Here is a 55,470-nt window from a genome sequence, read left to right on the forward strand (position 1 = left end):
AATGTCACCGGCCAGGTCGGGTACGGCGGGACCGGCGTGGGCCCGCAGGCCGAGGTGTTCGGCGGCGACCTCCGCGCCGTCGACCAGGACCCGAACGGTGAATTCGCCGGTGCCGAGCGGAACCTCGATGAACAGGAAGGCGCCGTCCGCGGTGAGGGGTTCGCGCAGCGCCGCGCCGTCACCCGACACCACCTCGACGAGAATCTCGCCGCCCTCGACCCGATCGGTCAGCACCCGACCGGCGATATCGACGAATTCCCCGTCCGGAACCAGGTTTTCCAGCTCCAGCACCCGGCTGCGGGTCGTCAGGCCGGTGGCTTTGAGCGCCGCGCCCACCGCCACCACCAGCTCCGGATGGAACAGGCGCGGGGTGAGCCCGAACTTCTCCCGCAGCAGCTCCGACACCAGCGGAATCCGGGAACTGCCGCCCACCAGCACGATCTCGTCGAGTTCGGCGGGCGCGACCCGGGCCTTGGCCAGGGCCTCGGCGCAGTGGTCGATGGTGCCGCGCAGATGGCCCGCGATGAGTTCGTCGAACTCCGGGCGGGTGAGCGGCAGATTGATACTCATCGGCGCGCCGGTGCGATCCTCGAGGTCATCGGTGATGATCTCGGTCTCGGTATCGCGGGACAGTTCGTGTTTCGCCGACTCGGCCAGCGCCAGCAGCCGGGCCACGCGCTCGTCGTCGGCGGGGTCGCCGGGCTGGAAATTCAGGTCGTAGACCGGCAATTGGGCGATCATCCAGTCCACGATGGCCTGGTCGAAATCGTAGCCGCCGAGGTAGCGGTCGCCGTCGAAGCTGCGGGAGTCGAAGCCGTCGCGCCCATCCCACGACACCACCGAGGTGTCGAAGGTGCCGCCGCCCAGGTCGTAGATGAGGTAGCGGCGGCTCGGCGCGTCCGGGTCGGTGGTCTGGCCGTTCTCGTGCATGTGCGCGAGGGCCGCGGCCACCGGCTCCATCAGGGTTTCGGCGACCTCGAGTCCGGCCTCGGCTCCCGCCTGGGTGGTCTGCGTCTTGGCGCTGGTCTCGAAGTACGCCGGAACGGTGATGACGGCGCGCTCGATCGACTGGCCCAGGGTCTGTTCGGCATTGGCCTTCAGATGCCGCAGCAGCAGGACCGACGCCTCCAGCGGGGTGAGCGTGGCGTGCCCCGCCGTGACCGGTTGGTCGGTGCCCATATTGCGTTTGAAGAACATGGCGGGCGGCGAACCGGGCTGGCGCGCTTTGCGTTTGGCGCGGGCGCCGACCACGGCCGCGCCGTCCGGACCGATCCACACCGCCGAGGGCGTGGTGAGCGAGAGATCAGGATTGGCGACGATGAGCGCCCCGCCGAAGGGCCGTAGCCGCCGCTGTTTGATCAGCTCGTCGCGGTTCGGGATATCGGCGTCGGCGGGGACGGCCACACAGCAGTTCGTGGTGCCGAGGTCGATACCGGCGACAAGGCTCATGCCGTGGCCTCCTGCGGGGGATCGGTGGGGTTGGGCAGCAGCGCCGGGAGGGCGGCGAGATCGAGCCAGTCGGCGGCGGAATTCGACTGGGAGGGCGTCGAATCGGCGGATTCGGCGGCCGCGGTCAGGGACTGGCTCAACTCCAGCAGCTCGGTGAGTTCGGGCAGAGTATCGCCCTCGGGCTCCGGCCGGTGGGTGAGCAGCTCCGCCGCCACACGGCTGGCCGGGTCGGCGAGCTGTTCCTCGGCGGCATTGATCTGCGCGACACCGAGCGGCGTGCCGAACAGCGGGAATCGGCTGGCGTCGTAGGAGATGCGCTTGCGCCGCGCGGCGATGCGGGCGCGCGCGGTCGCCCGGTCGACAGTGGGGTCGAGATCCAGGACCTGAAAGGCGGTCTCGTAGTACGGGTTTCGGGCGTTCCACGCCCAGGGGTTCACGCTCATCGTTCGTCTCTCACTACAGGAAGCCCACGTACTGACCCTGCACCGCGCGTTGCAGCCGCCCGGCGTCGACCATCAGTTCGCGGGCGCGGGCGAAGGGTTCGCGCGCGGGCAGGCCCAAGGTGATGGCGTTGTGGAAATGGGCGGCGGCCGTGCGGAATCCGGACCGGTCCGAGAAGGGGCTCTGTTGGTAGTCGCGGTAGGTCGCCATGAGTTGGCACGCGCCGAGCCAGAATTCGAAACGCGCCAGCTTGGCCGCGAACGCGGCGTGATCGGGGTCGGTGAAGGTGCGGCGGCCGCGTGCCGCGATCTGCCGGTCGGTGAGGCCGAGGGTCGCCCGAATCGGTTCCACCACTTCGGCAATGCGCTCCACGGTCGGCCGGGCCTCGGTGGACCAGCGCTCACCGCGCTGGCGCGCGCTCTCGACATGCTCGATGCCGACCTCCAGCATGAGTTCGGCGAGGGGGACATTGTCGTCGTCGATGGCCGTCCACGCCCGCGCCTCGTCCAGCGCGCGGTCGAGTGCCCCCTCGCGAATGAGGCGGCGGATGCGCGCACCCGCCTCGCGCGAGACCCGGGCGCGCGCGGCGGCGACCTCGTGCGCGGCGAAGGGCGCGTCCCGGAGCAGGTCGAGATGCGCTCGGGCGCGGGCGGAGTCGTCCAGGTGCAGTTCCAGGATTCGGCTGATGTGCGGTTCGAGCAGGTTCGCGGGCAGGTCGGCGGCGGCGGAGTCCACGGCGGCCGCCACCTCGGCGGCGGACGCGTCCGGCATGACCGCGGCCAGATGCTCGCGCAGATCCGTCCAGAAGTCCGGATCGCCGTGCAGCCGTGCCCAACACGCCAGCGCGGTGTGCCAGTACTCGAAAGCCCGGTCGTCGCCGTCGATGTCGAGCTGGTAGGCGCGCGCGTGCTCGGCCACGGCGAGATGGTGCAGGCTGCGATGGTCGCGGGTGAGGTCGGTGTCGAGGTCACGCCACAGCCGCAGCGCCTCCGGGGTGGTCGGATGGCGTTCGCCGTCGCGGCGCAGCGCCGCGAAGGCGAGTCGGTCCAGCGGGCGGGCCGGTGTGGTGTCGTGCGCGAGCCCGGCGGTGAGCTCCTCGATCCGGGTCGCCGCGTCGCGCAGCCGATCCGCCGTCTCGCCCTCGGCCGCGCCGAGCAGCCCGCGCGCGCCGTACAGCAGTAGACCGGTGGTGTCGGACCGCGAGAACAGCGCCGCGCGTGCGGCTTTCGCCAGCACCAGGCCCACCGCGCGGTCGCGCAGGGCGTGCAGGTGGCCGATCGTCTCCGGGTGGCTGGCGGCCAGCAGTTCGGGCAGCAGGGCGTGGTCGCCGCGCGAGACGGCGGTCAGGACGGCCTCCGGGGCGACGAGTGAGCGGCTGGGCCAATCCGCTCCGTGCCGGGCCACCAGCAGCCGCATCGCGTTCGCGACGGCTTGGTCGTCGCCGTCGAGCATGCCGCGCACGAGTTCGGCATTGGCCTTGATATCGGGGTCGGTTCGGGTGCGTAGCGGCGCGTCCAGGACCAGGTCGAGTTGATGGCGCGCGGCGTCCTCGTGTCCCCGTCGCAGCAGATCGAGGGCGCTCAGCAGTCGGGCGGTGGCGCGCAGCGGACTGTCGGAAGCGCGGTCGGCGGCGCTGAGGTGGGTCTCGGCGTCGCTGCCGCGCAGCACCGCCGCCGCACCGAGCACCAGGTGCCGGAACTCGCTCGGCGTGCCGGGGCCCTTCAGCGCGTCCGCCGTCGTCGTCCCGCCACGCAACCGCTGATAGGCGGTGATGTCGTGCAGCCGCGCCCGGCGTTGGTCGATGCCGGTGCCGCCGAAGCGATCCGCGACCTCGTAGCGGTGCGTGGCCGCCCGGTCGTCGCCGCGTTCGGCCGCGAGATCGCCCAGGACACAGAACCATTCGGCGCGATTGGCCGGGCCGAGGGCGTAGAGCAGTTGCCACACCGGCGAATTCGCGCCGCCGAACTCGTACTTCTCGAACTGTTCGTCGACCATCTGGACGAGCCGGGCCCGCAGCAGCTCCCGGAACCGTGCCGAGACCTGCGAATTCGGTTCCCGTACCGCCTCGGCCACGGTGGCGCACAGCGCGTTCGACTGGGTGAGCAGGCCGAGCGCCGGTCCCCAGGTGGCCGCGAAGGTGTCCGGGTCGGGCGCGCGCATCCATCGGCCGAAGACGCCGCGGGCGATGTCGTCGTCGATATCGCCGCGCCAGGACACGTCGGCGAGCACGCGCACCGCCTCGTCGGGGAACTCCACCGCGGCCGCCGCCAATCGCGCTTGCAGCGCACTGGAATTGCGGATCAGCTCGGCATCCTCGATCTGCCCGAGGAACTCCCGAATGGTCGTCAGCACCGCGCGCGCCCGCTCGCGGGCATCCGCCAAGGCGTCGGTGCGCTCGAGGGCCTGCCGAAAACCGCGCTCTTCCAGCGGAATCGACCGTACTACCGGCTCCGGGACCGCCTTCGGCGGCTCGTCGCGCCGGTCATCGTCCCTCGCCCGCCGCCATATCACTCCGCGACTCCTGCTGGCGGCCTGTGCAGCGCTGATTGCCGAGTGGGATCGCCGCCTCGTATCCCCCGGCGTTACCGTACCCCGCTCAGCCGGGCAGAGTGAATCGGAATGTCGCACCGCCCTCGGGGTGATTGTCGGCCGACACCGTGCCGCCGTGCGCGGTGACGATGTCGTGCACGATGGCCAGACCGAGGCCGGAGCCCGGGGTGGAGCGGGTGCGGTCGGCGCGGTAGAAGCGGTCGAAGACGGCGGTGCGGTCGGTGGCGTCGATGCCGGGGCCTCGGTCGCGCACGGTCACGGTCCTGTCCCGGACGGTGATGTCGATGGGGGAGTCGGGCGGGCTGAACTTGCTGGCATTGTCGACGAGGTTGTCGATGCAGCGGGTCAGCGCGCGCGACCGGGCGAGCACGGTCGCCGGATCCTCGGTGGTCACCGTGATGACGCGCGCCGTGCGGCGGCGGAAGCGCCGGGCGGTGTCCTCGGCCAACTCCGCGAGAGCGACGGGGGCCGGGTCTTCGGCGGCGTACTGGTCGGTGGCGAGATCCACGAGTTCGCGCACCAATTCGTCGAGGGCCTTGGCCTCCTGGACCAGGGTCGCCAGGACCGTGGCCTCGTCGTCGGGGGCCAGACGGCCGCGGGCGCGTTGCAGCAGTTCGGCACTGCCGCGCACCGAGGTGAGCGGGGTGCGCAATTCGTGACCGGCGTCCTCGGCCAGGCGCTGCTGCTGGGCGCGCGAGAAGCGCAGCGCCGCGAGCATGGTGTTGAAGCTGCGGGTCAGCTCGCCCACCTCGCCGGAGTCGTTGTCGGGCAAGGTGGTCGAGAGATTCTGGGTGGTGGCGATGTGGTCGGTCGCCGCGGCCAGTCGGCGAATGGGGCGCAGAATGCGGCCGATCGCCAGCCAGCACAGCAGCGCCGCGGCGGCGAGGGCGATCGCGGTGATCCACACCGTGCGCCACAGGAATTCGCGGTCGATGCGCTCCACATCGGCGTAGTTCTGGCTCACCATGACCGCGCCGCCGCCCGGGCGGCCCTTGGTGAGAATGCCGTAGCCGACGCCGTCCACCTCGATCTCGGTCTCGTTCACGCCCGCACCGGTGACGGCGATGGCGCGATCGGCGGCGGTGACCGGCAAGGGATTTCGGCCCGGCGTGAGCGGCCGCACCGTGCCGTCGGGCAGCAACAGCTGCTCGGTCATATCGGGGCGGACCGGCAGCGGCGCGTCGGCCCGCAGCAGGGCCAGCACGGTGTCGGCACGGTCGGAGAGGCCGCGGTCGACCTGGTCGGCGACCAGCGGGCTGACGGTGCGGTAGGCCGTCACGACGGCGACCACGATGGCCGCGGCCACCGCCGTCACGGCCACGAGAGTGATTCTGGTGCGCAGCATTACGCGTCTTTGATGGTGTAGCCGACATTGCGGACGGTGTGGATGAGCCGGGGCTCGCCGCCCTCCTCGGATTTGCGGCGCAGATAGCCGATGTAGACGTCCAGGGATCGGGATTCGGTGTCGAAGTCGAAACCCCAGATGTGTTCGTAGATGCGGCTTCTGGTGAGCACGATGCGCGCATTGCGCATAAGCAGCTCCAGGACGTCGAATTCGGTTCTGGTGAGGTCGAGCGCGCGGGTGCCGCGCCGCACCTCGCGGGTGGCCGGGTTCAGCGTGAGGTCGCCGACCGTGAGGGTCACCGGATCCTCGGGGGCGCTGCGGCGCAGCAGCGCGCGCAACCGGGCCAACAGCTCCTCGGTGTCGAAGGGTTTGGCCAGATAGTCGTCGGCCCCCGCGTCGAGTCCGGCCACCCGGTCGCCGACCTGGTGCCGCGCGGTGAGCACCAGAATCGGCAACCGGTTGCCGCGCCGCCGCAGGATTCGGCACAGCGACAGCCCGTCGAGCTCCGGCATGACCACGTCCACCACCGCCAGGTCCGGCTGCTGGCTCTCCAGGACGCCCAGCGCCGCGCTGCCGTCGGCGGCCTGGAGCACCCGGTAGCCCTCGAAACGCAGGAGCTGGTCGAGGGTGCTGCGGACATTCGGATCGTCCTCGACGAGGAGCACGGTCGGGGTGGTCGGTACGGTCACCGGACCATTCTGTCGGTTATGCGAATCGGACATGGCGGGCGTCGTGTCAGTTGGTGACCGGGGTCACCGGAATCGGTGGAACGGTGCGCACACAGTCCGTCGCCCCGGGGTCGCCGGTGCGCAGGAAATTCGTGACGATGCCGGTCACGCAGCCACCCGGCGCCAGATCCGGGACATGGCCGACATTCGGCACCGAGACGAAGCGGGCGTGCGGGAAGCGGCTCGCCGCGCGCTGGCCGTTCAGGTCCGGGGTGATGGCGTCCAGATCGCCCGACAGCACCAGCACCGGCACATCCGGAAGCGGTTGGGACGCATAGTCGTTGCGCGTGGTGGCGGGCCAGCCCAGGCAGACGTCGCCGCCGTCGCGCTGCGCCGCCGAGAATCCGCCCGCGCTGAACGCCCCCGTCTCACCGGCCGCGTCGATGGCCGCGCGGTACTGCTGTTCCCGTTGCGGCATCGGGCTGTTCGGATTCCACAGGGTGGGGTAGTCGTTGCACGCCACCGTGACGTAGAGGTCGATGTTCTCGGTGACCGGTACGGCGGCGGCCCGGGTCGCGAAATCCCGCAGCGGAGCGTCGTCGCCCCGGACGGCCGCGTGCAGGGCGGCGGGCACGGTTCCCAGCATCGGTTCGGGGTCCGCGCCGACACCGGAGGTCGCGGTCTCGAACAGCAGGCTGCCCAATTTGTCCTCGGTGAGGGTGAACGGGCGCTCGCCCTCGATCGCGATCGGCTGGGTGCGCAGGCGCGCGTTCACCGCGCGCAGGTCCGCGACCGCCGTCGCGCCGTCACAGACCCCCGAGCGTTCGCAAATGCGTTGCAGCGCCAGCGATACCGCCTCGGCGTTCGGACGGTTGAGGGTATCGAAGTCGTGCGGGTAGGCCCCCGACAGCACCATGGACTGCACGCTCTCCGGATGCCGCTGGGCGTAGACCGGCAGCAGGTAGGTGCCGTAGGACAGGCCGTAGAGCACCAGCTTCCGAATACCGAGTTCGGCTCGCACGGCATCGAAGTCGTCCACCGTCGCCGCCGACGTGTACCCCGCCGCTCGCGGGCCGAGCCGCTCACCGCAGCGAGCCACCGTCTCCCGCTGCTCGTTTCGCGGCAACGTCAGGTAATCCTGGTCGGGCACACCGCAATCCAACGGCGTGGACAGCCCGGTGCCGCGCGGGTCGATGAGCAGCAGATCGTGATCGTCCAGCACCGAATCCATCGCCGCCACCGCCTGCCCGACATGGTCGATGAGCGGCACGCCCGGCCCACCCGGATTCGGCGCGATGGTGCCCGCCGCGGGCGCACCCGTATGCGACCGCCGCACCAGCGCGTAGGCCACCTCGATATCCCCGAGTTCCGGCTGCCCCGCCACCAGTTCCCGGGTCACCGTCCCGCACTCCACCCGATGCCCCTCGACGGTCGGACACCAGTCCGGCGCGGCCGTCGTCGACCCCGCCCCCGAACACCCCGTGACGGCCCCCGCCGCCACCAAGATCGCCGCGACGGCACCCAGCGCCGCCCGCACACTCCCGCGCATTCTCGAACCCTCTTTCGCCACCGTGCCTCCCGGTGAGGCACGACAGCGATACTCGGCCGCCGACGTCAGACGTCCGCGAGAGCAATGACAAAAGCGTGTAAGAACCCTCGGGCCGCGGCAGGCGTCAGAGCGAAACCGGGTACACCGGCTCCTGGATCTCCGGTTTGATGCGGTGTTCGACGAAGATGCCGTGCCAGATCATGAAGACCAACAGGGTCCAGAGGCGGCGGCTGTGGTCGGAGGTGCCCGCGCGGTGGGCCGCCAGCATGGCGGTGATGGCGGCCTTGTCGAGCAGGTGATCGGTCTGGGAGTCCTGGATCTGCTGGTGCGCCCAGTCGTAGAGCTCCGGGCCGCGCAGCCAATGGCGCAGCGGGACCGGGAAACCCAGCTTCGCGCGGTGCAAGACGTGGGCGGGGACGATGCCCTCGAGCGCCTGGCGCAGCGCGTACTTGGTGGTGTCCTTGGTGATCTTCTGATCGACGGGGATCTTCTCGGCGACCTTGAAGACCTCCGGATCCAGGAACGGGACGCGCAGCTCCAGGGAGTTGGCCATGGTCATCTTGTCGGCCTTGACCAGAATGTCGCCGCGCAGCCAGGTGAACAGGTCCAGATGCTGCATGCGCGCCACCGGATCCCAGTCGCCGCCCTGCATGGCCCAGATGGCGTCGGTGACATCGCGGTGGGTCCACTGCGGGCGGAAATCGCGCAGCACCGAACGCAATTGGGCGTCGTTGAAGCTGCGGGCATTGCCGTAGTAGCGGTCCTCGAGGGTCAACGAGCCGCGGTGCAGCAGGCTCTTGCCGCGGGTGCCGTCCGGAATGCGCTCGGACAGCTTGCCCGCCAGACGGCGCAGCGGCTTGGGCAGGTACTCGAACGGCTTCAGCGACAGCGGTTCCCGGTAGATGGTGTATCCGCCGAACAGCTCGTCCGCGCCCTCGCCGGAGAGCACCACCTTGACGTGCTTGCGGGCCTCCTTGGCCACGAAGTACAGCGGCACCAGCGCCGGATCGGCCACGGGTTCGTCGAGGTACCAGACGATTTCGGGAATCGCGTTGGCGAAATCCTCGGGCGTGACCGTGCGGATGTAGTGCTTCGCGCCGATGGCTTCGGCGGTCTCGGCGGCCACATCGGCCTCGGAGTAGCCCTCGCGCTCGAACGCCGAGGTGAAGGTGAGCAGATTCGGGTTGTGCCGGATGGCCAGCGCCGCGATGGCGGTGGAGTCGATGCCGCCGGAGAGGAACGAGCCGACGGTGACATCCGCGCGCATGTGCTTGGCCACGGAATCTTCCAGGGCCTCGGCGATTTCACGATAGCGGTACTCGGCGGTGTTGGGCCGCTGGTCCGCCGGGCGCGGACGGGTGGTGGGCGCGTATGCCGTCACCTCGTCGGACTTGGCGAACGGCACCACCTTGAACCGCGGCGTGAAATAGCGCGTGATGCGCGGGGCCTGACCCGGCTCCACCCAGGCGTAGCAGCCCGATTCGAGGCGGCGAACATCCTTGTGCAGGGTCTCCGGCTCGGGCACGTACTGCAACACCGTGTAGTGCTCCAGCGCCCGCGGATCCAGGTCGTCCGAAAGGCCCAGCTGCGCAAGCAGTTCCAGCAGGCTCTTCTTCTCGCTGGAGAACGCCGTGCCGCCGGGGCCGGTGGCCAGGTACAGCGGCTTGATCCCGAACGGGTCGCGCGCCACGAACAGCTTGCGGGTCTCGGTATCCCAGATGGCGAAGGCGAACATGCCGCGCAGGCGGCTGGCGGCCTCCGCGCCCCAGTAGTGGAACGCCGCCGCGATGGTCTCGGTATCGCCCTCGGTCGCGAACATGGGCTCGGCGCCGAACTCGGTGCCGTGCTCGGCCTGCAACTGCTCGCGCAGCTCGAGGTAGTTGTAGACCTCGCCGTTGAAGGTCATGGCGTAGCGCTGCCGGTTCTCCGGCGGGCCCCAGCGCAGCGGCTGGTGCGAATGCTCGATATCGATGATCGACAGGCGGTTGAAGCCGAAGATCATGTGCTCGTCGTGCCAGGTGCCGCGCTCGTCGGGGCCGCGGTGGCGCTGGCACACCAGCGCTTCGTGGAGCTTGGCCGCTATGGCTTCGTTGGTGGTGCCCTCCGAGACGTCGGAAGTGTCAACAGTCAGATATCCGAGCAGTCCACACACTGCGACGAAAACCTCGTTTCGGGAGTCGGGGGACACCACACCCCGGGACCGGGGCAGGCAGGCGAAACTCAGTGTCCGAGTATGCCGCACGCGTCGCGCACATGCTGCCGTAGGCCGAATTCACTGGTCACCACCGTCGAGCCCAGATCGCAACCGGCTCACCGGAGTGTCGAAGGCGACCCCATCACATAGCGGCGACCGGTTTGGTCTACGCTGCGTAGTACTCGGGAACTCCCGGGGCCGGTGGCGCGTTGTGCGCCCAACCCTGAGAATTTCCCAAACGTGCTGAATATGTGTCGCCCGGCGGAAGGGAGTCCGGGCGACGCCGTGTCGAATAGACGACCAGGAAGGCGTTGAGCGTGGCGCACAAGGCGAGCGAAGCGATAGGGGCACGACCCGCCCAGGGTCGGCGGGGCCGCATCCTTCGGCGGGCCGGGCTGGCGGTGTCCTTGGGGATGACCGCGATGCTCGTCTCCGGCTGCTCGATCGATAACCCGTGGCTTCGGTTCGGCTGGCCCTCGGGTGTCACGCCGCAGGCCACCAAGATGCGGGAACTGTGGACGTGGTCGGTCATCGCCGCGCTGGCGATGGGCGTGCTGGTCTGGGGCCTGACCTTCTGGACCATCATCTTCCACCGCAAGAAGAAGGACTCCCCGGAGTTCCCGCGCCAGACCGGCTACAACGTGCCGCTGGAGCTGACCTACACGGCCATTCCGTTCGTGATCATCGCGGTGCTGTTCTACTTCACCGTGGTCGTGCAGAACTACGTGCACGAGAAGGTCTCCAACCCGGATGTCGTGGTCGACGTGACCGCCTTCCAGTGGAACTGGAAGTTCGGCTACCAGAAGGTCGACTTCAAGAACGGCGGCTTCCAGTACGACGGCGTCGATCACGCGCGTCAGGACATGAACGCGCAGATCAAGGACGAGTGCCTGGAGCGCAAGAACGACCACGGCAATCCGCAGCCGTGCCCGAACAACGGCCTGCCCGCCAATGACATCTCCTACCTGAACTACGACAAGGTGGAGACCATCGGCACCTCGAACGAGATCCCGGTGCTGGTGCTGCCGACCGGTAAGAACATCGAGTTCCAGCTGGCCGCCGCGGACGTCATCCACGCCTTCTGGGTGCCGGAGTTCCTGTTCAAGCGCGACGTCATGCCCAACCCCAAGCAGAACCACTCGGACAACGTCTTCCAGATCACCAAGATCGAGAAGGAAGGCGCGTTCGTGGGCCGCTGCGCGGAGATGTGCGGCACCTTCCACTCCATGATGAACTTCGAGGTCCGCGCGGTGTCGCCGGAGAAGTTCGAGAAGTACCTGCTGGCCCGCGAGGCCGGGCGGACCAATGCCGAGGCGCTGTCCAGCATCGATGAGTCGCCGGTCGCCGTGACCACCAAGCCGTTCAACAGCGACCGTACGGCCCGTGGTGAGGGCCTTACGGAAGCCGCCAAGTAGAGGACTGAACTGACATGAAGGTCGAAGCTCGCATCTTCGAACTGATCACGATCTTCTTCGTGCTCGTGGCCGTGGTGTACGGCTACTTCACCGCCCAGTCGCGCACCGGCGTCGAATGGGCGGGCACCACCGCCATCGTGCTGTCGGCAGGTCTGTCGCTGATCGTGGCCACCTACTTCCGGTTCGTGGCGCGTCGTCTGGACCTGCGTCCCGAGGACTACGAGGATGCCGAGATCGCGGACGGCGCGGGCGATCTGGGCTTCTTCTCGCCCGGTTCGTTCTGGCCCATCCTGCTCGCGGCCGCGGGTTCCATCGCCGCCCTGGGCTTCGCGTTCTTCCAGTTCTGGCTGATCGGCATCGGCGTGGTGTGCATTCTGATCGCCGCGGGCGGTCTGGTGTTCGAGTACCACCTCGGCCCCGAGAAGCACTGACGTAGCACCGCGAAGCGCCCCACCCGGATTCGGGTGGGGCGCTTTCGTTTTGCCCGGCGTGACCTGCGGTTCCTCGCATTTCGGACAACGCGCGCGAGGATCGGCGAAAGCTCCCACACCCCGGCGCTCGCTCGCTACGGTCAGCTGTCACTTGATCGAGCAACGGCGAGAGGACGGGATGAAGCTTCGGAATTCCACGCTGGCGGCGCCAGCCCTGGGAGCGGTGTGCCTCGGTATCGCGACGACCGGACTGGGCATCGCTCCGGCGCAGGCGACCGCGATCCAGGGCTCGTGCGAGGGCGGGCATGTGCAGTTCATGTCGGAGACCCCCATCGGCATGGAGGCCGAGCAGGTGAAGGCGCGCCTCGACGGCGATCTGCACACCTGCCAGGGCACACCCACCGAGGAGGTGGGCTGGTCCACCGATTTCGTCGGTGAGGCGAGCTGTCTGGGCGTGAAGGGGCAGCTGGATGCCATATTGCATTGGGCCGGTGGGGAAACCAGCCGGATGACCGGACCGTTCACGCTGAACGGTTATATGGCACCGGCGACCAACACCCTCCAGATCGTGGAGGGGCCGGGCACCGGCGGCACCGTGGTCATCACCACCGGGCCCATCGAGAAGGCCGGTGGTTCGGTGACGACCTGTATCGACGGGCCGCTGAAGAATGTCGGAATGCCGGTCACCGGAGCGACATTCGCGTAGGCGGATGTGAAAGGCGGGGCCCTCGATTTCGCGAGCGCCCCGCCTTTCCCCTCATCCGGCAGTACCGAAAGCTCTCACATACCGAAGGCGTGCATGAGGCGACTGGTGGAACGCGGTGCGACACCGGCCAATCCGCGCAGTGTGCGGGAGAAGCGTGGCTCCACGCGGGTGGGGCGGGTGCGAATGGCGTTCTCGATCCAGCGCGCCGCCTCGGCGGGCACCGAGATCGGATGCTCCGCGGTATAGGTCTGGGTCTCGGTATCGCCTCGGAAGGCCGGATACTGCACCGAGGTGATGCTGATACCGTGCTCGGCGAGCTCGGCGTCGGCGCATTCGCCGAAGGTGGTCCAGGCGGCCTGGGAGCTCGCGTAGGACGCGAAATTCGGTGCCGCGCCGGTGGATAGGCTCCAGGGGCCCACATTCACCACGTGACCGGAGCCGCCCGCGAGCATGGCGGGCAGCAGACCGAGGGTCAGGCGCAGCGGTCCGAAGTAGTTGGTGGCCATCATGCGCTGGTAGTCGCGGAATTTGTCCAGCGATTGGAGCACCGGGCGGCGCAGCGGGCGACCGGCATTGTTGACCAGCACATCGAGCCGGTCGAATTCGGCGAGCACCCATTCGACGAGTTGATCCACATCGCCGAGGGCGGAGATATCGCAGCGGTGCCAGCGGGCCAGGCCACCGGCTTGGACAATGGTGTTGGCGTCGGAGACCAGCAGATCCCCGCGGCGGGCCACCAGCAGTACCTCGGCTCCTTGTAGAGCCAATAGTCGGGCGGTGGCGCGGCCGATGTCGGAGCAGGCGTCGGTGATCAGGATCCGTTTGCCCGCAATGGTTTCGGAGGTGGGACGGCGGCGCTCATGGCGGAATTCGATCATGGAACAGGCAACCTTCATGTGGGATGAAAAGCCGAACCATGTATGGGCACCCCGCCGACAGTGCCGATACCGGCCGCGCTCCCAGTGTCAGCCGAGGGTCTGCTGACCGATTGCTGGAAGCGCGGCGGGTCACATTCTAATCCGTGGGGTCGTAGCGCCGGGCGCGTTCGGCCACGCAGATCTCGTCGATTCCGGAAACGATGTCGCGCAACATGTCCGAGGGCAGCGCGGCCGGGCGCAGGCGACAGGTGAAGGTGATGAAACCGTGGTCCTCGCCGTCGAGTTCACGCAGGTAGGGGGAGCGCACACCGTAGGTCATGGCGGAGATGACGGTGAAGCAGCCGGTGCGTTCGCGGTGCCCGGAGAACAGGTCGTGCAGGCCGTGGAAGACCTTGCGATAGGTGGACATGGGCGCGAAAACCGAAATGCGGTAGGCCGGTCCGCGCTCGGAGGAGCTGATGACGGTATCGGCGAGGAACTCCGCGTCGCGCAGTGTCAGCACCTTCGGAGCGAACATGAGCGCACCCGCGGCGGCGTAGCGCACCGGCATACCGGCGCGGCCGCCCGCCGAGGAAGCGATGGCGCCCAGGGACTTTCGGGCGCGGGCACCGACCTCGCGGCGGGCGCGCAGCGAGCCGGTCGGGGTGGTGGGGTGCAGGCTCGACCACTGGCCGAAGCGCACGGTGCCCAGTTTCACCTGGCCGGTGCCGACCGGTCGCGCCACCCGCAGCGGGGCGGTGTCGACCCAGCGGCCCACCTGGAGCACGGCATCGCCGGGGCGCTGGATCTCCTGGACGGACTGCTCGACGAAGGTGTCGAAATCCAGGAAGCGGTGCGCGTCGGTGGTGAGCCAGGTGTGGTCCTTGTCCACCTCGCGCACCGCCAGGGTCATGGCGGTGATGATGCCGGACCGTCCGCCGCCGCCGAGGATCTTGCGGAAGCGCTCCACATTGTGGGTCCGTCCGCAGGTGCCGAAACGCCCGTCCTGGTCGACGTATTCGAGCTCCACCACATTGTCGCTGAACATGCCGAAGCGGTGCGAGGCCGAGCTGAGCCCGCCGACGGCCGCGAATCCGCCCGCGGTGATCTCGCGGTGGTCGCCGACGATCGGCAGCCCGAGTCCGTGCGCGCCGAGGGTGCGATCGATATCGGAGAGCCGCGCGCCCGCCTGCACCCGCACCGTGCGGGCGTCGGCGTCGACCACCTGCACCCGGTTCATCTGCCGCATGGACAGCACCGAGCCCTGCTCGGGCGGCGCGAGGTCCTCGTCCGGCCGCTCGCCACCCCGGACGATCAGCGGTTTCGTGGACTGGCGCGAATCCCGAACCGTGCGAACCACATCCGCGGTGTCGCGAGGCAGGAACTCTTCGCCGAGGGCGGTTGCGGTCGTGCTCATGGCGCTACAGCTAACCACAAATCGCGAGGTTGCGTAGCCCCTCTCCGGTGGCCGCTCAGCGAGCGGGAGCGAGCCGTTGGGTGAACAGGACCTTCCCGCTGGCATCGCACAGGTTCACGGTGAGTTCGCGGCTGCGGCCGTCGATGGTGAGTTCGCCGAAATGCTGGAATTCGCCATCGAGCGGCGAGGTGTTCTGGGTCGGCGGCGCGTGCACGAAAACGGCCTGCGGGCCGAAGGTCCCGTCGAGTTCGTTGGGGCCGAACGCCCCGGCGTTGAGCGGACCGGAGACGAACTCCCAGAACTCGTCGAAGTCGGTGAAGCTGGCGCGGGCGGGCGAATAGTGGTGTGCCGCCGTGTAATGCACATCCGCGGTCAGCCACACGACGCCGGTGACCTTGTCGGCCTTGATGGCCGAGAGCACCGTGGCGATCTCGGCCTCGCGCCCCGCAGGCGCGCCAGGGTTGCCGTTGGCCGGGCCCTCGTAGGCGGTGCGGTCCTTCTGTTCGCCGTCCTTGACCGCGAGGCCCAGCGGCAGATCGTTGGCGACGATCTTCCAGGTGGCCGTGGAGCCGCGCAGACCCTCCGTGAGCCACCGGGTTTGGGCGGGGCCGAGGACGCGGCCGTCGGGGCGGGTGTTCTCGTCGTTGGCGTCCTTGTAGGTGCGCATGTCGAGGACGAAGACGTCGAGCAGCGGGCCGTAGGAGATCTTGCGGTAGAGGCGGCCGTCCACGGCTTCGCGCGGGTCGACCGGCATCCACTCGTGGAAGGCGCGCCAGGAGTGGGTGGCGAGGGTGTCCATACTGCGCTCGGTGTAGCCCTTGGATTCGGGCACCAGGCCGCCCGGGTACCAGTTGTTGACGGTCTCGTGGTCGTCCCACTGCACGATCTGGGCGACGCTGGCGTTGAAGCGGCGGTAGTTCTCGTCGGTGAGGTTGTAGGCGTAGTTGCCGCGGAACTGGTCGAGGGTCTGCGCCACAGCGGATTTCGCCTCGGAGACGGTATTGCGCCAGATACGGCCGTCGGGGAGGGTGACCGACTCCTTCACCGGGTTGTCGGCGTAGATGACGTCGCCGGAGTGCAGGAACAGGTGCGGGTCGCGGGCGGCCATGGCGGAGAAGATCTTCATACCGCCCAGATCGGGGTTGATGCCGTAGCCCTGGCCCACCACATCGCCGGACCAGAGGAGTTTGATGTCGGCGGGCGCGCTGGGGGCGGTGCGGAAGGCGCCGGTGAACGGTTCGGAGGTCGCGCCGCCCTCGCCCTCGAGGGTGACGCGGTAGTGCACCAGCTGGCCCGGCTGCAGGCCCGCGACGCGCAGGCGGCCGGTGCCGTCGGCGTCCGGGGTGAGCAGCGGGCCCTCGAAACGCTTGGCGTCGTGGAAGGATTCGGTGGCGGCGGTCTCCACGATGAGCTTCGCGGGGGAGTCGGAGCGGGCCCAGATCAGTGCGCCGTCGGTGCGGGGGTCGCCGACCGCCACGCCGTGGGTGAGGGCGGGGCGCTGCCGGACGAGGGCCGGGCCGTCATCGCGCGAGCAGGCCGCGAGGGCCGGGGCTGTCGCGAGTCCCAGGGCGGTGGTGCGGAGCAGGGTGCGTCGGGTGAGCGGGGCCATGGGGCGACCATTCAGCAATCAGCTCAACGGGGTGTGAATGGGGGGTGAAGAGCTGTGCCCCTCGAATCAACAGATTGTTTATTCGGTCGGGGCCACGGTGTCGCCGCGCCCGGCGGCGATGGCGGTCAGCGCCCGGCGGGCGGCATCGCACAGTTCGCTGTCGCGCTGCGCCGCGATGAGTTCGGTCTGGGCCTGCTGACAGCGGTGCGAGGGCAGCGGTCCGAAGCGGCGATCCGCCGACAGGACCGATTCCAGCAGGGGCACAGCGCCTTCGGCCGCCGCGCCCACCTCGCCGATCAACCGCACCGCGGCGCGGCACTCGGCATCGGCGAAGCCGGAGATCAAGGGCTCCAACGCATCCAACAACACCGGGATGGTCGGATCGGGGTCGCCGGTGATGCGCCACCAGGCCCAGGCGGCGTGTACCCGCTCCCATCGGCCCGGCGAATCCAGCCGGGTCCGAACGTGATCCGCCAAGGGCGCGGCGAGGGTGCCGAATTCGGCCAGGCGGTCGAAGTCCACCGCGACTCCGGCCTCCACCGCGTCGCCGAAAACCGAGAGGGCGACGCTGGATTCGCCGGTGATGCGCCACAACGCCCACGCGGCGGTCTGGGTGCCGTGCCATTCCTGGGGGCTGTCGGGCGGTAGTCCGGTGTCGTGGCGCGGCGGGCGCTCGGTGCCGCGGGCATAACGTTCGAGCAGTTCGGCGGCGGGCGCGGCGGGTGCGCCGATACTGCCCAGGGCCTCACAGGCCCACCGCGCGTCGCCATTGCGCAAGTAGGGCAACAGTTCCGGGAGGGCGGGGGCGGCGACCGGGCCCCAGGACGCGAGGGTGCGCAGCAGGGGATGCAGGGCGCTGTTGTAGGACTCGGTGGCGAGGGAGGCCCGGATGGCGGGCAGCAGGTCCTCGGCGTGGTCGACCAGGGGGATGAGGACGTGTTCGATGTCGAAGGGGGCCTGCAACGGTTTGATGCGGCCGCTGGTCAGCCATTGGCGCACCGAGGCCACGGCGGCCGGGTGCCGGAGGCGGGCGAGGGCCAATGTGGCCGAACCGTAAGGACTCTCGTGGTCGAGCGCGGCAATCAGCGTGGGCAGCAACGGATCGAATTCCTGCGCCGGTTGGGTGCCCGCGATGGCCGCCAGCACCGCGGCGGCGTCATCGCTGTGGTACTCCGGATCGGCCACGCAATGCGCCAGCTCCCCAAGCAATTCCGGCTGCGCGGTACGCCACTGCATCATGATCTCGGAAGTGAGGGCCACCCCGATCGCGCGCAACTCCGGCACGGCGGACCCGAAGGAGATCTTGGCCAACTCCGCGGTATCCGCCAGCGGCATCACCATGGCGGTTCGCGGGAGGCTCGGATCCGTCCGCGCCGTAGCGAGTAGTCGGAGCAGCCAGGAACTCAACATCACTCCGGTCTGCTGCGTCATGGAGTGCACGTTACCGTTTTGTGATAAAACATGCGAGGCGATCTTCTCGTGTCGTAGCTGTCGGTTAGGGTCCCGCGATGTGAACAGGGCAGAGCTGATCGACGCGGTGGCGGCCGGGGCGAGGCCGGAATACCTCTTCTTCTGGGGACATACGCCGACGCCCGGGCATACCGTCGGACGCTGGGTGCTGAGCCAGTGGTGGCCGGTCGAATTCGTGGTCGACAGCGTGAAATACCGCAGCGCCGAACATTTCATGATGGCCGAGAAGGCGCGCCTGTTCGGCGACGAGGAGATGCGCGCCCGCGTACTCGACAGCGAAACTCCCGCCGACGCCAAGAAACTCGGCCGCGCGGTACGCGGATTCGACGAAGCGGTCTGGCGGAACCACCGCTACGACATCGTGGTCCGGGCCGGTATCGCGAAATTCGGTGAGCACCAAGAGCTTCGAGATTTCCTACTCGCCACCGGCGACACAGTGCTCGTGGAGGCCGCACCGCGCGACACGGTGTGGGGCATCGGACTGGGCGCGGAAAATCCACAGGCGACCGACCCGACGCGATGGCGCGGAGAGAACCTTCTCGGCTTCGCCCTCATGGACGCCCGAACCATCCTCGCGACGAGCTGAGCGCCCGGCACATCGACCAGGCGGGGCGGAACCCACTGGGCCGAAACGGAAGTCGGTGCCGCACAAAGCGGGGTGAGTCGCTGGGGTTACGCGGTGGCACGGGAGTCGTTGGTCCCGCAGGGCATTGGGGATGTCGCGGGTCGCATGTGAAGTGGTGCGAGGGAATCGTTGGTCGCACAGGGGCGAGACGCCGCTGACTACGCGAAGTGGTGCGGAAAGTTGCTCATCGCGCGTGACGCGTGCGGGCGCGGGCGTCGCTGATCGTCCCCGAAGAGACGGGGAAGCCGCTGGTCGGGTGGGGTGAGGCGGCGGGGAAGCCGCTGGTCGGGTGGGGTGAGGCGGCAGGGCCGTCCGGGGCGGTGGGTGCGGGCTGCGGGGGTCTGCGCTCGGGGCTACTCGTTGACGAGTCGTAGTCCGGGCGCGTGGGTTTGGCGGCGGTCGACGAACCACACCATGACGCTCTGGTCGGGGGAGGGGTTCATGGTTTCGAACTCCACCTCCACCTCGCCGCGGAGTGGGTGGCGGATGCGCATGGCGCCGGAGCGGTGGGGGCCGACTCGGTGGGCTTGCCAGCGGGTGGCGAACTCCGGAAACTGTTGCAGCGCTTCGATGAGCGCGTCCAAGGCGCGGTCGTCGGCCCACTGGGTCTGGGAGGCGCGCAGTGAGGAGATGTAGGCATCGGCCACCTGCGGCCAATTGCTGATGCGCGCCGGTGCTTTCGGATGCGCGAACAGGTACTGGGCGAGGTTGGCGTCGGCTACCTCGTCCAGCAGGCCCAGGGGAGTGGCGAAATCGTCCCAGGAGGCATTGGAGGCGAGGATATTGAGGCGGCGGCCGACCACGAAAGCCGGTGTGGGGTGCAGGGAGTCGATGACCGCGCGGACGGTGTCGGTGACGTGCTCGTACTCGCGGCCGGTAATGGGGCAGCCCGCGGGTTCCATGCCCAGGGCGAGCTTGGCGAAGTGGTGGCGCTCGGCGTCGTTGAGCCGCAATGCCTCGGCGAGACCGTGCAGAATGCTGGTGGAGGGGTTGGTGTCGCGGCCCTGTTCCAGGCGCGCCAGATAGTCCACGCTCACGCCCGCCAAGGCCGCCACCTCCTCGCGGCGCAGGCCCGGTGTCCGGCGGCGGCGACCGGGCGGCAAACCCACGTCCTCGGGCTGCAACTGCGCGCGGCGCGCCACCAGAAACGCGGCGAATTCGGACTGTCCCACGCTGTCCATGATGCCTCGTGCCCGGACCGTTATCCCCGCCCTGTCAGTGCCAGGATCAAGACGGCATGGCTACCGGACCGTGGTCCGCTTACCGTTTTCGGTATGACGACTTCGACGCAGACCACCCTCGCCCCCGGCTCCTGGGCCCTCGACACCGCCCACTCCGCAGTCAACTTCACCGTCCGTCACCTGGGCATCTCCAAGGTCCGCGGCCGCTTCAACCGCTTCGAGACCGAATTCGTGGTCGACGCCTCGGGCACGGCCCAGATCGCCGCCACCATCCACCTCGACTCCTTCGACACCGGCAATCCGGACCGCGACGCCCATGCCCGCGCCGCCGACCTCCTCGACGTGGCCAACCGCCCCACGCTCACCTTCAAGGCCGCCGACGTCCGCGTCGCCGAGGACTTCCAGGTGGACGGCGAGGTGACCCTCGGCGGCATCACCCAGCCGGTCACCCTCGACGTCGAATGGGGCGGCCGTCAGACCGCACCCACCGGTGACATCCACATCGGTTTCACCGCAACGGGTTCCATCAAGCGCACCGGCTTCGGCGTAGCCACCGCCATCCCGTCGGCCATGATCAGCGACAAGGTCGCCATCGAACTCGACATCCAGCTCATCGAGCCGAAGGGGTAGCCCCCATTGGCCTGAGCGGTCACAAATCGCACCGAGCAGCCAGAAATCGCGTCGTGGCACCGATTTTCGACCGCTCAGGCCAATACCCCCAGCTCACCGCCCCAACGACGAGCCCTTCTCCTGCAGCAGCAACAACATATAAGCCGCAACCGTATCGGCATCGACAATCACGCCCGACGCGATCATCGACTCCAACTCGCCCCGCGTGAACCACGCCGAGCGCATGTCCTGCTCCTCCACTTCCCTTTCGTGTGCGCCGGGCGTCAGATCGGTGGCGAGGAAGAACCGTCCGCGCTGGCTACAGGTGGCGGGGGCCGGGGCGAGTTCGCCGAGGGGAATCATGGTCGCGGCCCGTAGGCCGGTTTCCTCGCGGAGTTCGCGGTGTGCGATGTCGAGGGGGTCGCCGTCGGTGGGCGTTCCGTCTGGGGCGGGAGGTAGGGCGCCGCCGGGAAATTCCCAACTGCGTTGCTGGAGCGGGTATCTGAACTGCTCGACCAGGTGGAAGCGGGCACCGTCCCAGGGGACGATCACGACGTAGTTCACCTTGTCGACGACCCCGTAGATACCGGTGCTGCCGTCGGCGCGGCGAATGCGGTCCTCCCGGACCGTCATCCAGGGGTTCGCGTAGACCTCGCGGGAATCGATCGTCTCCATGAGGCGATCCTGCCAGTGCCCCAGGTTCCTGGGGCTCCTCCCGGTGGGGATTTCGGCGTTGGCTGGGTGGCGACTGCACTGCCCGGCAGTCGAGAACCGGTCTGGGTGCGCGCTTTTCGGCGAGGGGATGCGGAACCGTTGCCGTGGGGTGGTGCGCACTCAGGCCGGTGCCGGTTCAGGCGGGGGCCACGCTGGTGGCGGCGCTGATGGTGTCGGCGGCGAGGGATTCCAGGTGGGCGGCGGTGAGGTTGGTGTCGGGGCAGGCCACGAGGGAGGCGGTCACCCGGGTGTCGGTGAAGATCGGGGCGGAGACCGAGACGACGGCGTTGTGGTCGGTGAGTTCGTTCGGCAGATAGTCGATGGTGATCAGGTCGGTGATCATGGCGTTGAGGCGGTGGCGCAGCGGGTCGGTGACGGGGGAGTGGCGTAGCGCCGTCAGGGCTTCGAGCATGGGGGCGGAGTCGTCGGCGAGGCGTTCCACGGCGTAGCCGCGGGTGCGAATGGCGTCGAGTACCGCGGTCAGGCGCGGGCGGTGGGCGGCGTCGGCCGATTCGATCCAGGCGGTGCGGGCCGGTTCCGGCGCCCAGGCGATGAATTCGCGGCAGACCGGCGGGGAGAGCGACAGGCGGCGGCCCACCCGAATCCACGGGATCGACGGCGTGCCGACGACCTCGGTGATGAGGATGGCGTCGGCCTCGCGTTCGGCCAGGAACACCGGAATGCCGTGCTGCGCCGCCAGTTTGCGCATCGGCTCCAGCGCGCGGCGACGCAGCGGAAAGGCGGGTTCGGCCCGCCGGGCCACGGTGATGAGCTCCAACCCCAGGCTGTAGTTCCCGTTCTCGTCCCGCAACGTCCACCCGTCCGCGCACAGTTGCGTCAACACCGCATGCGCCGTCGCCCGCGACATCCCGGTGGCGCGAACGATCGCCGCGAGCGACAGATGCTCCATCGGTCGACGCGAGAGCAGATCGACGACCTGCACCACCCGATGCGTAGGCGGTGAGGCCGCACCACCGGAAGTCGACTCGATCGCGGTATCGGGCACGTGCACTCCTAGCGGGCGGTGATGACGCGCGGGACCAGCCCTGCGGCAGGGGAACGCGCATCGGGGTATTGACCGGCGGGGGCGGGCACGCCTATCGTCGGTGTCACATTATCGAACAATAGCGTCGAATATTCGACAACGCAACTCGGGATCGGGTTCGACGCGGCGAGTGAGTGACGATGCCCACGGGATACGAGCTGTCGCACCTGACAGCGCTCGAGGCCGAATCGGTGCACATCATCCGAGAGGTCGCGGCCACCTTCGAGCGGCCGGTACTGCTGTTCTCGGGCGGTAAGGATTCGGCGGTCATGCTGGAGTTGGCGCGGCGGGCGTTCTGGCCCGCGCCGCTGCCGTTTCCGCTGCTGCACATCGACACCGGGCACAACTTCGACGAGGTGATCGACTTCCGCGACCGCACGGCCGAGCGGCTCGGCGCGCGGCTGCTGGTGGCGAGGGTGCAGGACGATATCGACGCCGGGCGCGTGGTGGAGCGGCCGGGGGAGACGCGAAATCGGTTGCAGACCACCACTTTGCTGCGCGCCATCGGCGAACACCGGTTCGACGCGGTGTTCGGCGGAGCTCGCCGCGACGAGGAGAAGGCGCGCGCCAAGGAGCGGGTGTTCAGCTTCCGCGACGAATTCGGCGCGTGGGATCCACGGGCCCAGCGCCCGGAGGTCTGGAATCTCTACAACGGCCGCCACCGCAAGGGCGAGCACATTCGCGTGTTCCCCCTGTCGAACTGGACCGAACTCGATATCTGGGAGTACATCGACCAGGCGGCCGTGGAGCTGCCCTCGCTGTACTACGCGCACCGCCGCACCGTCCTGGAACGCGACGGAATGCTCTTGGCGGACAACAGATTCCTCACCCCGCGCCCCGGCGAACAGCGCTACGAGACCACCGTGCGCTTCCGCACCGTCGGCGACGCCACCTGCACCGGCTGTGTCGAATCCACCGCCGCCACCCCGGCGCAGGTGATCGCCGAAACCGCGGTCACCCGCCTCACCGAACGCGGCGCCACCCGCGCCGACGACCGAATCTCCGACTCCGGCATGGAGGATCGCAAGCGAGAGGGCTACTTCTGATGCGTCGCAATCTCTTACGCCTGGCCACGGCGGGCAGTGTTGACGACGGCAAGTCGACCCTCATCGGCCGCCTGCTCTACGACTCCAAAGCCCTGTTCACCGACCAACTCTCGGCCATCGAGAAGTTCAGCACCGCCCGCGGCGACGCCGCCCCGGATCTGTCGTTGGTCACCGACGGTCTGCGCGCCGAACGCGAGCAGGGCATCACCATCGACGTCGCCTACCGCTACTTCGCCACGCCGCGTAGGAAATTCGTCATCGCGGACACCCCGGGGCATGTGCAGTACACCCGCAATATGGTCACCGGCGCGTCCACCGCCGACCTGGCGCTGATCCTGGTGGACGCGCGCAAGGGCGTCTCCGAGCAGACCCGGCGACACGCCTTCCTCTCGTCGCTGCTCGGCGTCGGCCACCTGGTGCTGTGCGTGAACAAAATGGATCTCGTCGACTGGTCCCGTGCCCGCTTCGACGAAATCCGTGAGGAGTTCGCCGATTTCGCCACCAAACTCGATGTCCGCGACCTCAGTTTCCTGCCGCTGTCGGCTCTGCACGGCGACAATGTGGTCGAACCCTCCCAGCACACCCCCTGGTTCCCGGGACCGCCGCTACTGGCCCACCTCGAGGATGTGCACATCGCCTCGGACCGCAATCTCATCGACGCGCGCCTGCCCATCCAGTACGTCATTCGGCCGCACGGCGACCGGCAGCGCAGCTACGCGGGCACCATCGCGGGCGGGGTCTTCAAACCCGGCGACGAGATCGCCGTGCTGCCCTCGGGGCGCACCACCCGCGTCACCCATATCTGGGGTCCCGGCGGCAGCAAGGTCGACGAGGCCGTCGCGGGCATGGCCGTCTCGCTCACCCTCGACGACGATATCGACGTCGGCCGCGGCGATATGCTCGCCCGCCCCGGCAACCAGCCGCATCAGGGCCGCGAACTCGACGCCATGGTGTGCTGGTTCTCCGACACCACCCAGCTGCGCCCGGGCGACCGGTACGCGGTGCGCACCGCCACTCAGACGTCGCAGGTTCAGGTGAGCGCCCTGGACTACCGCCTGGACGTGAACACCCTGCACCGTGTCGCCGACGCGGACCACTTGGCGCTCAACGACATCGGCCGCCTCACCCTGCGCAGCAGGCAGCCGATCATGTTCGACCCCTACCGCGACAACCGCGCCACCGGCAGCTTCATCCTCATCGACGAGCACACCGACCAAACCGTCGCCGCGGGCATGATCACCGGCCGCACCCCGGTCAAAACCCCGACGCGGCGCGGCGACATCACCTGGCACCGCTCGGCGGTCGACCGATCGGAACGGCTCTCCCAGGGCGGCACCGTCTGGCTCACGGGCCTGTCCGGTTCCGGAAAGTCCACCATCGCGGTGGAATTGGAGCGCCAGCTCATCGAGGCGGGCCGCCCCGCCTACCTGCTGGACGGCGACAATCTGCGCCACGGCATCAATGGCGATCTCGGCTTCGGCGACGACGAACGCCGCGAGAACATTCGCCGCGTCGCCGAAATCGCCGCGCTCATGGCCGATTCCGGCACCGTCGCCATCGTCTCGCTCATCAGCCCCTTCGCCGCCGAACGCGACAATGCCCGAAAGATCCACCAGGCCAAGGACCTTCCGTTCCACGAAGTCTTCGTCGACACCCCCTTGGAGACCTGCGAAACCCGAGATCCCAAGGGCCTCTACGCCCGCGCCCGCGCGGGTGAGATCCGCCAGTTCACCGGCATCGACTCACCCTACGAACGCCCCGAGCGCGCCGACCTGGTCGTCACCCCCGCCGACGGCACCCCCACCGATATCGCCGCCCATATCCGCCGAGCGCTAGGAATCGCTGACCACTGATGAACACTCGTGACACCGGCTACGAACAGGCCGCGCTACCCCTGACCGAACCCTTCCTGGCCGCCGTCGCCGAGGCCGAGAAGCTCATTGCCGCAGCACCGTTCATCCGCACCCAGGCCGATCTCGCCGAGGGCTACGACTACCTCGCCGCGAGCGTCTCCGCCTGCCTGCGCCTGTCCGGCGCGCACGGCACCACGCACCCGTACTTCGTGACCTCCACCGGCCCGTACGCCAAAATGGGCCTGGACAACCCGGACACCCTCTACTACCACGCGAATATCGAGTCCGACGCCGAGTACGTGGTGACCGGTGTGCGCGGCAGCACCGTCGACCTGAGTTTCCAAGTGCTCAAAGGCGATTACACCGCCACCAACGTCCCCAATGGCGACGACGCCTTCGACGACCGCCGCCTCGATATCGCCGAGGACGGCAGCTACGAGCTGAGATTCGGTCCCGCCAAGCAGAATCCGGGCCCCAACTACTTCGTCCTCGGCGAAGGCGCGTCCATGCTCGCCGTGCGCGAGGTCTACGGCGACTGGGCCACCGAACGCAAGGGCAGCCGCATTCGCATCGAACGCGTCGACACCATCGGCACCGCACCCGCCGAACCCGATGTGGCACAGCTGCGCAAGCGCTACCGCGCCGCCGGGAAGATGCTGCTCTCACGCCTGCACACCTGGTTCAACTTCCCCAAATGGTTCTACCTGGACCTGCCCGTCAACACCCTCACCGAACCCCGGCTCACCCCGGGCGGACTCAGCACCCAGTACTCCTCGGTCGGCCACTACGACCTGGCCGACGATCAGGCGCTCATCATCACCGTGCCGGTCTCCCAGGCCCCGTACATGGGCTTCCAGCTGGGCAGCATGTGGTACATCTCCCTCGACTACGTGAACCACCAGACCAGCCTCAATCACGCACAGGCCCAGGTGGATCCGGACGGACTGATTCGCCTCGTGGTGTCGGCCAGGAATCCGGGCATCACCAACTGGGTCGAGACCACCGGCCGCTCCCACGGCATTCTCCAATTCCGTTGGCAGCGCGTCGATCAGCCCATCACCCCCGACCAAGGCCCCGTCGCCGAACTCGTGCCCTTCGACAAGGTGTCCGAGCGCCTGCCGCACTACGAGCACAACCGCATCGACGAGGCGCGCTGGCGCGAGCGCATCGCCGCGCGCCAACGCGCCTTCGCCGACCGCCTGCTCGGCTGACCCCACCCTCTCGAAGCAAGGAATCACCTCATGAACAACCCGTTGCTGGCCGACAAGGTCGTCGTGGTCAGCGGTGTCGGCCCGGGCCTGGGCCGCTCCATCTGCACCGAATCCGCCGCCGCCGGAGCGAAAGTCGTCCTCGCCGCACGCACCGAATCGCGCCTGAAGGAGGTCGCCGCCGAGATCGAGGCGGCGGGCGGGGAAACACTGTGCGTACCCACCGACATCACCGATGACGACGCGGTCGCGAATCTGGTGCACCGCACCCTCGAGCACTTCGGCCGCGTGGACGCGCTGGTGAACAACGCCTTCTCGGTGCCGTCCATGAAACCGTTGGCGCGCACCGACTTCCAGCAGATCACCGAGAGCCTGGATCTCACCGTGCTCGGCAATCTGCGCATGACCCACGCGTTCACCGACGCCCTCGCCGAAGCCAAGGGCGCGGTCGTCATGATCAACTCGGCGGTGCTGCGGCACTCCGAACCCCGGTACGGCAGTTACAAAGTCGCCAAATCCGCGCTGCTCGCCATGTCCCAGACCCTCGCCACCGAACTCGGACCCAAGGGCGTGCGGGTGAACACCGTTGCGCCCGGCTACATCTGGAACGACCAGCTGAAGTGGTACTTCGGCGAGATCGCCAAGAAGTACGGCATCACCGTGGACCAGGTCTACGAGCAGACCGCGTCGAAGTCGGATCTCAAGCGACTGCCCGAACCCGACGAAATCGCCCGTGCCGTGGTCTTTCTGGCGTCCCCGTGGGCCAATGCCATCACCGGCCAGACCCTCGACGTCAACTGCGGCGAATACCACATCTGAGCTTTCAAGGAGTCAACAGCAATGAGCGGACGTACCGGCGTGGGCACGGTCGAGGATCTGCACGCCTCCGCCACCAAGGTCTGCGGCCTCACCGATTTCGGGCCCGACGACTACACCGAGGCCCTCGGCGTGCTGCTGGAGTCCTACCAGCGCGATGCCGACCTCACCGAACTCGGCAGCAAGATGAGCCGCTACTTCCTGCGCGGCGCACTGGTGGCACGAGCCCTCAGCGAAGCCGCCTGGCAGGCCAATCCCACCTACGCCGAAACCCCGGTCACCCGCCCGATTTTCGTCACCGGCCTGCCGCGCACCGGCACCACCGCGCTGCACCGCCTGCTCGCCGCCGACCCGCAGCACCAAGCCCTGGAAATGTGGCTCGCCGAATTCCCGCAGCCCCGCCCGCCGCGCGAGACCTGGGCCGACAACCCCGTCTACCAGCAGATCGACGCCGGATTCGCGCAGCACCGCATCGAGAATCCGGAATTCATGGGCGTGCACTACATGAGCGCCGCCGATGTGGAGGAGTGCTGGCAGCTGCTGCGCCAGACGGTGAAGTCCATCTCCTACGAGAGCCTGGCCTACCTGCCCACGTATTCGCGGTGGCTGCGGCAGCAGGATTGGACCAATGCCTATGTGCGACACCGTAAGAACCTGCAACTCATCGGCCTAGGTGACCACCGGCGCTGGGTCATGAAGAACCCCAGCCACCTGTTCGCCCTGGACGCGCTCATGAAGGTCTACCCTGACGCGCTCATCATTCAGACCCACCGCGACCCGGTCACCATTGTCGGCTCATCGTGCAGCCTGACCGAGCACGCCGCCCGCGGCTGGTCGAACTCCTTCACCCGGGACAAGATCGGTGAATCACAGCTGGAGCTGTGGTCGCGCGGGCTGCGGACCTTCACCGAATCGCGGGCGCGCTACCGCGCCGAGCAGTTCGTGGACATCCAGTTCGAGGATCTGCGCGCTGACCCGATCGGCACCATCGAGAGCATCTACAAGGCCTTCGGCATCGAATTCACCGACGCCGCCCGCGCCGCCATGCTCGCCCTCGACGAGGAGAGCAAATCCGGGGACCGCAAACCGACGCACACCTACTCGCTGGAGGATTACGGCCTCACCGAATCGCAGGTCAGGTCCCACTTTTCGCTGACCTGACACTGATCGGAAAACCTTCCAGCTATGGTTAGCGTCACCTAACACCCGATTCGTCGTGAATGGGCGTAGAGCTGGAAGGACGACGGATGAACCGAGGCTGGAACGGCACGGCGCCGGTGCGCACGCGATCACTGCGACTCGCGGCGTGCGGCGCGGCCCTGCTGGTCGCGGCGGGCTGCGGCGGCGCCACCGACACCGAGGATGTCGCCGCGCTCGCGGGCAATACCTACGCCCAGACCAACCTGGCCGCCACCAAGGCCAGCTACCACGCCCAGTTCACCTTCCCCGACATGGTGAACGCCTGGGGTCTGGCCAATCGCCCCAAGGGCGCGGGCGGGCACTTCTGGGTGGGCGCGGGCGGTATGTCGTTCCAATTCGTCGGCGATGTCACCGCCTCCCCGGATCCCAAGCTACAGCCGCTGTTCCAGGACCAGCTGAAACTCGTCACCGTCCCCGGCGCGGACTCCGACACCTCCGACGAGAGCATCGGCAAGACCACCGGCGTGGTGTTCAACCCGGCGCCGCTCACCTCGGACTTCTTCGCGGTGCGCGATCAGCCGGTGACCGTGGGCGGCGTCGAGCAGAAGCTCAGCGGCTCTTCGCGTTTCATCTTCGCCACCGATTCCGGCAAGATCTCCGCCTGGACCGAACAGGGCGCGGGCGGCGCCATCGTGCGCGAGGACGGCCCGGCGAAGCTGGTCTTCGACGGAGCCGATCAGGGGATGCAGTTCTTCGGCATCGCCCTGAACCCGGCCGGTGACAAACTGCTGGCCGCCGATTTCGGGGCGGCCCCGCAGATCCGGACCTTCGACAAGGCGTGGAAGTTGGTGCCCACCACCGGTTTCGCCAACCCCTTCGCCACCGGCGAGCCCGTCGACCCGGCGGACCCCGCCAAAGGCAAGCAGGTGCGGGCCGGTGATCCGGCACCGTTCAATGTGAGCACCATCGGCAATCGGGTGTTCGTCGCCTACGCCACCACCAAGGCCGACCCGGAGGACGCCGCCAAACTCGATGCGGGCGAAGAGGATTCGGCCGACGCCGCCGCCGAACGCGACGCCGACTTCCGCCCCGGCAAAGGCAAGGTCGCCGAATTCGACGCCAATGGCACGCTGGTGCGCACCCTCGACGGCGACGACCGATTCAACGCGCCGTGGGCGGTGACCGTAGCCCCCGAGGGATTCGGTCCGCTGTCGGGCAAACTGCTCATCGGCAATTTCGGTGGCACCGGCCGCATTCTGGCCTTCGACGACCAGAGCGGCGCGTTCGTGGACTACGTCCGCAATACGATCGGCGAACCCATCGAGATCGAGGGCCTGTGGGCCTTGATGTTCGGCAATGGTGAGAGCCTCGGCGACGCGAACGCGCTGTACTTCACGGCCGGTCCGGAGGACGAGGTGGACGGCCTGTTCGGCAGCATCCGACTGAAGTAGCTACGGGGTGCGCTGTTCGAGGGCCTGATAGCGCAGGCTCAGGCCGTCGAGGAAGGAGACGAGGGCCAACTCGAAGCTCTCGGCATCGATTTCGTCGGCCTTGGCGCGCAACAGATGCGCCTGCTCCAAATGTGGGTAGCGGTCCCGGTAGACCCGCATATCGTCCACGAACCCTCGGGAGAACGAGCCGATCGTCGCGCCCATGACCAGATACCGGGTGGCCGCGCCGATCATCGTCGCCTCGCGGGGCGGCCACCCCGCCCCGACCAGCCCCCCGTGCACGGCATCGGCCGCGCGCAGATTCTCCTCGCGCTCGCCGGGGCCGGAAGCCAAGTAGGGCACGAAATTCGGATGCCGCACCAGCGCCGCGCGATAGGACCGCGCCCACTCCATGAGCCCGTGCCGCCACTCGCCGCCCTCGAACGCCGAGGTATCCACCCGCGCCATGATCCCCCGGGCGATATCGTCGAGCAGATCGTCCTTCGTCGGATAGTGCCCGTACAGCGAGGCCGCCCGCACCCCCAACTCCGCCGCCAGCTTGCGCATGGAGAGCTCGCCCAGCCCGTCGCGGTCGACGAGCGTCAGGGCCGCTTCGCGAATCCGCTCCCGACTCAGCAGCGGCACCCTGGGCCTGGCCATCACGACCACCCTTCCCTTGAAAAACCGAACGCCGTTAGATTAACGTCTGCGGCGTAGAACCTAACACTGTTCGGTTAGGAGTGAGATGGATTTCGAACTCGGCGAATCGCATCGTGAGCTGCGCGATGTGGCCCGGGCCTGGGTGGACAAGGAAGTCGTGCCGCATGCCACCGCGTGGGATCGCGCGGAGGCCGTGGACCGGGCGATCGTCGGCAAGCTCGGCGAGATGGGGTTCCTCGGGATCGAGATACCGGAGGAGTACGGCGGGTCCGGCGGCGACGCCCTGGCCTACTGCCTGCTGCTGGAGGAGCTCGGGCGCGGCGACAGCGCGGTGCGCGGCATCGTCTCGGTCTCGCTGGGCCTGGTCGCCAAATCGATCAAGTCCTACGGCAGCGAGGAGCAGAAACGAGCCTGGCTGCCGCGGCTGTGCGCCGGGCAGGCGCTCGGCTGTTTCGCCCTCACCGAACCGGGCACCGGCTCCGACGCCGCGAATCTGACCACCAGGGCCGTGCGCGACGGCGACGACTGGCTGCTCTCGGGCACCAAGATCTTCATCACCAATGGCACCTGGGCCGATATCGCGATCGTCTTCGCGCGCACCGGCGGACCGGGGCCGAAGGGTGTCACCGCCTTCCTGGTGCCCACGGACACACCGGGATTCACCCGCACCGAGATCAAGGGCAAGCTCGGACTGCGTGGCCAGGCCACCGCCGAACTGGTCCTCGGCCAGGTCCGGGTACCGGATTCCGCGCGCCTCGGCGAGGAGGGCAAAGGTTTCCGAATCGCCATGGGGGCCTTGGACAAAGGCCGCATGGGCGTGGCCGCCGGATGCGTCGGCGTGGCGCGGGCCTGCCTGGAGGCGTCGGTGCGCTACGCCCAGGAGCGCGAGCAGTTCGGCAAGCCGATCGCCTCCTACCAGCTGGTCCAGGAGCTGCTCGCCGATATCGCCGTCGAGGTCGACGCCGCGCGGCTGTTGGCCTGGCGCGTAGCCGATCTCGTGGATCGCGGCAAACCGTTCGGCACCGAGGCGTCGGTCGCGAAACTCTTCGCCAGCGAGGCCGCGGTCAAGGCCGCCAACAACGCCATTCAGGTCTTCGGCGGCTACGGCTACATCGACGAGTACCCGGTCTCGAAGTACCTGCGCGACGCCCGCGTGCTCACCCTCTACGAGGGCACCAGCCAGATTCAGAAACTGCTCATCGGCCGAGCCCTCACCGGCGTGAACGCCATTGCCTGACAAGGAGATCCCCATGACCGTCGCCTTCGTGACCGGCGCGGCCCGCGGCATCGGCGCGGCCACCGCCCTGCGGCTGGCCGCCGACGGCGCGACCGTCGCCGTGGTCGATATCGACGAGAACGCCTGCGCCGCAACGGTCGACGCGATCGCCGACGTCGGAGGCAAGGCCCTTGCCCTCGGCTGCGACGTCACCGACGAGGCCCAGGTCGACGCCGCCGTCGACCGCGCCGCCGCCGAACTCGGCTCGCTCGACATCCTGGTCAACAATGCCGGTGTGCTGCGCGACAATCTGCTGTTCAAGATGTCGGTGGACGAGTGGGACACCGTCATGGGCGTGCACCTGCGCGGGGCCTTCCTGTGTTCGCGTGCCGCGCAACGCCATATGGTGCCGCAGCGCTCCGGCAAGATCGTGAACACCTCCAGCGTCTCCGCCCTCGGCAATCGCGGCCAGGCCAACTACGCCGCCGCCAAGGCGGGCATCCAGGGCCTGACCCGCACTCTCGCCATGGAACTCGGCCCCTTCGGCATCAACGTCAATGCCGTCGCCCCCGGCTTCATCGCCACCGAGATGACCGCCGCCACCGCCGCCCGCATGGGTATGAGCGCCGAGGAACTCCAGGCCAAGACCGCCGAGATCACCCCGCTGCGCCGCGTCGGCACCCCCGCCGATATCGCCAATGTGGTGGCCTTCCTCGCCTCCGACAATGCCGCCTTCGTCACCGGCCAGACCCTCTACGTCGACGGCGGACGCCGCCTCTAGGCGCGATGATCGTCGAGGACGCCGACTGTGAGACGAGAACCGAAGGAGCGCTTCACATGACCGACTTCGCGGACTTCGACGCCCTGCGCGCCGCCGTGGGCGCCGAGATCGGGGTGAGCGACTGGCTGACCGTCGACCAACAGCGCATCGACCTGTTCGCCGACGCCACCGACGACCACCAGTGGATTCACGTGGACGAGCAGCGGGCGGCCACCGGACCGTACGGGCGGACCATCGCGCACGGTTTTCTCACGCTGTCGCTGCTGGTCCCGCTGACCTCGCGGATCATGACCGTCAGCTGCGCCAGCGCCGCGATCAACTACGGGCTCAACAAGGTTCGCTTCATCACCCCGGTGCCCGCCGGAGGCCGGATACGCGCCCGGCTCACCCTCGACGCGGTGACCGACGTGCCCGGCGGTGTGCAGGCCGAACGCACCGTCACCCTCGAACTCGAGGGCGCGGACCGCCCGGCCTGCGTGGCCGAGAGCATCGCGCGCTATCTCGCCTGACTACCGCCCCGGACCGAACGGCTCCGCCGAGAGCGGCGTGCGATCCGGGGTCATGGTCGCCACCACCGGGATACCGGCCGCCTGGAAATTGCTCAGCGCCCGCCCGATGTGGTCGGCGGAGGTGATCAGAATCGCCGCCTGCGCATTGATGGACTCCATGAGCTTGGCCGAGAAGGCCGCGTTCTGCACCGTCGAATTCGCCTGTGTCTCGGTGTGAATCCGATGCGCCTCGATACCGCGCGCGATCAGCCACTCCGCCATGGCCGCCGCCTCCGACACCCCGTTCTGCGGATTGCCGCCGGTGACGATGAGCGGTGCGGCGGGGGAGAGCAGCGCCGACACGTATCCGGCGTGCAGCCGATTGACCAGCTCCGGCCGCATCTCGCCATCGGGCAGCAGGCCGTATCCCAGCACCACGATGGCGGTATCGGGACTGAACAGGGCGGGCAGCTCCAGGCCCGGTAGGCGCAGGGTGGTCACCGAATCGATGGCCGCGAGCACGTCTTTGGTGATTCCGGCGGCCGGATCGACCGGGAACGGGGCGGGTTCGGCGTAGGCGGGTGTGGCCGCGAAGGTCACGGCGGTGACGGCGGCCCCGGTCACCATGAGCCGCAAGGCCGTTCGGGATATGCGGCGTAGTGCCGCGGCGGTGGGAACGAGCTGGGAGAACATCGCGACGACCCCCTGGACGCAAGATGTGACGGATAGGTGATTCACATTTCGTTCCATGATCGCCCCGCGCGCTACCGCCCGGTAGCGGAATCGCCGAAGTCGATCCGTCCTGGCGCGAGAGATCAATATCGCGGGTGGGCTAGCATCGAGGAAGGCCGTCCAGTGCTGACCTGAAGTGCCGTATCAGGGAGGAAATGTGGACATCACCGAGCTGATCCTCGATGACCATCACGAGCAGCGACGGCTGTTCGCGATCCTCGAGCAGATCGACCCCGCCGAGACCGACGTGCTCGCCGCCATCTGGGAGCGGCTGGCCGCCTTCCTCGAACTGCACGCGCAGGCGGAGGAGGAGATCTTCTACCCCGCGCTGCTGGAGGTCGGGATCGCGGCCCGACGCGCGGACGGGGTGGAGGAGGAGACCCTCGACGCCATCCACGACCACAACGAGATCAGGGACGCGGTCGCCGAGGTGGCGCGGCATCCGGTCGGCAGTGCCGAGTGGTTCGCGGCTGTCGCGGCGGCGAATCTGGCCAACGGTGACCACATGGCCGAGGAAGAACGCGAGGGGCTGACCGATTTTCGGCGGCTGGCGGGGTTGGCGCGCCGCCACAAGCTGGCCGTCGCCTTCGCCGCCTACGAGGCCCGCAACTACGCGGGTGTGCCGTCCATCGACAAGGATCCGGCCGACTACATCCGCGAGGAAGAGGCGAAGCTGCGCGGGCCCGCACCCGGATCGCTGAGCGTCGGCAGCCTCAAACGGGGCTGATCGAACGGCAACAGGCTCACCGACCGCTGGCGGTCGACGGTTCCGGCAGGCGCGACCACCGCGGGATCGCTGAGTTACATCGATCTCGAAAGCTCAGGGGCCACTGGCCTTCTCGCCGACGTCGCGCACGGCCTGTCCCGGCGGATATCCGTGCCAGCGCCGATAGGCGTGGGTGAAGGCGGCGGCATCGGCGTAGCCGAGGTGCCGGGCGACCGTCTCCACGGTGAGCCCGTCGGCGAGCAGTTCGTCCGCGAGGGTCTCCCGGACCGCGTTCACCAGCGCGCGAAAAGTGGTGCCCTCCTCGGTGAGTCGGCGGTGCAGCGTCCGTTCCGAGACGTCCAACGCGCGCGCCGCGGCCGCCATGGTCGGCATGCGCGCGGGATCGCGCACCAACAGATGACGCACCCGCGCCGCCATACCGGTGAAGCGGGAGCGCTGGTCCAACAGCTCCTCGCACTGCCGCAGCACCAGCGCGGCGGTGAACGGGTCCGGGGCGGGCATGGCCTGGTCGAGGAGTTCCCGGGGAATCGTGAAGGCATCGCGGGTGGCGTCGAGGTCGATATCCAGGGTCACGCCGTAGGGCGCGACCAGCTCGCGCGCCGCCCGCACCCAGGCCGCCGCGTCCGCGCCGCCGCGATCACCGTGCTGAAATCCGCGGAACTCCAAGGGAATCGGCCGATCGAGTGTCCCGATCAGCTCCAGCACCGCGGGGGAGAGCAACAGGGTGCTGATTCGGAAACCGGCCACCAGATCGCGAGCGAGCAGAAACGGCCGCACATCGGGCGGCACATCACCGTCGTGCACCCGCACCACCAGGCCCGCGCTCGTCTCGGTGTAGGACACCTCGAAGAACAGCGACAGCAGCACGGTGTAGCGCGACAGCACCGCGATGGCCTCGCGCAGCGTGGCGCTCGCCAGCAGCGCGTACCCGAGCAGCCCGGTACTGGTGAGCGAGTACCGCAGCCCGGTCTCCACCCCGAGTTCGCGCTGATCTCCGCCGTGGGCCAGCAGATTGCGCACGACCCGCAATTCCTGCTCCGGCAGCACCACCGCCCCCGGATCGTCGAGATCGCCTGCGCACAGCCCGGTTCCGGCCAGGCACGCCTGCGCCGCGATGCCGTGCGAGCGCGCGGTGTCGAGCAGATACCGCGTCGACGCCGCCGGTCGCGGAACCTGCCACCGCGGTGGCCGATCCGAAGCCCCCATATGGCGGAAAGTACCAAGTGCCGGGCGGATTGGCACATTACTCGGTGAAAAACCGCTCTCTAGCGTCGAATACAGGACTTCTACGAGAGGGGCGGACAATGGAACCACACCTGATCGCGCTGGACGCGGGGCGGGCCGCACGCATCGAACGAGCGCGCGAGCGACTGCCCGACGAGGTGGTCGACCGCGTGGTCGCTGGCCTGTTCCGCACCGACGCCGCGATCGACGCCACCGTCGCCGATTTCGCGACCCTCGGGCGCGGCGAAGGGTGGCGACTGCTCGGCGAGGCGCTGCGCGGCCGCGACCCCGCCGGAGCGCCCGCATCGCTGACGAAACTCCTGACGCCCCTGATGAATCCACCGACCTGGTTCGATCCCGACCGCGTACGCCAGGGCGCGCGGCTGTGGTGGCGGTTCGCGCCCGCCGTGATCATCGGATTGAGCGGCACCCTGCTCACCGCCTACGCCTACGGTGACCTCAACAAGCCGCAGGCCATGAACTCGCGCTCGGAGACGATGGCCGCCCGCCGCTACGAGGAGACCTCGCGCTGGGTGCTGGCCGCCACCGAACCGGGCGCGCTCACATCCGGGGGAGCGGGCTTCGACGCCACCGTGCGCATTCGCTTCGTCCACGCCATGGTTCGTGCCCATCTACGCCGGTGCGGGCGGTGGAATCCGCTGTGGGGCGAGCCCATTCACACCACCGGCATGGCCCTGACCATCGACGGCTTCCTGCTGCTGCCACTGACCATGCACGAACTGTTCGATATGACCCTGACGCCGGAGGAGATCGAATCGGTGCGCCAGCTGTGGCACTGGATCGGCTACCTCATGGGCGTCCCCGACGAGCTGCTGCCGCACACCATCGAGGACGCCACGGAGGTCAGCCGGGCCGCCGACATGATTCTCGCGCCACCCGACGAGGACACCGAGATCCTCACCCGGGCACTGCTGAAGGGCGGTCTGCGCGCCGAACGCGTGCTGCCGCAACCGCTGTGGGCGCTCACCGCACCCGTGCTGCGGCCCGCGGTGTCGCGTCTGGTCTGGGGCGGCTCGGCGGGCATCGTCCGCACCTTCCTCGATAGCGACAGTCGTCCGCCGCGCTATCACCCGGCCGTCTTCGCGCTCCGGCGACTCGCCGTCCTACGGGAACACCTGCGCCGCGGCGGCAGGCTCGGCACCGACCAGGAGATCGCCGTGCGCCAGCGCCGAGTGCTGGAGGGTGCGCTGAACGCCATGAAGGCCGTCGGCGCGCCGGTCCACCCGGGCGAGGCCGTCACCCCTCGATGACCGAACAGGGATCATGAGGCCGAAAGGGGAAGGCCCCGAGTCGCATTCGACTCGGGGCCTTCCGAACGGGCTACGGAACTCAGTGTCCGCTGTGCTTGCCCGCGCTGGTGTCCTGCTGGCTCTCCAGCGCGGCCAGCATATTGTGCTCTTCCTCGTGCGCGAGCTGAGCATTGCGCTCGACCTCGGCCGGGGGATCGGCGGTGAGGAACGAACCCGAACCCGGCTTGCCCGCCGAACCCAGCTTCGACATCTTCTTCGGCACCGGAGCGCCCTGGTACTCCAGGGGGATCGGGTGGCCGTGCGAATCCACCGGGCCCAGCGGCTGGTGGATCTCGATGTACTCACCGTGCGGCAGGCGCTTGATGACGCCGGTCTCCACACCGTGCTCGAGCACCGCGCGGTCGCTGCGCTGCAGGCCCAGGCAGAAGCGGTACGCGATGAAGTACGCCAGCGGCGGCGCGACCAGCAGCAGGATGCGGCCGCCCCAGGTGGTCGCGTTCAGCGAGATGTCGAACTTCAGCGCGATGATGTCGTTCACGCAGGAGATCGTCAGCACCAGGTAGAACGCGATGGCCATGGCGCCGATGGCGGTGCGGACCGGCACGTCGCGCGGACGCTGCAGCAGGTTGTGCCGGGCGGTGTCGCCGGTGAGCCGCTTCTCGATCCACGGGTAGGCGATCAGCACCGTGAACACCAGACCCATGATCAGCGCCACCCAGAACACGGCCGGAACCGTGTAGCGGCCGATGTAGAGCTCCCACGGCGGCATGAGACGCGCCATACCGTCGGTCCACATCATGTAGAAGTCCGGCTGCGAACCCGCCGAGACCTGAGACGGGTTGTAGGGACCCAGGTTCCAGATCGGGTTGATCTGCAGCACGCCACCCATGATGGCGACGACACCGAGGGTGAAGGCGAAGAACGCACCCTGGTCGGCGGCGAACACCGGCACGATGCGGGCGCCGACGACGTTGGTCTCCTTGCGGCCGGGGCCGGGGAACTGCGTGTGCTTCTGGTACCAGACCAGCGCCACGTGCGCCGCAATGAGCGCCAGGATGATGCCCGGCAGCAACAGCACGTGCGCGATGTAGAGGCGCGGAATGATGATGGTGCCCGGGAAGTCACCGCCGAACATCAGCCAGTGCAGCCAGGTGCCGATGACCGGAACACCCATGGTGATACCGCCGAAGGCGGCGCGCAGGCCGGTGCCCGACAGCAGGTCGTCGGGGAGCGAGTAACCGAAGAAGCCCTCGAACATCGCCAGGATGAGCAGCAGCGAGCCGATCACCCAGTTCGCCTCACGCGGCTTGCGGAACGCGCCGGTGAAGAAGATGCGGAACAGGTGGATGATGATCGACGCCGCGAACAGCAGCGCCGCCCAGTGGTGCACCTGGCGCACGAACAGACCGCCGCGCACCTCGAAGGAGATCTCCAGCGACGTCTCGTAGGCCCGCGACATGGTGACGCCACGCAGCGGCTGGTACGCGCCGTCGTAGACCACGTGCGACATCGACGGGTCGAAGTACAGCGTCAGGTAGATACCCGACAGCAGCAGGATGATGAACGCGTACAGCGCGATCTCACCAAGCAGGAACGACCAGTGGGTCGGGAAGACCTTGTTGATCGAGCGCTTGACGAAGGCCGCCATGTGGTAGCGCTCGTCCATTTCGTTGGCCTGTGTGGCCGCTTTGCTCGGGCTCATGAACGACGCTCCCAGAAGGCCGGTCCGAGGGGCTCGATGAAGTCGTGCACGGCGACCAGGTAGCCCTCGGAGTTGACGGTGATCGGCAGCTGCGGCAGCGCGCGGGCGGCGGGACCGAAGACCGGCTTACCCCATTCGGTCGCGGAGAACTGCGACTGGTGGCAGGGGCACAGAATCCGGTTGGTCTGCTGCTCGAACAGCGAGGTGGGGCAGCCCAGGTGGGTGCAGATCTTCGAGTAGGCGAAGTAGTCGCCGTAGTTGAAGCTCTCCTGGCCCTTGCGCTTGATCGCCTTCTCGGCGTCCTCGGTGCGCAGGCGAATCAGCATGACCGAGTTGCGAATACCGCGCAGCGACTCCAGGGTCGCGTGCTCGTCCCCGCGCCACTCTTCCTTCCAGGGGAAGACGGTCTCCATGGCACCGGCGTCCAGATCCTCCGGGCGCACCAGCACGATGTCGTCCGGACGCCCCGTGTCACGACGCAGGTAGATGGTCTGGCCCTCGTAATCCGGGGTCCAGCCCGACACCCACAGCGGCGACTTGTCGCCCTTGGCCCACGGGTTCTTCACCATGCCGCCGACGAAGACGAACAGCGCGCCCACACCCAGCAGGCCCGCGCCCAGACCGGCGGTCCGGGTGATCATCTTGCGACGGGCCAGCGTGGAGGTGTCCAGCGCGTCCTGCAGCTCGGCCACCAGCGTGCGGCGGTTGGTCTGCGAGGAGATGCCGTCGTGGCGATCCTGCACCGAGATCTCGGCCGGAATGAACTTCTTGCGGATGAGCACCACGGCGATGCCGATGGCCAGCACCGCGACACCCAGGGTCAGACCGACCAGCGGGGTGTAGAGGCTGTAGGCCGCGTTGCCCTCTTCGTTGCGGGACTTGTAGGTCCACGGCCAGAACAGGAAGACGCCGATGAGCGCGATGGCGCAGAGGGCGGAGACGCCGAACCACAGCGCCACCTGGCGCTCGGCCCGCTTCTCGGCGCGGGTGCCGGGCACCGGCCAGCGCGGGGCGCGGTAGGCGACGTCGACACCGTCCATCTTGGTGCCGAGTTCGACCAACTCGTCGCGCGACATCGCGTCGAGCTGCTCCTCGGAGAGATCCGTCTCCGGCGTGGGGTGGCTGTCCCCCATGCTGTTTCGCTCCTGTTCACTCATGATCGGGATCCGATCCACATCGCGGAACCGACCAGGGCCACGATGCCGACGACCCAGATGGCCAGACCCTCGGTGGCGGGACCGAAACCGCCCAGACCGTAACCGCCCGGAGGGGTGGTCTCGGTGGCGTCCTTGACGTAGGCGACGATGTCGCGCTTCTCCTCCGGCGTCAGCTGCCGGTCGGAGAACTTCGGCATGTTCTGCGGGCCGGTGAGCATCGCGGTGTAGATCTGCTGCTCGCTGGCGGGCTCGAGCGGCGGCGCGAACTTGCCGGACGACAGCGCACCACCCTTGCCGGTGAAGTTGTGGCAGGACGCGCAGTTCATGCGGAACAGCTCGCCACCGCGGCCGAGGTCGGCGCCCTCGATGAGCGACTCCTGCGCGATCTCACCGTTCGCGTCGCGCACCACGGTGGGGCCGCCGCCGTTCGCGGCGATGTAGGCGCTGAGCGCGTCGGTCTGGCGGGCGTCGAACTTCGGGGGCTTGCGCATGATCTGCGCCTCGTTGCGGACCGCGGGCATACGACCGGAGGAGACCTGGAAGTAGACCGCGGCCTCGCCGACGCCGATGAGGCTCGGGCCGCGATCCTGTACGCCCTGCAGGTTGACGCCGTGGCAGGTGACACACGAGGTGTCGTAGATCTGCTTACCCTCGCGCAGGAGCGCGGACTGGTCCTCGTTCGCGGTCGCGACCTGCGCGTCCGGGGTCAACGCCGATGCCGCGAACCCGGCCCCGACGAGGCCCATCATGAGCACCAGGGCGCCCGCGAAGCGCCGCTTGGTGCGTCGCTGCCTGCGGACCTTGGTGGCCTGGTCTGTCGAGGCGCTGCCGATCCCGGGGCCGCTGGGATCTGGCGCTGACGGGGGAGATGAACTCATCTGTGTCCCTTTGGAGTAGACGGAACCGACTGTGCGAAAGCTGATTGCCGAATCTCGGCTGTCCGAATTAGCGGACGAAGTAGATCGTGGCGAACAGCCCGATCCAGACGATGTCGACGAAGTGCCAGTAGTAGGAGACGACGATCGCCGCCGTGGCCTGCGCCGGGGTGAACTTGCTGAGCGTGGTGCGCACCAGCAGGAAGACGAAGGCGATCAGACCACCGATGACGTGCAGACCGTGGAAGCCGGTGGTGATGTAGAACACCGAGCCGTACACGCTGCTCGAGATCGAGGTGCCCTCGTGCACGAGGTTGTAGTACTCGTAGCCCTGGCCGAGCACGAAGAACGTGCCCATGAGCAGGGTGATGAAGTACCAGCGCCGCAGGCCGAAGACATCGCCCTTCTCCGCCGCGAACACACCCATCTGGCAGGTGAACGACGAGGCGACCAGCACCGCGGTGACCGGCACGGCGAGCTTCATGTTCAGCTCGGTCGGTTCCGACGGCCAGCCATGGGTCGCCTGCGCGCGGGCAACGAAGTACATGGCGAAGAGTCCGGCGAAGAACATCAACTCGCTAGACAGCCAGATGATGGTACCGACGCTCACCATGTTGGGCCGGTTCAGCGAATGCACACGCTGGGTAATGGCCGATCCTGGGGTCCCTACTGCGGTCGTCACGCCGGTAAGTATGACTCGTCGTAGTACGACAGGTGTAGCCGGGTGCGAAAGTTGGGCGTCCGTGTCGGAAACCCCAGCGAGAGAGGGGCTCTCGACGGTCGCCCGGCGTGTCTCGTGAGCAGGGCTTTCGCGACGGACGAGAGGGGTGAGGGCCGGTGCGAGACCCAAGGTAAGGCACGCTCCTGAGAAAAAGGCAAGAGCTCGAGCGGAGAAAGTTCGGGAATCCGCCGACGCGGAAAACCGCCAACGCAAAGAGAAGAGGACAAAGGTGGCGTCGAACTCGTGGTGGCGACGACTGTTCCAGCGCGACGCGTCGGAGCCGGACCTGGCGACGGCCGATCTCGTGGAGGTGGCGTCGAGTTTCGATGACGCCGAAGCCTGTTCGGCGGCGCTGGCCCGCGCCGTGGACTGGCAGCCCGAGCAGCCCGTGGTGCTGCGGCATCTGCTGCGGCTGCCCGCCGGGCGGGTCGAGGAGGTGCGGGCGATCGCCGCGCAGGACGGATACTCGATCCAGGACGGCGATCTCGACGCCGATCCGGTCGAGGTGGCCCTGCAGCGGGTGCAACTGTTGGACGCGCTGCACTGTTCGCAGGAGCGATCCCGCATGGCCGGACTCGCGCAGCGCCACGACGGGGAGGTCCTGGGGTGGCTCGCCTTGCAACCGCGCCGGAGCTGATCTGGGCCGCCCTCGGGATTCGGGGCCTCGGCACTGTCAACGGCACCCGGCGTGGGCGCGATCAACCCAGTAGGGCATACGAAGGCGCACCGAGGCGAAAAACATTGGCCCGGGCCACTAGGCTGCTGCCAAGCACTGGTGTGCCGAAACCACCGTGGGAGAGAAGAGCATGAGCGCGCGCAGCTGGAAGGACATCCTCGGGACACTCACCGAGGGTCGTGACCTGTCTACCGACGAAGCCGCGTGGGCGATGAACGAGATCTTCACCGACAACGCCACCTCCGCCCAGATCGCGGCCTTCGGCGTGGCCATGAAGATGAAGGGGCCCTCGCTGTCGGAGCTGTCCGGCCTGGCCTCGGGCATGCTCGACCACGCGCGGCGGGTGGAGCTCGACTTCGGGGCCGTCGACATCGTCGGCACCGGCGGCGACCGGTCGGGTTCGGTGAACATCTCCACCATGTCCTCGATCGTGGTGGCGGCCAGCGGGATTCCGGTGGTCAAGCACGGCAACCGGGCGGCGTCGTCGAAGAGCGGCGGGGCCGATGTGCTCGAGGCGCTCGGGGTGAAGATCGGGCTCGGGCCCGAGGCGGTGCGGCGCTGTGTGCGCGAGGTCGGCATCGGCTTCTGTTTCGCGCCCATGTTCCATCCCTCGCTGCGCTTCGCCGGTCCGGCGCGCAGTGAGATCGGGATTCCGACCGTCTTCAACGTGCTGGGACCGCTGACCAATCCGGCCCAGCCCCGGTCGGGCCTCATCGGCTGCGCCTTCGCCGACCTGCTGCCGACCTATGCCGGGGTCTTCGCCGACCGCGGCGCGTCGGCGCTGGTGGTGCGCGGCAACGACGGACTCGACGAGATCACCACCACCGCCACCACCGATGTGTGGGTGGTGGCGGGCGGGCAGCTGCGCCAGGCCACCCTGGATCCGGTCGGGCTCGGAATTCCGCGCGTCGACGCCAAGGCGCTGCTGGGCGGGGACGCGGCCGCCAATGCCGCGATCGCCCGCGCGATGTTCGCCGGGGAGCCGGGACCGGTGCGCGACGCGGTGCTGCTGAACTCGGCCGCGGCCATTGTCGCGTTCGAGCTGGAGGGCATCGACATCGATCTCGAGGACAAGCTGGCCCTGGCGCTGAAACGCGTCGCCACCGCGGTGGACTCCGGTGCGGCGACCGCGCTGTTGGAGTGCTGGAGCCTGCTCACCCATCAACTCGGTTCGGACTGAACGACTTTCGACGCGGCGACCGGGCGGGTGTGTTGCTGCCCGGTAGCGACCGGTCGCCACGCTAGGGTTCCGGAATGAGGCGAAAAGCCCTGGCCAGACCCGGAATGTTCACGGCGGCGGCCATAGTCGCGGCCCCGATAGCGCTCGCGGCGCTGACCGCGCTGGGTACCCGCCTACGCGGATGAGCTATTCGCCGATCGAGAACCCGGCCTCCACATCGGCGCGGGCATAGGACTTGAAGGCGATATGGGTGTCGGTGCGCAGGACGCCCGGGGTCTTGTTCACGCGGCCGGTGATCACGGTGGCGATCTCCTCGTGGTCGCGGACCCGGACGATGGCGATCAGGTCGACGTCACCCGCGCAGGAGTAGACCTCGGCGACACCGTCGATATCGGCCAGCGCCTGCGCGGTCTCGGGAATGCGGGCGGCCTCGGCGTGAATCAGCACGATCGCGGTAATCATGACGTCACTGTATTTGATCAGCCCGCACCGCACTCCACGTCGGTACGATCGAACGCTATGCGGGGGGTTCGAACGGTTGTCGCGGTCATCGGCGCACTGCTGCTCTCCGCCTGCGGTGGCGGCGACGGCGCGGGGACACCGGCCGACGTGGCGACCGGACCGCCGCGCATCGCCGAGCCCGGACCGTTCACCGGCGAGTGCGGTCACGTCACCGATGCCGAAATCCAATCCATCACAACGCTTTCCGCCCCCAGCGACATATTCCGCAACTCGGTCACCTGCCGCTGGTTCTATACCGGTCAGAGCACCGATGTGACCTTCGTGTCGTATCGGGGCAGCCCGATCGAGCGGGAGCGCGCCTGGGAAGTGCTGTGGGGCCGCCAACTCGACACCATCGAGATCGCGGGTCGTTCCGGCTTCCTCTCCTACACCCCCGACGGCGTCGACAGCGAAGTCTGCGTCCTCGCCCTCGGCCTCGGCGACGACTTCTTCGAATGGTCCTACCGGGGCCGCATCGCCGCCCCGCGCGCCTCCTGCGACATGATCCGTCGCTTCGCCGAACTGACCGTCGAGCGCTTGCGCTGACCGCCCCGCGCGCGGCGGTCCCCGGCCGCGCGTTCTCGTCATACCGGCCTGGGTCCGATGGGAACCCGACCCCACGCGTTGGAGCCCGCGGAACCGCACGGGGGTCACGGAAGGCGACGCAGCGCGGCACGCCGCCGCGAGATCCTCGCGACGTGGCGAGCGTGGCGGACGCCGTGGGTGCGGGACGCCCGCTTCGGGGTCACGTGGTCGCGGTCTCGCGGTCGCTGTGGGCGGCGGTTTCGGCGCGGGCCAGCCAGGCCGACCACGCGCCCGCGCCGAGACGGGGTTCGTGGTAGCCGTGGGAGGTGCGGACGATGCGGGTGCCCGGCTGCTCCAGCCAGCGGACGAGTAGGCCCGCCTCCTCCGGGAGTGCGCCGCGCAGTGGGGGATACGCACCGTCGGCATCCACGCCTTCCGACAACCCCTCGGCCCATCCTTCCGCCAGGTCTTCCGCCGCGCCCGATTTGTCGGCGGGGGTCGACATGAGTGCTTTGCCCGCTCTGGCCGCGGGTGTTCCTCCGGGGAGGGCGAGGCGCTCGGGGATGACGGTCTCCGCGGCGGCGACGAGGCGCTCCACCACCGGCATGGGGGCGACCCCGTGCACCGTGGTGCCCGCGGCGGCGAGGCGGGCGTGGCGGATGACGGCGAACTCCCAGCCGCCCGCGCCATCGGGGCGCGCGGCTATCAGTTCGGGGATGCGGGCCAGCGCGGTGAGGCGTTGGGTGCGGCGCAGCGCGCGCAGCACCGCCACCGTGCGGTCGCGCATTCGGGCCGCCGACTCGAAAGTCTCTGCGGTGGAATAGCTTTCGATGCGATCGCACATGGCGCGCAGCGGTTCGTCGCAGTGGCCGGAGAAGAGGGCTCGGACCGCGTCGGGGGCGCGTGTGTATTCCTCTATATATAGGGGTGCGTTTCGGGCGCTCGCGGGGCAACCGCCGACGATCGCGCTCGGGCAGTCGTGGCGACCGTCGCGCGGGATGCGCGCGGTGCAGGTGCGCAGGCCCGTGTACTCGGCGACCGTCAGCCCGACCTCGGTGGCGTCGGCGCGAGAGGTGAAGGGCCCCAAGGTGTATCGAGTCGGGGTGCGCGAGACCGCGAACCGGGGGAAGGGTTCCTCGGTCAGCGTGAGCCACCACGCGCGCTGCGGGAATTTGGAGCGGCGGTTGTACGGGGGCGCGTGCGCCATGAGCAGACGCAGCTCACGCACCCCCGCTTCCAGACCGTGCGCGCACACCACGTGATCCACCCGCGTCGCCAACTGCACCATCTCGCGCATGCGCGGCCGGGTCTCCGAACCGGTGAAGTACCCGCGCACCCGACGGCGCAGATTCACCGCCGTCCCTATATAGAGGACTTCGTCGGACGGCCCCCGGAACAGATACACCCCGGGCGCGGCCGGAAGATCCGCCGCCATAACCCGTTTCGCGCGCTGGCGCCGCGTCACCTCCGGCAGATAATCGGTCAGCTCGGTGAGGCTGTGCACGCCCAGATTGCCGACCCGGCCGATGAGCGCGTGCAGCACGTCGACCGTCGCCCGCGCGTCGTCGAGCGCTCGGTGGGTCGGCCGCGTCTGCGCCCCCAGCAATTGCGCCAAGACCGAGAGCTTCACCGACGGCGCTTCGTCGCGCCCCAGGATCCGCCGGGCCAACTGCACCGTGCACACCACCTGGAACGCGGGCCACGCGAGTTCCAGCCGCGCCGCGGCCGCCTTCAGGAACCCCATATCGAAGCGCGCGTTGTGCGCCACCAGCACCGTGCCCGCCGCGAACTCCAGAAACCCGGGCAGCACCTGCTCGATGCGGGGCGCGTCGTAGACCATGGCCGTGGTGATCCCGGTGATCTGCACGATCTGCGGCGGAATCGCGCGCCCGGGATTGACCAGGGTGGCGAACTCGCCCAGCACCTCGCCGCCGCGCACCTTCACCGCGCCGATCTCGGTAATGGCGTCCCCGTCGGGACTGGTTCCGGTGGTCTCCAGGTCCACGACCACGAAAGTCGTGTCATAGAGCGGGGTATCGAGCTCGTCGAAGGCCAACTGGTCGGGCACGGCCTGTCAGCGTAGGCCGGGGGTACGACAGCGCTCGGCCGGTCAGGCCCCGGAATTCGGCGCGGAGACCGACTCGAGACGGATGCGACAGCTGCGACGGATGGGGCTGTTTGTCACTCTCGAGGCCCTGACCTGCGAAGATGTGCCGGACCATGCGCTCTACCGGGCGATCGCATGGGGGTGAACCCTGAGTTTCGAAACCCGAAATGTCCGGTTATCTACTCGAGATTCTCGAGGCGAATGTTCCGAATTGCGAAAATATGCGAGATTGTGACCAGGGTCACATCAATCCACAAATCGCATTAATCGCAGCGGAGTGACCGGATGGTCTGCCGCTCCCTCGGGTGCGTGCTGCCGGTCTGCCAGCCCCCTGACGCTCGCCAGCCGCGCGGTCGGGCGTGTCCTGACCAGACACTACGTCGTTGACCTGGCGATATAGCGTATTAGAGCTGCCAGTCGAGGTCGTCGATGAGCGCTTGCTACCGGCCGGTAGCCGCCGCGGCGCTGCCGAGAAAACGGCCGCTGTTATCGTTTCGTGATTGGTGTGATGTTTGTCGCAGCGAAATACCCGTTGTCAACAATTTGGCGTACGCCGGGTCCTACCTCGGGTTTACAAACCACCGTTATGCGCTCGTAATCTTCCTGAGACCTCGCGGAGTCCGACCCACCAACCTGGTGCGGCGTCGCGGGGCAGATTGGAAGTACCTCACCATGGCGACCAACACCGTCAAGCGACAGGTCCGGGGCACGCAGCGCACTGCGCGGCGCGCCGTCGCGGCCGGGGCCGTGGGCGCTGCCACGCTGAGCGCGCTGCTGCTGCCCGCCACCACCGCCCAGGCTCAGCCGGTCACCGTGCCCGGCGTCGGCACCTTCGAGGTGCCGGATCAGGTCCAGCTCCCCGCTGGCATCCCGGGCGTTCCGGAATCGCTGCCGATTCAGATCCCGGCCATCCCGGGCATCGAAACCCCCGGCGCGCCCGCGCCGTTCGCCGCGCCGCAGAAGTCGGCGGGCGATCTCGCGGTCGACGCCGCGCTGAGCAAGGTCGGCGCGCCCTACGTCTACGGCGCCTCGGGCCCGAACGCCTTCGACTGCTCCGGTCTGGTGCAGTGGTCCTACGCGCAGGCCGGTGTCGACCTGCCGCGCACCAGCTACGACCAGCTCGCCACCGGCACCCCGGTCTCGGCCGACGCCCTGCAGCCGGGCGACATCGTGTCGTTCTACGGCGGCGGCCACTCGGGCCTCTACGTCGGCAACGGCGAGGTCGTGCATGCCTCCACCTCGGGCCAGCCGGTCCAGGTCGCCCCCATCTCGTCGATGCCGTTCGCCGGAGCGCGTCGTATCTGAGCTGCGAAACATGCGGCGGCCGTGACCATCTCGTGTCCTGCTGGACATACACGGCCGCCGTTTCGTAACCTTATCGAGACCTTTTCTTTCGTTTTGGGGTAAGAGACAGGGACACGCCGACGGTGGCAGCGCAGTATCGGACAACTCGAACGCTGAAACATCGAACGAGGAGACTCGTGGGTGGGGCTCTGACGGTCGGCGTCATAGTCGTCGGTGGGTACGGGGTCGGCCCCGCCACCGCCGATCCGGTGGCCGCCCCCGCCACGGCCGGGGAAGCCGTCCAACGACTCGTCGATCTGTCCCGGCAGTCCGAACAGCTCAATCAGGCGGCGCTCACCGCGCAGGCCGACCTCGATACGAAGGTCACCGCGGCCCAGGCGGCCGATGCTCAGGCCGCCGCGGCCGCTCAAACCCTCGACGCCGCGCGCGCCGAGATCAAGAAGTTCCAGCCGGTCATCGACCGCGCCGCCAACGCCGCCTACACCGGCAGCCGGGCCAACCGCCTCACCGCGCTGTTGGCCAGCAATTCCCCGCAGCAGCTGCTCGACCAGATGTCGACGCTGGCGCTGGTCGGCAATCGCACCAACGACCAGCTCAGCGAGTACAAGAAGGTCAGCGACGCGGCCGCTGCGGCGGAGTCCGCCGCCCGCAGCGCCGCCGACGCCGCCAAGGCCGCCAGTGCCGCCGCCGATACCGTGCGCAACGACCTGGAGCGCAAGCGCTCCGAGTTGCAGGGCTCCATGGCACAGGTGATCGCGGCCTGGGGTCAGCTCTCGGCCAGTGACAAGGCCGCGCTCGCCGGATCCGCCTTCCCGCCCGGCTTCGACCGCGACACCCTGCTGCGCGGACTCGTGCCCAACAGCGGCACCAGCGCGCTGGCCGCCGGACTCACCCGCATCGGCGACCCGTACGTGTGGGGCGCGACCGGGCCCGACCAGTTCGACTGCTCCGGCCTCGTGCAGTGGGCCTTCAAGCAGGTCGGCATGAATGTGCCGCGCACCAGCGAACAGCAGTCGAATTTCGGCACGCCGGTCTCCAAGGACGAGCTGCAGCCCGGTGATGTGGTGTTCTTCTATCCGGAGATCTCACACGTGGGCATCTACGCGGGCAATGGTCTGATGCTGCACGCCTCCACCTTCGGTGTGCCGGTCGCGGTCGCGCCGATGAGCTCCACCCCGTTCCATTCGGCACGACGGTTCTGATTCGACGAGGCTGGGATGAGCGCACTGCGGCGGGTTCGAGGGTGGCTGGGTACGCGGCGTCGCTTCCAGTTCGTCCTCACCGTCGCCATGGTGACCGCGCTGACGGCGGCGTGCTGCGCGCTGGTCATGATGCCCGATTCGGTGGTGCCGAAGCTGCGGGCCGTGGTGCCCGCCGCGGCGGTGCCGCAGTCCGACGCGGTCGACGATCCGCAGCTGCCGGGCCTGCGCCGCAGTATGGACTCCTACGGCGAGGTGGTCGCCCAGACCGTCGCCACCGGTGCGGGCCGCGCGGGAATCGTCTTGGGGCACACCGCCTATCGCGCGGATATTCAGGTGCTCGCCGAGGAGTTGAGCGCCGCCACCGCCGCGGTCACCGAGCTGTGGGGGCCGCAGTGGTCGCAGCGGCCGGTGGTCGTGATCGCCTCCAGCCCTTCGGAATTCGCCAGCCTCACCCATGCCGTCGGGGAGGTGCCCGCCGAGGTCGCCGCCGCCACCGTCGCGGATCCGTTCCATCCCGGCACCCGGCCCACCGGGCAGCGCGTGGTGTTCGGACCCGACGCGGGTCGTCGCCTCGGACCCGATGGCCTGCGCGCGGTGCTGCGCCACGAACTCACCCATATCGCCACGCGCGCGGACACCGTCGACGGTTCGCCGCAGTGGATGCTCGAGGGCTTCGCCGAATACCTCTCCCATCGCGGGCGAGACGGCGCGGCCGCCGAGATCGCGCCGACCCTCGCGGCGCGCGCCAGAACCGGAGATTTCCCCCGGGATCTCCCCTCGGACGCGGTATTCGCTCCTACCGGTGGCCAGGCCGCCCTCGCCTATGAACAGGCGTGGTCGGCATGTGCGTTCGTCGCCGCCGAATTCGGCGAGGCGAAGCTGGTGAACCTGTACCGCGCCCTCGCGACGGGGCCCAAGGACGACGCGGCCGTGGACGACATCCTCCGCCACACCTTGGGAACCCCGCGCGAGGGCTTCCTGGCCCGCTGGCGCTCCTGGATCGCGGCGCGCACCGCGGCGGGGGCGTGAGGTCGGCGGCTAGCGCGTCGGCCGCGCGACCAACGCGTGGAACGGCACCGTGCCGCCCGAGACCGGCCGGTCCTCGACGCTGAAGCCCGCACCCTGGAGTGCGGCGATGACATCGGCCACCGCGCGCAGGCGGAATCCGTATTCGGTGAACGGCATTTTCGCCATGGCGTCCGGATCGCCGATGCCGACGACCAGGCGGCCCTTCGGACGCAGCACGCGCGCCAGTTCGGCACAGGCGCGGTCCAGGTCGGGCACGAAATAGAGGGTGTTGACGGTGATGACGGCATCGAGGCTGTCGGCGTCGAAGGGCAGCTTGTCCATCGAACCCTCGAGCAGTCGCAGTCGGCCCGAACCGATCTCGCTGGTGAACCGGCGGCGGGCGCCGTCCAGCATGTCGTGGGAGATCTCGACGCCGTAGACCACCCCGTCCGCCCCGGCTCGTTCCAGCAGCAGCGGCAGTCCCACCCCGCCCCCGAAGCCGATATCGGCGGCGGACTCGCCCGCGGTCACCTCGGCCGCCGTGACCGAGGCGGCGACCACCGTCCTGTTGCCGCGATTGAGCACTAGGGCGACGAGCTTTCCGAGCGGTCCGCGCGGATGGCCGAGCTGACCCGCGAGAATCGACATGGCCTTACCGACAACAGTTTTCATATGTGAACCCTATTCGCGCGGCGTCCCCGTCGCCACCGATTCGGCGAGGACGCGGAACCGGCGCAGGTCGTCGCCGAGGGTGCGGCGCAGGAGCCAGCCGAACAGCAGGACGACGACGCGGTCCATTCCACGCGGCGACAACCGGGTCTCCAGGCGCACCACACAGCGGTTCGCGTCGATCGCGGTCAGGGTGCGGGTTCCGGTGGCGGCGACTCCACTGGTGGTGCGCCAGCGGAAGGCGCGACCGGGCTCGACCTCGACCACCTCGCCGTCGTTGCGGTAGGTGCGGCCGCCGAAACGCAATTCCTCGGCGGTGCGGGTGCCGACCGCGACCGGGCCGCGAGGCTCCGGGCTCATGGTGCGCACCCCGTGACGCCAGCGCGGATCGACGTCGTAGTCGGCCAGCAGCGGCCACACCGCCGCCGCGGGCCGGTGGATTTCGGTGCTCGCGCGCAGCGTCGTCATCGCGGATCACCGAGCGCGGCGCGCAGGGCGGGTGTGTCGACGTAGGCCTCGAAGCCGACGACGAGGCCGTCGCGCACCTGCCAGACATGCACCTCGGGGACGTCGAAAGCGTTGCCCGCCAGGGTGTTTCCCACCGATCGGCCGATCTGGACGACGCGGTCACCGGCCTGGAAGGTGCGCTCGTGCAGCACCTTGCTGTCCACGTGCGCGAGCAGTTTCGTGAGGAATTCGACGGCCCCGGGGCGTCCGCGATAGTGGCCGCCCCACGGCAGTTCGGTGGTCTGCCGGATCTGTATATCCGGGGCGAACAAGCGTTCCACGAGGGTGAGATCGCGGGTGTCGAAGGCGCGGTAGACCTGGGCGATGAGATCGAGATCGGAGTCGGACATAGGAATGATGGTCGCCGCGCACGGGCCCGCGGTGCCATAGTCGGAGGGGTAACGGAGAGGAATCGGCCATGGGATTCGGAAAACCCGGTCGACCCAGGGAAGATCGGATCGCCCGGCAACAGGAGATCTTCACCGCCGTACGGCCCCTGCTGTCGCCGGGGCAGGTGCGGGAACTGACCATGGCGCGCGCCGCCCGACAGGCACACCTCTCGGTGGGCGGGCTGTACCACTACTTTCCGTCGAAACGGCGGCTCGTGCTCTTCGGCATCGACCCGGAGAACCTGCAACGGGTCTGCGCGGACTTTCGGCGCGAACACGCCCATCTCGTCGACGCCGACCCGCTGGGGTTGCTGCACGCCGGGCTGGTCACCCTGTCCTGGGCCGCGCTGCACTATGTGCGACCCTCGGCGCTGGCGGCCATCGAACTCGATCTCGCGGCCTTCCGCAGCGGGATGGACGAGATCCTCAACACCGAACTGATCGGACTCATGGAGACGGTGTCGCGGGCCTGCCCGGATCTCACCGCCGCGCAGGCGGGCGAGCTGCAGACCACGCTGCGGCGGGTGTGCACCCTCGCCTTCGTCGATCCGACCCTGACCCGCACCCAGCTACACGATCAGTTGCGGGCCACCGTCGACGGCACCCTGATGAACGTTCGGCGGGTGTCCGGGGCGGTGAGCCCGGTGCAGTAGTTTGGGGGGCATGGGGCGAACTCTCCTGGTTACCAATGATTTCCCGCCGCGTCCCGGCGGCATCCAGTCCTATCTGCAGGCGCTCGCCCTCCAGCTGCCGCCGGACGAACTGGTCGTGTACGCGCCGCGCTGGCGGGGCGACAGCCATTGGAAATTCGATGCGCGCCAACCGTTCCAGGTGGTGCGCCACCCCACCACCCTGATGTTGCCGACGCCCCTGGTGATTCGGCGGGCCAAGAAGCTGCTGCGCGACGAACAGTGCGACAGCGTGTGGTTCGGGGCCGCCGCGCCGCTGGCGCTCATGTCGCCCATGCTGCGCTCGGCGGGCGCCGAGCGGATTCTGGCCTCCACGCACGGCCACGAGGTCGGCTGGTCCATGCTGCCCGCGGCGCGGCAGGCGCTGCGGGTGATCGGCGATCACACCGATGTCGTCACCTATGTCAGCAAGTACACGCGGCGGCGGTTCGCGGCCGCCTTCGGGGCGCAGGCGGCGCTGGAATACCTGCCGCCCGCCGTGGATTCCGAGGTGTTCAAACCCGATCCGGCGGCGCGCGCCGAACTGCGGGCGCGCTACGGGCTGGGGGAGCGGCCCACCATTCTGTGCCTGTCGCGGCTGGTGCCGCGCAAGGGACAGGATGTGCTGATCCTGGCCATGCGCACCATTCGCGAGCGGATTCCCGGGGCCGTGCTGGTGATCGCGGGCGGCGGACCGTACGAGCAGAAGTTGAAGGCTCTCGCCCAGGCCATGGGGGTCGCCGAGGATGTGGTCTTCACCGGGCGGGTGCCCTCGGCCGAGCTGGCGGCGCACCACACCATCGCCGATGTGTTCGCCATGCCGTGCCGCACCCGCGGCTTCGGGCTCGACGTGGAGGGTCTGGGCATCGTCTTCCTGGAGGCCTCCGCGTCCGGAGTGCCGGTGGTCGCGGGCAATTCGGGCGGCGCGCCGGAGACCGTGCGCGAGGGCGAGACCGGCACGGTGGTGGAGGGCCGCGATCCCGAGGCCGTCGCCGCCGCCATCGTCGATATCCTCGCCGACCGCGACGCCGCGGCCGCCATGGGCGCGGCCGGGCGCGCCTGGGTGCAGCGGCAGTGGCGCTGGGATGTCATGGGCGAGCGGCTGCGCCACCTGCTCGACCCCAACGTCCGATCCCGCCGCTAGCCGCGCGCCGCCGGGGCGGAGGCGGATCGAACACGCGCGCACGGTGGGCTAGGCTCAGCGACGTGAGCAGTATCCAGGTTGCCGACCAGACCTTCGTCGCCGCGCCCGGAGCGGCCGTGGCGCAGGTGCTGGCCGATCGCGCCCGCTGGCGTCGCTGGTGGCCCGATCTGTCCCTCGATGTTCGAGAAGACCGGGGGGACAAGGGAATTCGCTGGACCGTCAGCGGTCCGGTCACCGGCACCATGGAAGTCTGGCTGGAAGAGATGCTCGACGGCGTCATCCTGCACTACTTCATGCACGCCGAACCGCCGGGCACCACCAATTTCTCGGCCCGCGAGATGACGGCCGCCAATCGCGCCCGCCGCGTCGCCGGGAAGCGAATGTCGTTCGAGATCAAGGAGCGGCTCGAGGCGGGACGCCCGGCCGGTGTCGCCCCCTCCGCCCGCTGAACCTCCGCGATATTCGCGCTGTCACCGTCGCCGCTGGAAAGGAATCGCTGCCCGATATGGCCGACCGGACGCAGAGGTCGATCGTCATCGACGCCCCGTCGGATCGGGTGATGGCCGTCATCGCCGACCTGGAGTCCTATCCCGAATGGGTCTCGGCGGCGCGCGCGGTCGAGGTGTTGGAGAAGGGCCCCGACGGCCGGGCGCGGACCGCACGGTTCGTGCTGGACGCGGGCGTCGTCAAGGACACCTACACCCTCGCCTACCGGTGGCGGCCCGACGGCAAGGCCGTCAGCTGGACCCTCGTCGCCGGTGACCTGCAGAAGGCCCAGGACGGCACCTACGAACTCATCGACCTGCCCGACGGCGGCACCCAGGTGGTGTACGAACTCACCGTCGACCTGAACATTCCGATGATCGGCATGTTCAAACGCAAGGCCGAGAAGGTCATCACCGATACGGCGTTGAAGGAACTCAAGAAACGGGTCGAAGGCTGACCGCGAGGAGGATCCCATCCTCCACCCGGGTGGAACTGTTCGTCGGCAAAGGCGGGGTGGGGAAGACGACGCTGGCGTGCGCGACCGCCCAGGCCTACGCGCGCGCGGGACAGCGGGTGCTGCTCGCCTCCCTCGATCAGGCCCATTCCCTCGGGGACGCACTGGGTTTCCGGTTCGCGCACGATCCCGGGACGGTGCCCGGTGTGGTGACGGTCGCGCCCGGACTCGACGTCATCGAGGTGGATTCGCTGGCGCTGCTGGAGGACCGATTCCGCGAAGTGGTGCGCATGCTCTCGGGTGCCGGGCACGACCACGGCATCGACCTCGCCGCCCTGGACCCCGCCGAGCTGACCGGGCTGCCCGGCGTGCAGGAACTGCTCGCGCTGCTGGAGATCACGCAATTCGCCGAGGACGACGACTGGGACGTGATCGTGCTCGACTGCCCGCCCTCCGCCGACATGCTGCGCCTCATCACCGCCCCCGACACCCTGCTCGGCTACCTCGAACGCGTCTGGCCCGCGCATTCCCGCACCCTCTCGGCCATCGGCCCCGACCTGCGTCGAGTGGTCTTGGCAACGACGGTCGACCGAATAGTCAGCGCGGTCGCAGGCATACGCGACCTCTTCGCCGACCGCACCCGCACAGGCGCGCGCCTCGTCACCGCCCCCGAACGAGTAGCGGTAGCCGAATCGGCCCGCGTGCGCTCCGCAGCGGCCCTGCTCGGCCTACGGCTCGACGCCGTCCTGGTGAACAAGGTCCTCCCGCCGATGCCCGCGCCGGAGGTTCTCGGCGCGCCGAATCCGGCTGGCCCGCCTACGCGGGACACCGCCGCGACGTCGAATCCAGGTGGCTTTCCCACGCGGGATGTTGATGGCGCGCCGAATCCGGTTGGCTTTCCCACGCGGGACGCTGGCGGGACGCCGACTCAGGCTGGCCTTCTCACCCGGGATGTTCCCGGTAGGCCCACCCAGGTTGGTTATCCCGCGCCGCACGTCGACCCGGGTTCGGTCGGAAATTCGGCCGCGCGGGACGATCGAGCGCCGAGCGGTCCCGCAGTGGCTTCTGCCGCGAGGCCGAGCGAATCGTTCACGCCCACAACGCCTTCGGCTTCCTCCGGCGCGTCGGAAGGAGGCTGGCGACCGATGGGCGCAGCTCCGTTGCCGTCCGGTGCTCCCGCGAGCACGGGCGGCGCTCCGATGCATCCGGCCGTGCGGTGGTACTTCGATCGGCGGGGTGAGCAGATGGCGGTGGTGGCCGAGTTGCGGCGGCGGATGGCTCCTACTCCGGTCGTGGTGGTGGGGCATGTCGGGCCGGAACCGGTTGG

General features: G+C 68.7%; 53 protein-coding genes (2 of these 53 cut by a window edge). 27 read left to right on the top strand and 26 right to left on the bottom strand.

Features of this window, described 5'->3' with window-relative positions:
- The 7 genes from ACIBH2_RS21705 to asnB form a co-directional block, all read right to left on the bottom strand.
- A protein-coding gene (locus ACIBH2_RS21705; protein WP_397120044.1) for an Hsp70 family protein crosses the window boundary here: on the bottom strand, window positions 1-1,449 show its 5' portion. Its footprint begins 1,113 nt before the window's first position; 1,449 of the gene's 2,562 nt are visible here — the first part of the coding sequence; the start codon lies at window positions 1,447-1,449; the stop codon falls past the left edge of the window.
- Window positions 1,446-1,892 carry a hypothetical protein gene (locus ACIBH2_RS21710; RefSeq protein WP_397120046.1) on the bottom strand — a complete coding sequence of 149 codons (447 nt, stop codon included), beginning with the start codon at window positions 1,890-1,892 and terminating at the stop codon, window positions 1,446-1,448. Before ACIBH2_RS21710 ends, ACIBH2_RS21705 begins: the two co-directional genes overlap by 4 nt.
- Before the next feature lie 13 nt (window positions 1,893-1,905).
- Entirely contained in the window at window positions 1,906-4,401 is a 2,496-nt protein-coding gene (locus tag ACIBH2_RS21715) for a hypothetical protein (protein WP_397120048.1), read from the bottom strand.
- 85 nt (window positions 4,402-4,486) lie between these two features.
- Window positions 4,487-5,785 (bottom strand): ATP-binding protein, encoded by a 1,299-nt coding sequence (locus ACIBH2_RS21720; protein WP_397120050.1) that lies wholly within the window; start codon window positions 5,783-5,785, stop codon window positions 4,487-4,489.
- Window positions 5,785-6,474 carry a response regulator transcription factor gene (locus ACIBH2_RS21725; protein ID WP_397120052.1) on the bottom strand — a complete coding sequence of 230 codons (690 nt, stop codon included), beginning with the start codon at window positions 6,472-6,474 and terminating at the stop codon, window positions 5,785-5,787. Before ACIBH2_RS21725 ends, ACIBH2_RS21720 begins: the two co-directional genes overlap by 1 nt.
- A 46-nt stretch (window positions 6,475-6,520) precedes the next feature.
- Window positions 6,521-8,002, bottom strand: coding sequence for an alpha/beta hydrolase (locus ACIBH2_RS21730; RefSeq protein ID WP_397120054.1), 1,482 nt, complete (start codon window positions 8,000-8,002; stop codon window positions 6,521-6,523).
- 124 nt (window positions 8,003-8,126) lie between these two features.
- Complete coding sequence (gene asnB, locus ACIBH2_RS21735; RefSeq protein WP_397120056.1) at window positions 8,127-10,154, bottom strand: asparagine synthase (glutamine-hydrolyzing); 2,028 nt, start codon at window positions 10,152-10,154, stop codon at window positions 8,127-8,129.
- 455 nt (window positions 10,155-10,609) lie between these two features.
- On the opposite strand from asnB, the gene ACIBH2_RS21740 reads away from it, so the two are divergent.
- The 3 genes from ACIBH2_RS21740 to ACIBH2_RS21750 all read left to right on the top strand — a co-directional run bounded on the left by ACIBH2_RS21740 (window position 10,610) and on the right by ACIBH2_RS21750 (window position 12,748).
- Entirely contained in the window at window positions 10,610-11,611 is a 1,002-nt protein-coding gene (locus tag ACIBH2_RS21740; RefSeq protein WP_397120058.1) for a cytochrome c oxidase subunit II, read from the top strand.
- Window positions 11,612-11,625: 14 nt separating this feature from the next.
- Window positions 11,626-12,042, top strand: a complete 417-nt coding sequence (locus ACIBH2_RS21745; protein ID WP_397120060.1) for a cytochrome c oxidase subunit 4 — start codon at window positions 11,626-11,628, stop codon at window positions 12,040-12,042.
- 178 nt (window positions 12,043-12,220) lie between these two features.
- Window positions 12,221-12,748 carry a hypothetical protein gene (locus tag ACIBH2_RS21750; RefSeq protein WP_397120062.1) on the top strand — a complete coding sequence of 176 codons (528 nt, stop codon included), beginning with the start codon at window positions 12,221-12,223 and terminating at the stop codon, window positions 12,746-12,748.
- A gap of 74 nt (window positions 12,749-12,822) precedes the next feature.
- Here the strand turns inward: ACIBH2_RS21750 and ACIBH2_RS21755 are convergent, their stop codons facing one another.
- The 4 genes from ACIBH2_RS21755 to ACIBH2_RS21770 all read right to left on the bottom strand — a co-directional run bounded on the left by ACIBH2_RS21755 (window position 12,823) and on the right by ACIBH2_RS21770 (window position 18,062).
- The gene (locus ACIBH2_RS21755; protein ID WP_397120064.1) at window positions 12,823-13,626 is read right to left on the bottom strand and encodes an SDR family NAD(P)-dependent oxidoreductase; all 804 of its coding nucleotides are present in this window, start codon (window positions 13,624-13,626) and stop codon (window positions 12,823-12,825) included.
- A gap of 136 nt (window positions 13,627-13,762) precedes the next feature.
- Window positions 13,763-15,022 carry an FAD-binding oxidoreductase gene (locus tag ACIBH2_RS21760; protein WP_397120066.1) on the bottom strand — a complete coding sequence of 420 codons (1,260 nt, stop codon included), beginning with the start codon at window positions 15,020-15,022 and terminating at the stop codon, window positions 13,763-13,765.
- Window positions 15,023-15,077: 55 nt separating this feature from the next.
- Window positions 15,078-16,631 (bottom strand): alkaline phosphatase D family protein, encoded by a 1,554-nt coding sequence (locus tag ACIBH2_RS21765; RefSeq protein WP_397120068.1) that lies wholly within the window; start codon window positions 16,629-16,631, stop codon window positions 15,078-15,080.
- Between the two features lie 78 nt (window positions 16,632-16,709).
- Window positions 16,710-18,062: a hypothetical protein gene (locus ACIBH2_RS21770; protein ID WP_397120070.1), complete on the bottom strand. Its 1,353-nt coding sequence runs from the start codon at window positions 18,060-18,062 to the stop codon at window positions 16,710-16,712.
- Between the two features lie 79 nt (window positions 18,063-18,141).
- Here ACIBH2_RS21770 and ACIBH2_RS21775 point away from each other — a divergent pair, with 79 nt between their 5' ends.
- On the top strand, window positions 18,142-18,687 hold the full coding sequence (locus tag ACIBH2_RS21775; protein WP_397120072.1) for an NADAR family protein: 546 nt from the start codon (window positions 18,142-18,144) through the stop codon (window positions 18,685-18,687).
- Window positions 18,688-19,079: 392 nt separating this feature from the next.
- Here the strand turns inward: ACIBH2_RS21775 and ACIBH2_RS21780 are convergent, their stop codons facing one another.
- Window positions 19,080-19,907, bottom strand: coding sequence for a helix-turn-helix transcriptional regulator (locus ACIBH2_RS21780; protein WP_397120074.1), 828 nt, complete (start codon window positions 19,905-19,907; stop codon window positions 19,080-19,082).
- Between the two features lie 93 nt (window positions 19,908-20,000).
- Between ACIBH2_RS21780 and ACIBH2_RS21785 the strand changes: the two genes are divergently transcribed.
- Window positions 20,001-20,537 (top strand): YceI family protein, encoded by a 537-nt coding sequence (locus ACIBH2_RS21785; RefSeq protein ID WP_397120076.1) that lies wholly within the window; start codon window positions 20,001-20,003, stop codon window positions 20,535-20,537.
- A gap of 93 nt (window positions 20,538-20,630) precedes the next feature.
- Here ACIBH2_RS21785 and ACIBH2_RS21790 read toward each other — a convergent pair whose 3' ends face one another.
- Together ACIBH2_RS21790 and ACIBH2_RS21795 are read right to left on the bottom strand one after the other, a co-directional pair.
- Window positions 20,631-21,191 (bottom strand): NUDIX domain-containing protein, encoded by a 561-nt coding sequence (locus tag ACIBH2_RS21790; RefSeq protein ID WP_397120078.1) that lies wholly within the window; start codon window positions 21,189-21,191, stop codon window positions 20,631-20,633.
- Window positions 21,192-21,366: 175 nt separating this feature from the next.
- Window positions 21,367-22,236, bottom strand: a complete 870-nt coding sequence (locus tag ACIBH2_RS21795; protein ID WP_397120080.1) for a helix-turn-helix domain-containing protein — start codon at window positions 22,234-22,236, stop codon at window positions 21,367-21,369.
- 179 nt (window positions 22,237-22,415) lie between these two features.
- Between ACIBH2_RS21795 and cysD the strand changes: the two genes are divergently transcribed.
- From cysD to ACIBH2_RS21825, 6 genes are all read left to right on the top strand, one after another.
- Entirely contained in the window at window positions 22,416-23,321 is a 906-nt protein-coding gene (cysD, locus tag ACIBH2_RS21800) for a sulfate adenylyltransferase subunit CysD (RefSeq protein WP_397120082.1), read from the top strand.
- On the top strand, window positions 23,321-25,174 hold the full coding sequence (gene cysC, locus ACIBH2_RS21805; RefSeq protein WP_397120084.1) for an adenylyl-sulfate kinase: 1,854 nt from the start codon (window positions 23,321-23,323) through the stop codon (window positions 25,172-25,174). The genes cysD and cysC overlap by 1 nt, the downstream gene beginning before the upstream one ends.
- Complete coding sequence (locus tag ACIBH2_RS21810) at window positions 25,174-26,385, top strand: hypothetical protein (protein WP_397120086.1); 1,212 nt, start codon at window positions 25,174-25,176, stop codon at window positions 26,383-26,385. Before cysC ends, ACIBH2_RS21810 begins: the two co-directional genes overlap by 1 nt.
- 30 nt (window positions 26,386-26,415) lie before the next feature.
- Window positions 26,416-27,201 carry an SDR family oxidoreductase gene (locus ACIBH2_RS21815; protein WP_397120088.1) on the top strand — a complete coding sequence of 262 codons (786 nt, stop codon included), beginning with the start codon at window positions 26,416-26,418 and terminating at the stop codon, window positions 27,199-27,201.
- 21 nt (window positions 27,202-27,222) lie between these two features.
- Complete coding sequence (locus tag ACIBH2_RS21820; RefSeq protein WP_397120090.1) at window positions 27,223-28,359, top strand: sulfotransferase family protein; 1,137 nt, start codon at window positions 27,223-27,225, stop codon at window positions 28,357-28,359.
- Window positions 28,360-28,445: 86 nt separating this feature from the next.
- Complete coding sequence (locus ACIBH2_RS21825) at window positions 28,446-29,789, top strand: TIGR03118 family protein (RefSeq protein ID WP_397120092.1); 1,344 nt, start codon at window positions 28,446-28,448, stop codon at window positions 29,787-29,789.
- Here ACIBH2_RS21825 and ACIBH2_RS21830 read toward each other — a convergent pair whose 3' ends face one another.
- On the bottom strand, window positions 29,790-30,428 hold the full coding sequence (locus ACIBH2_RS21830; protein WP_397120094.1) for a TetR/AcrR family transcriptional regulator: 639 nt from the start codon (window positions 30,426-30,428) through the stop codon (window positions 29,790-29,792).
- Window positions 30,429-30,513: 85 nt separating this feature from the next.
- Here ACIBH2_RS21830 and ACIBH2_RS21835 point away from each other — a divergent pair, with 85 nt between their 5' ends.
- The 3 genes from ACIBH2_RS21835 to ACIBH2_RS21845 are packed head-to-tail and all read left to right on the top strand — an operon-like array spanning window position 30,514 to window position 32,934.
- Entirely contained in the window at window positions 30,514-31,665 is a 1,152-nt protein-coding gene (locus ACIBH2_RS21835; RefSeq protein WP_397120096.1) for an acyl-CoA dehydrogenase family protein, read from the top strand.
- A 13-nt stretch (window positions 31,666-31,678) separates the two neighbouring features.
- The gene (gene fabG, locus ACIBH2_RS21840; RefSeq protein ID WP_397120098.1) at window positions 31,679-32,425 is read left to right on the top strand and encodes a 3-oxoacyl-ACP reductase FabG; all 747 of its coding nucleotides are present in this window, start codon (window positions 31,679-31,681) and stop codon (window positions 32,423-32,425) included.
- Between the two features lie 56 nt (window positions 32,426-32,481).
- The gene (locus tag ACIBH2_RS21845) at window positions 32,482-32,934 is read left to right on the top strand and encodes a MaoC family dehydratase (RefSeq protein ID WP_397120100.1); all 453 of its coding nucleotides are present in this window, start codon (window positions 32,482-32,484) and stop codon (window positions 32,932-32,934) included.
- On the opposite strand, the gene ACIBH2_RS21850 is transcribed toward ACIBH2_RS21845, so the two are convergent.
- Window positions 32,935-33,606 carry a YdcF family protein gene (locus ACIBH2_RS21850; RefSeq protein WP_397120102.1) on the bottom strand — a complete coding sequence of 224 codons (672 nt, stop codon included), beginning with the start codon at window positions 33,604-33,606 and terminating at the stop codon, window positions 32,935-32,937.
- Between the two features lie 196 nt (window positions 33,607-33,802).
- Here ACIBH2_RS21850 and ACIBH2_RS21855 point away from each other — a divergent pair, with 196 nt between their 5' ends.
- Window positions 33,803-34,372 (top strand): hemerythrin domain-containing protein, encoded by a 570-nt coding sequence (locus tag ACIBH2_RS21855; RefSeq protein WP_397120104.1) that lies wholly within the window; start codon window positions 33,803-33,805, stop codon window positions 34,370-34,372.
- Between the two features lie 93 nt (window positions 34,373-34,465).
- On the opposite strand, the gene ACIBH2_RS21860 is transcribed toward ACIBH2_RS21855, so the two are convergent.
- Window positions 34,466-35,578, bottom strand: coding sequence for an AraC family transcriptional regulator ligand-binding domain-containing protein (locus ACIBH2_RS21860; protein WP_397120106.1), 1,113 nt, complete (start codon window positions 35,576-35,578; stop codon window positions 34,466-34,468).
- A 98-nt stretch (window positions 35,579-35,676) separates the two neighbouring features.
- On the opposite strand from ACIBH2_RS21860, the gene ACIBH2_RS21865 reads away from it, so the two are divergent.
- The gene (locus ACIBH2_RS21865; RefSeq protein ID WP_397120108.1) at window positions 35,677-36,867 is read left to right on the top strand and encodes an oxygenase MpaB family protein; all 1,191 of its coding nucleotides are present in this window, start codon (window positions 35,677-35,679) and stop codon (window positions 36,865-36,867) included.
- Window positions 36,868-36,946: 79 nt separating this feature from the next.
- Here the strand turns inward: ACIBH2_RS21865 and ACIBH2_RS21870 are convergent, their stop codons facing one another.
- From ACIBH2_RS21870 to ACIBH2_RS21885, 4 genes are all read right to left on the bottom strand, one after another.
- Complete coding sequence (locus ACIBH2_RS21870) at window positions 36,947-38,569, bottom strand: cytochrome bc complex cytochrome b subunit (RefSeq protein ID WP_397120110.1); 1,623 nt, start codon at window positions 38,567-38,569, stop codon at window positions 36,947-36,949.
- The gene (locus tag ACIBH2_RS21875; protein WP_397120957.1) at window positions 38,566-39,702 is read right to left on the bottom strand and encodes a ubiquinol-cytochrome c reductase iron-sulfur subunit; all 1,137 of its coding nucleotides are present in this window, start codon (window positions 39,700-39,702) and stop codon (window positions 38,566-38,568) included. The genes ACIBH2_RS21870 and ACIBH2_RS21875 overlap by 4 nt, the downstream gene beginning before the upstream one ends.
- Window positions 39,703-39,722: 20 nt before the next feature.
- Window positions 39,723-40,604 carry a c-type cytochrome gene (locus tag ACIBH2_RS21880; RefSeq protein ID WP_397120112.1) on the bottom strand — a complete coding sequence of 294 codons (882 nt, stop codon included), beginning with the start codon at window positions 40,602-40,604 and terminating at the stop codon, window positions 39,723-39,725.
- Between the two features lie 67 nt (window positions 40,605-40,671).
- On the bottom strand, window positions 40,672-41,283 hold the full coding sequence (locus tag ACIBH2_RS21885; RefSeq protein ID WP_397120114.1) for a heme-copper oxidase subunit III: 612 nt from the start codon (window positions 41,281-41,283) through the stop codon (window positions 40,672-40,674).
- Window positions 41,284-41,551: 268 nt separating this feature from the next.
- On the opposite strand from ACIBH2_RS21885, the gene ACIBH2_RS21890 reads away from it, so the two are divergent.
- Window positions 41,552-41,959, top strand: coding sequence for a hypothetical protein (locus ACIBH2_RS21890; protein WP_397120116.1), 408 nt, complete (start codon window positions 41,552-41,554; stop codon window positions 41,957-41,959).
- Between the two features lie 169 nt (window positions 41,960-42,128).
- Complete coding sequence (gene trpD, locus ACIBH2_RS21895; protein ID WP_397120118.1) at window positions 42,129-43,178, top strand: anthranilate phosphoribosyltransferase; 1,050 nt, start codon at window positions 42,129-42,131, stop codon at window positions 43,176-43,178.
- A gap of 186 nt (window positions 43,179-43,364) precedes the next feature.
- Here the strand turns inward: trpD and ACIBH2_RS21900 are convergent, their stop codons facing one another.
- Window positions 43,365-43,640: an Lrp/AsnC family transcriptional regulator gene (locus ACIBH2_RS21900; RefSeq protein ID WP_397120120.1), complete on the bottom strand. Its 276-nt coding sequence runs from the start codon at window positions 43,638-43,640 to the stop codon at window positions 43,365-43,367.
- A gap of 57 nt (window positions 43,641-43,697) precedes the next feature.
- Here ACIBH2_RS21900 and ACIBH2_RS21905 point away from each other — a divergent pair, with 57 nt between their 5' ends.
- Window positions 43,698-44,225 (top strand): DUF3558 domain-containing protein, encoded by a 528-nt coding sequence (locus ACIBH2_RS21905; RefSeq protein WP_397120122.1) that lies wholly within the window; start codon window positions 43,698-43,700, stop codon window positions 44,223-44,225.
- A 199-nt stretch (window positions 44,226-44,424) separates the two neighbouring features.
- Here the strand turns inward: ACIBH2_RS21905 and ACIBH2_RS21910 are convergent, their stop codons facing one another.
- Window positions 44,425-46,272, bottom strand: a complete 1,848-nt coding sequence (locus ACIBH2_RS21910; protein ID WP_397120124.1) for a DEDD exonuclease domain-containing protein — start codon at window positions 46,270-46,272, stop codon at window positions 44,425-44,427.
- A 711-nt stretch (window positions 46,273-46,983) separates the two neighbouring features.
- On the opposite strand from ACIBH2_RS21910, the gene ACIBH2_RS21915 reads away from it, so the two are divergent.
- The 3 genes from ACIBH2_RS21915 (at window position 46,984) to ACIBH2_RS21925 (ending at window position 49,847) form a co-directional block, all read left to right on the top strand.
- Window positions 46,984-47,616, top strand: coding sequence for a C40 family peptidase (locus ACIBH2_RS21915; RefSeq protein WP_397120126.1), 633 nt, complete (start codon window positions 46,984-46,986; stop codon window positions 47,614-47,616).
- A gap of 176 nt (window positions 47,617-47,792) precedes the next feature.
- The gene (locus ACIBH2_RS21920; RefSeq protein ID WP_397120128.1) at window positions 47,793-48,818 is read left to right on the top strand and encodes an NlpC/P60 family protein; all 1,026 of its coding nucleotides are present in this window, start codon (window positions 47,793-47,795) and stop codon (window positions 48,816-48,818) included.
- 15 nt (window positions 48,819-48,833) lie between these two features.
- A complete protein-coding gene (locus ACIBH2_RS21925; RefSeq protein ID WP_397120130.1) occupies window positions 48,834-49,847 on the top strand; it encodes a hypothetical protein in 1,014 nt (337 codons plus the stop codon).
- Window positions 49,848-49,856: 9 nt separating this feature from the next.
- On the opposite strand, the gene ACIBH2_RS21930 is transcribed toward ACIBH2_RS21925, so the two are convergent.
- From ACIBH2_RS21930 to ACIBH2_RS21940, 3 genes are read right to left on the bottom strand one after another with little or no spacing between them, the layout of a single operon-like run.
- Window positions 49,857-50,498 (bottom strand): class I SAM-dependent methyltransferase, encoded by a 642-nt coding sequence (locus ACIBH2_RS21930; protein ID WP_397120132.1) that lies wholly within the window; start codon window positions 50,496-50,498, stop codon window positions 49,857-49,859.
- Between the two features lie 9 nt (window positions 50,499-50,507).
- Window positions 50,508-50,963 (bottom strand): SRPBCC family protein, encoded by a 456-nt coding sequence (locus ACIBH2_RS21935; RefSeq protein ID WP_397120134.1) that lies wholly within the window; start codon window positions 50,961-50,963, stop codon window positions 50,508-50,510.
- Window positions 50,960-51,352: a nuclear transport factor 2 family protein gene (locus ACIBH2_RS21940; protein ID WP_397120136.1), complete on the bottom strand. Its 393-nt coding sequence runs from the start codon at window positions 51,350-51,352 to the stop codon at window positions 50,960-50,962. The genes ACIBH2_RS21935 and ACIBH2_RS21940 overlap by 4 nt, the downstream gene beginning before the upstream one ends.
- A 68-nt stretch (window positions 51,353-51,420) precedes the next feature.
- On the opposite strand from ACIBH2_RS21940, the gene ACIBH2_RS21945 reads away from it, so the two are divergent.
- From ACIBH2_RS21945 to ACIBH2_RS21965, 5 genes are all read left to right on the top strand, one after another.
- On the top strand, window positions 51,421-52,044 hold the full coding sequence (locus ACIBH2_RS21945; RefSeq protein ID WP_397120138.1) for a TetR/AcrR family transcriptional regulator: 624 nt from the start codon (window positions 51,421-51,423) through the stop codon (window positions 52,042-52,044).
- Between the two features lie 10 nt (window positions 52,045-52,054).
- Window positions 52,055-53,203 (top strand): glycosyltransferase family 4 protein, encoded by a 1,149-nt coding sequence (locus ACIBH2_RS21950; RefSeq protein ID WP_397120140.1) that lies wholly within the window; start codon window positions 52,055-52,057, stop codon window positions 53,201-53,203.
- A 62-nt stretch (window positions 53,204-53,265) separates the two neighbouring features.
- Window positions 53,266-53,652: a polyketide cyclase / dehydrase and lipid transport gene (locus ACIBH2_RS21955; protein WP_397120142.1), complete on the top strand. Its 387-nt coding sequence runs from the start codon at window positions 53,266-53,268 to the stop codon at window positions 53,650-53,652.
- A gap of 56 nt (window positions 53,653-53,708) precedes the next feature.
- Window positions 53,709-54,146, top strand: a complete 438-nt coding sequence (locus ACIBH2_RS21960) for an SRPBCC family protein (protein ID WP_397120144.1) — start codon at window positions 53,709-53,711, stop codon at window positions 54,144-54,146.
- 29 nt (window positions 54,147-54,175) lie between these two features.
- Window positions 54,176-55,470, top strand: partial view of an ArsA-related P-loop ATPase gene (locus tag ACIBH2_RS21965; RefSeq protein ID WP_397120146.1) — the 5' portion only. The gene runs 370 nt beyond the window's last position; 1,295 of the gene's 1,665 nt are visible here — the first part of the coding sequence; it begins with the start codon at window positions 54,176-54,178; its stop codon lies beyond the right edge, outside the window.

Origin of the sequence: Nocardia sp. NPDC050406 (genome assembly GCF_044459025.1) — a bacterium.
Taxonomy (GTDB): Bacteria; Actinomycetota; Actinomycetes; order Mycobacteriales; family Mycobacteriaceae; genus Nocardia.

What these genes read in the sequence shown, in the direction of transcription:
- ACIBH2_RS21750 (WP_397120062.1), top strand. Translation starts at nt 12,221, where the DNA reads ATGAAGCTTCGGAATTCCACGCTGGCGGCGCCAGCCCTGGGAGCGGTG.
- ACIBH2_RS21820 (WP_397120090.1), top strand. Translation starts at nt 27,223, where the DNA reads ATGAGCGGACGTACCGGCGTGGGCACGGTCGAGGATCTGCACGCCTCC.
- ACIBH2_RS21900 (WP_397120120.1), bottom strand. Translation starts at nt 43,640, where the DNA reads ATGATTACCGCGATCGTGCTGATTCACGCCGAGGCCGCCCGCATTCCC.
- ACIBH2_RS21745 (WP_397120060.1), top strand. Translation starts at nt 11,626, where the DNA reads ATGAAGGTCGAAGCTCGCATCTTCGAACTGATCACGATCTTCTTCGTG.
- ACIBH2_RS21845 (WP_397120100.1), top strand. Translation starts at nt 32,482, where the DNA reads ATGACCGACTTCGCGGACTTCGACGCCCTGCGCGCCGCCGTGGGCGCC.
- ACIBH2_RS21815 (WP_397120088.1), top strand. Translation starts at nt 26,416, where the DNA reads ATGAACAACCCGTTGCTGGCCGACAAGGTCGTCGTGGTCAGCGGTGTC.
- ACIBH2_RS21875 (WP_397120957.1), bottom strand. Translation starts at nt 39,702, where the DNA reads ATGGGGGACAGCCACCCCACGCCGGAGACGGATCTCTCCGAGGAGCAG.
- ACIBH2_RS21865 (WP_397120108.1), top strand. Translation starts at nt 35,677, where the DNA reads ATGGAACCACACCTGATCGCGCTGGACGCGGGGCGGGCCGCACGCATC.
- ACIBH2_RS21780 (WP_397120074.1), bottom strand. Translation starts at nt 19,907, where the DNA reads ATGGACAGCGTGGGACAGTCCGAATTCGCCGCGTTTCTGGTGGCGCGC.
- ACIBH2_RS21940 (WP_397120136.1), bottom strand. Translation starts at nt 51,352, where the DNA reads ATGTCCGACTCCGATCTCGATCTCATCGCCCAGGTCTACCGCGCCTTC.
- fabG (WP_397120098.1), top strand. Translation starts at nt 31,679, where the DNA reads ATGACCGTCGCCTTCGTGACCGGCGCGGCCCGCGGCATCGGCGCGGCC.
- ACIBH2_RS21850 (WP_397120102.1), bottom strand. Translation starts at nt 33,606, where the DNA reads ATGTTCTCCCAGCTCGTTCCCACCGCCGCGGCACTACGCCGCATATCC.
- ACIBH2_RS21925 (WP_397120130.1), top strand. Translation starts at nt 48,834, where the DNA reads ATGAGCGCACTGCGGCGGGTTCGAGGGTGGCTGGGTACGCGGCGTCGC.
- ACIBH2_RS21935 (WP_397120134.1), bottom strand. Translation starts at nt 50,963, where the DNA reads ATGACGACGCTGCGCGCGAGCACCGAAATCCACCGGCCCGCGGCGGCG.
- ACIBH2_RS21760 (WP_397120066.1), bottom strand. Translation starts at nt 15,022, where the DNA reads ATGAGCACGACCGCAACCGCCCTCGGCGAAGAGTTCCTGCCTCGCGAC.
- ACIBH2_RS21945 (WP_397120138.1), top strand. Translation starts at nt 51,421, where the DNA reads ATGGGATTCGGAAAACCCGGTCGACCCAGGGAAGATCGGATCGCCCGG.
- ACIBH2_RS21790 (WP_397120078.1), bottom strand. Translation starts at nt 21,191, where the DNA reads ATGGAGACGATCGATTCCCGCGAGGTCTACGCGAACCCCTGGATGACG.
- ACIBH2_RS21915 (WP_397120126.1), top strand. Translation starts at nt 46,984, where the DNA reads ATGGCGACCAACACCGTCAAGCGACAGGTCCGGGGCACGCAGCGCACT.
- ACIBH2_RS21950 (WP_397120140.1), top strand. Translation starts at nt 52,055, where the DNA reads ATGGGGCGAACTCTCCTGGTTACCAATGATTTCCCGCCGCGTCCCGGC.
- ACIBH2_RS21770 (WP_397120070.1), bottom strand. Translation starts at nt 18,062, where the DNA reads ATGACGCAGCAGACCGGAGTGATGTTGAGTTCCTGGCTGCTCCGACTA.
- ACIBH2_RS21930 (WP_397120132.1), bottom strand. Translation starts at nt 50,498, where the DNA reads ATGAAAACTGTTGTCGGTAAGGCCATGTCGATTCTCGCGGGTCAGCTC.
- ACIBH2_RS21755 (WP_397120064.1), bottom strand. Translation starts at nt 13,626, where the DNA reads ATGATCGAATTCCGCCATGAGCGCCGCCGTCCCACCTCCGAAACCATT.
- ACIBH2_RS21825 (WP_397120092.1), top strand. Translation starts at nt 28,446, where the DNA reads ATGAACCGAGGCTGGAACGGCACGGCGCCGGTGCGCACGCGATCACTG.
- ACIBH2_RS21810 (WP_397120086.1), top strand. Translation starts at nt 25,174, where the DNA reads ATGAACACTCGTGACACCGGCTACGAACAGGCCGCGCTACCCCTGACC.
- ACIBH2_RS21765 (WP_397120068.1), bottom strand. Translation starts at nt 16,631, where the DNA reads ATGGCCCCGCTCACCCGACGCACCCTGCTCCGCACCACCGCCCTGGGA.
- ACIBH2_RS21830 (WP_397120094.1), bottom strand. Translation starts at nt 30,428, where the DNA reads ATGGCCAGGCCCAGGGTGCCGCTGCTGAGTCGGGAGCGGATTCGCGAA.
- ACIBH2_RS21835 (WP_397120096.1), top strand. Translation starts at nt 30,514, where the DNA reads ATGGATTTCGAACTCGGCGAATCGCATCGTGAGCTGCGCGATGTGGCC.
- ACIBH2_RS21860 (WP_397120106.1), bottom strand. Translation starts at nt 35,578, where the DNA reads ATGGGGGCTTCGGATCGGCCACCGCGGTGGCAGGTTCCGCGACCGGCG.
- ACIBH2_RS21905 (WP_397120122.1), top strand. Translation starts at nt 43,698, where the DNA reads ATGCGGGGGGTTCGAACGGTTGTCGCGGTCATCGGCGCACTGCTGCTC.
- ACIBH2_RS21785 (WP_397120076.1), top strand. Translation starts at nt 20,001, where the DNA reads ATGACGACTTCGACGCAGACCACCCTCGCCCCCGGCTCCTGGGCCCTC.
- ACIBH2_RS21960 (WP_397120144.1), top strand. Translation starts at nt 53,709, where the DNA reads ATGGCCGACCGGACGCAGAGGTCGATCGTCATCGACGCCCCGTCGGAT.
- cysC (WP_397120084.1), top strand. Translation starts at nt 23,321, where the DNA reads ATGCGTCGCAATCTCTTACGCCTGGCCACGGCGGGCAGTGTTGACGAC.
- cysD (WP_397120082.1), top strand. Translation starts at nt 22,416, where the DNA reads ATGCCCACGGGATACGAGCTGTCGCACCTGACAGCGCTCGAGGCCGAA.
- ACIBH2_RS21720 (WP_397120050.1), bottom strand. Translation starts at nt 5,785, where the DNA reads ATGCTGCGCACCAGAATCACTCTCGTGGCCGTGACGGCGGTGGCCGCG.
- trpD (WP_397120118.1), top strand. Translation starts at nt 42,129, where the DNA reads ATGAGCGCGCGCAGCTGGAAGGACATCCTCGGGACACTCACCGAGGGT.
- ACIBH2_RS21730 (WP_397120054.1), bottom strand. Translation starts at nt 8,002, where the DNA reads ATGCGCGGGAGTGTGCGGGCGGCGCTGGGTGCCGTCGCGGCGATCTTG.
- ACIBH2_RS21880 (WP_397120112.1), bottom strand. Translation starts at nt 40,604, where the DNA reads ATGAGTTCATCTCCCCCGTCAGCGCCAGATCCCAGCGGCCCCGGGATC.
- ACIBH2_RS21870 (WP_397120110.1), bottom strand. Translation starts at nt 38,569, where the DNA reads ATGAGCCCGAGCAAAGCGGCCACACAGGCCAACGAAATGGACGAGCGC.
- ACIBH2_RS21740 (WP_397120058.1), top strand. Translation starts at nt 10,610, where the DNA reads ATGACCGCGATGCTCGTCTCCGGCTGCTCGATCGATAACCCGTGGCTT.
- ACIBH2_RS21710 (WP_397120046.1), bottom strand. Translation starts at nt 1,892, where the DNA reads ATGAGCGTGAACCCCTGGGCGTGGAACGCCCGAAACCCGTACTACGAG.